33 protein-coding genes, 2 rRNA genes and 1 riboswitch (1 of these 36 only partly in view) are annotated in these 47,616 nt (G+C 66.9%); of the genes, 22 read left to right on the top strand and 13 right to left on the bottom strand.

Annotation, left to right across the window (positions count from 1 at the left end):
* Positions 1–2,027 (top strand): 23S ribosomal RNA (locus ACUZUJ_RS21900); it begins 851 nt to the left of the window's first position.
* A 126-nt stretch (positions 2,028–2,153) separates the two neighbouring features.
* Positions 2,154–2,268 (top strand): 5S ribosomal RNA (gene rrf / locus ACUZUJ_RS21895).
* Positions 2,269–2,735: 467 nt separating this feature from the next.
* Here rrf and ACUZUJ_RS21890 read toward each other — a convergent pair.
* From ACUZUJ_RS21890 to hemH, 3 genes are all read right to left on the bottom strand, one after another.
* Positions 2,736–4,841 (bottom strand): methyl-accepting chemotaxis protein, encoded by a 2,106-nt coding sequence (locus ACUZUJ_RS21890; protein WP_458220342.1) that lies wholly within the window; start codon positions 4,839–4,841, stop codon positions 2,736–2,738.
* Positions 4,842–5,131: 290 nt separating this feature from the next.
* Positions 5,132–5,986, bottom strand: coding sequence for an alpha/beta fold hydrolase (locus ACUZUJ_RS21885; RefSeq protein WP_049446887.1), 855 nt, complete (start codon positions 5,984–5,986; stop codon positions 5,132–5,134).
* Positions 5,983–6,945, bottom strand: coding sequence for a ferrochelatase (gene hemH, locus ACUZUJ_RS21880; RefSeq protein WP_458220345.1), 963 nt, complete (start codon positions 6,943–6,945; stop codon positions 5,983–5,985). Before hemH ends, ACUZUJ_RS21885 begins: the two co-directional genes overlap by 4 nt.
* Positions 6,946–7,110: 165 nt before the next feature.
* Between hemH and ACUZUJ_RS21875 the strand changes: the two genes are divergently transcribed.
* From ACUZUJ_RS21875 to tatC, 4 genes are all read left to right on the top strand, one after another.
* The gene (locus ACUZUJ_RS21875; RefSeq protein ID WP_101766332.1) at positions 7,111–8,010 is read left to right on the top strand and encodes a lipid-binding SYLF domain-containing protein; all 900 of its coding nucleotides are present in this window, start codon (positions 7,111–7,113) and stop codon (positions 8,008–8,010) included.
* Between the two features lie 75 nt (positions 8,011–8,085).
* Positions 8,086–8,313, top strand: coding sequence for a Sec-independent protein translocase subunit TatA (tatA, locus tag ACUZUJ_RS21870; RefSeq protein ID WP_014648907.1), 228 nt, complete (start codon positions 8,086–8,088; stop codon positions 8,311–8,313).
* A 15-nt stretch (positions 8,314–8,328) separates the two neighbouring features.
* Positions 8,329–8,787 (top strand): Sec-independent protein translocase protein TatB, encoded by a 459-nt coding sequence (tatB, locus tag ACUZUJ_RS21865; RefSeq protein WP_049446893.1) that lies wholly within the window; start codon positions 8,329–8,331, stop codon positions 8,785–8,787.
* A complete protein-coding gene (tatC, locus tag ACUZUJ_RS21860) occupies positions 8,784–9,533 on the top strand; it encodes a twin-arginine translocase subunit TatC (protein WP_005411675.1) in 750 nt (249 codons plus the stop codon). Before tatB ends, tatC begins: the two co-directional genes overlap by 4 nt.
* Before the next feature lie 85 nt (positions 9,534–9,618).
* Here tatC and ACUZUJ_RS21855 read toward each other — a convergent pair whose 3' ends face one another.
* Genes ACUZUJ_RS21855 through ACUZUJ_RS21845 form a run of 3 tightly spaced genes read right to left on the bottom strand, consistent with a single transcriptional unit; the run spans position 9,619 to position 13,143 of the window.
* On the bottom strand, positions 9,619–10,539 hold the full coding sequence (locus ACUZUJ_RS21855) for a BPSS1780 family membrane protein (protein WP_049446895.1): 921 nt from the start codon (positions 10,537–10,539) through the stop codon (positions 9,619–9,621).
* Positions 10,540–10,589: 50 nt separating this feature from the next.
* Positions 10,590–11,336, bottom strand: coding sequence for a glutamine amidotransferase (locus ACUZUJ_RS21850; protein WP_049446897.1), 747 nt, complete (start codon positions 11,334–11,336; stop codon positions 10,590–10,592).
* On the bottom strand, positions 11,308–13,143 hold the full coding sequence (locus tag ACUZUJ_RS21845; RefSeq protein ID WP_101766330.1) for a GspE/PulE family protein: 1,836 nt from the start codon (positions 13,141–13,143) through the stop codon (positions 11,308–11,310). Before ACUZUJ_RS21845 ends, ACUZUJ_RS21850 begins: the two co-directional genes overlap by 29 nt.
* Before the next feature lie 83 nt (positions 13,144–13,226).
* Here ACUZUJ_RS21845 and glyQ point away from each other — a divergent pair, with 83 nt between their 5' ends.
* The 4 genes from glyQ to ACUZUJ_RS21825 all read left to right on the top strand — a co-directional run bounded on the left by glyQ (position 13,227) and on the right by ACUZUJ_RS21825 (position 22,186).
* On the top strand, positions 13,227–14,138 hold the full coding sequence (gene glyQ / locus ACUZUJ_RS21840; protein ID WP_006403404.1) for a glycine--tRNA ligase subunit alpha: 912 nt from the start codon (positions 13,227–13,229) through the stop codon (positions 14,136–14,138).
* Between the two features lie 87 nt (positions 14,139–14,225).
* On the top strand, positions 14,226–16,301 hold the full coding sequence (glyS, locus tag ACUZUJ_RS21835; protein ID WP_458220341.1) for a glycine--tRNA ligase subunit beta: 2,076 nt from the start codon (positions 14,226–14,228) through the stop codon (positions 16,299–16,301).
* Between the two features lie 234 nt (positions 16,302–16,535).
* A complete protein-coding gene (locus tag ACUZUJ_RS21830; protein WP_083663084.1) occupies positions 16,536–18,332 on the top strand; it encodes an autotransporter assembly complex protein TamA in 1,797 nt (598 codons plus the stop codon).
* Positions 18,329–22,186, top strand: a complete 3,858-nt coding sequence (locus tag ACUZUJ_RS21825; RefSeq protein ID WP_458220340.1) for a translocation/assembly module TamB domain-containing protein — start codon at positions 18,329–18,331, stop codon at positions 22,184–22,186. The genes ACUZUJ_RS21830 and ACUZUJ_RS21825 overlap by 4 nt, the downstream gene beginning before the upstream one ends.
* An 11-nt stretch (positions 22,187–22,197) precedes the next feature.
* Here the strand turns inward: ACUZUJ_RS21825 and ACUZUJ_RS21820 are convergent, their stop codons facing one another.
* The 3 genes from ACUZUJ_RS21820 to ACUZUJ_RS21810 all read right to left on the bottom strand — a co-directional run bounded on the left by ACUZUJ_RS21820 (position 22,198) and on the right by ACUZUJ_RS21810 (position 26,584).
* Positions 22,198–23,445 (bottom strand): heat-shock protein, encoded by a 1,248-nt coding sequence (locus tag ACUZUJ_RS21820; protein ID WP_458220339.1) that lies wholly within the window; start codon positions 23,443–23,445, stop codon positions 22,198–22,200.
* Positions 23,442–24,815: a heat-shock protein gene (locus ACUZUJ_RS21815; protein ID WP_510468059.1), complete on the bottom strand. Its 1,374-nt coding sequence runs from the start codon at positions 24,813–24,815 to the stop codon at positions 23,442–23,444. The genes ACUZUJ_RS21820 and ACUZUJ_RS21815 overlap by 4 nt, the downstream gene beginning before the upstream one ends.
* Positions 24,816–24,895: 80 nt before the next feature.
* Positions 24,896–26,584, bottom strand: a complete 1,689-nt coding sequence (locus ACUZUJ_RS21810; protein WP_164118755.1) for a molecular chaperone HscC — start codon at positions 26,582–26,584, stop codon at positions 24,896–24,898.
* A 126-nt stretch (positions 26,585–26,710) separates the two neighbouring features.
* Here ACUZUJ_RS21810 and ACUZUJ_RS21805 point away from each other — a divergent pair, with 126 nt between their 5' ends.
* Both ACUZUJ_RS21805 and ACUZUJ_RS21800 read left to right on the top strand, forming a co-directional pair.
* Complete coding sequence (locus ACUZUJ_RS21805; RefSeq protein WP_101766326.1) at positions 26,711–28,858, top strand: S46 family peptidase; 2,148 nt, start codon at positions 26,711–26,713, stop codon at positions 28,856–28,858.
* A gap of 163 nt (positions 28,859–29,021) precedes the next feature.
* Complete coding sequence (locus ACUZUJ_RS21800) at positions 29,022–32,468, top strand: hybrid sensor histidine kinase/response regulator (protein WP_049446912.1); 3,447 nt, start codon at positions 29,022–29,024, stop codon at positions 32,466–32,468.
* A gap of 99 nt (positions 32,469–32,567) precedes the next feature.
* Here the strand turns inward: ACUZUJ_RS21800 and ACUZUJ_RS21795 are convergent, their stop codons facing one another.
* From ACUZUJ_RS21795 to acs, 3 genes are all read right to left on the bottom strand, one after another.
* Entirely contained in the window at positions 32,568–33,143 is a 576-nt protein-coding gene (locus ACUZUJ_RS21795) for a manganese efflux pump MntP (protein ID WP_032957840.1), read from the bottom strand.
* A gap of 88 nt (positions 33,144–33,231) precedes the next feature.
* Positions 33,232–33,321: riboswitch (yybP-ykoY riboswitch) on the bottom strand.
* A gap of 190 nt (positions 33,322–33,511) precedes the next feature.
* Complete coding sequence (locus ACUZUJ_RS21790) at positions 33,512–34,177, bottom strand: response regulator transcription factor (RefSeq protein ID WP_006477308.1); 666 nt, start codon at positions 34,175–34,177, stop codon at positions 33,512–33,514.
* An 81-nt stretch (positions 34,178–34,258) separates the two neighbouring features.
* Complete coding sequence (gene acs, locus ACUZUJ_RS21785; RefSeq protein ID WP_049446915.1) at positions 34,259–36,202, bottom strand: acetate--CoA ligase; 1,944 nt, start codon at positions 36,200–36,202, stop codon at positions 34,259–34,261.
* A 245-nt stretch (positions 36,203–36,447) separates the two neighbouring features.
* Here acs and ACUZUJ_RS21780 point away from each other — a divergent pair, with 245 nt between their 5' ends.
* The 4 genes from ACUZUJ_RS21780 (at position 36,448) to xth (ending at position 42,207) form a co-directional block, all read left to right on the top strand.
* A complete protein-coding gene (locus tag ACUZUJ_RS21780; RefSeq protein WP_458220337.1) occupies positions 36,448–37,875 on the top strand; it encodes a DcaP family trimeric outer membrane transporter in 1,428 nt (475 codons plus the stop codon).
* Between the two features lie 143 nt (positions 37,876–38,018).
* On the top strand, positions 38,019–39,683 hold the full coding sequence (locus ACUZUJ_RS21775; protein WP_049446920.1) for an MFS transporter: 1,665 nt from the start codon (positions 38,019–38,021) through the stop codon (positions 39,681–39,683).
* A gap of 154 nt (positions 39,684–39,837) precedes the next feature.
* The gene (locus tag ACUZUJ_RS21770; protein ID WP_458220336.1) at positions 39,838–41,247 is read left to right on the top strand and encodes a coniferyl aldehyde dehydrogenase; all 1,410 of its coding nucleotides are present in this window, start codon (positions 39,838–39,840) and stop codon (positions 41,245–41,247) included.
* Positions 41,248–41,439: 192 nt separating this feature from the next.
* Positions 41,440–42,207: an exodeoxyribonuclease III gene (xth, locus tag ACUZUJ_RS21765; RefSeq protein WP_458220335.1), complete on the top strand. Its 768-nt coding sequence runs from the start codon at positions 41,440–41,442 to the stop codon at positions 42,205–42,207.
* A 72-nt stretch (positions 42,208–42,279) separates the two neighbouring features.
* Here xth and ACUZUJ_RS21760 read toward each other — a convergent pair whose 3' ends face one another.
* Entirely contained in the window at positions 42,280–42,531 is a 252-nt protein-coding gene (locus ACUZUJ_RS21760) for a GlsB/YeaQ/YmgE family stress response membrane protein (protein WP_005411656.1), read from the bottom strand.
* An 84-nt stretch (positions 42,532–42,615) separates the two neighbouring features.
* Between ACUZUJ_RS21760 and ACUZUJ_RS21755 the strand changes: the two genes are divergently transcribed.
* The 6 genes from ACUZUJ_RS21755 to ACUZUJ_RS21730 all read left to right on the top strand — a co-directional run bounded on the left by ACUZUJ_RS21755 (position 42,616) and on the right by ACUZUJ_RS21730 (position 47,601).
* Positions 42,616–43,215: a 4'-phosphopantetheinyl transferase family protein gene (locus ACUZUJ_RS21755; protein ID WP_049446926.1), complete on the top strand. Its 600-nt coding sequence runs from the start codon at positions 42,616–42,618 to the stop codon at positions 43,213–43,215.
* Between the two features lie 39 nt (positions 43,216–43,254).
* A complete protein-coding gene (gene rsmG / locus ACUZUJ_RS21750) occupies positions 43,255–43,893 on the top strand; it encodes a 16S rRNA (guanine(527)-N(7))-methyltransferase RsmG (protein ID WP_049442096.1) in 639 nt (212 codons plus the stop codon).
* Between the two features lie 112 nt (positions 43,894–44,005).
* Positions 44,006–44,803, top strand: a complete 798-nt coding sequence (locus tag ACUZUJ_RS21745) for a ParA family protein (RefSeq protein WP_005411653.1) — start codon at positions 44,006–44,008, stop codon at positions 44,801–44,803.
* Positions 44,803–45,726, top strand: a complete 924-nt coding sequence (locus ACUZUJ_RS21740) for a ParB/RepB/Spo0J family partition protein (RefSeq protein WP_014038972.1) — start codon at positions 44,803–44,805, stop codon at positions 45,724–45,726. The genes ACUZUJ_RS21745 and ACUZUJ_RS21740 overlap by 1 nt, the downstream gene beginning before the upstream one ends.
* A gap of 126 nt (positions 45,727–45,852) precedes the next feature.
* Positions 45,853–46,584: a suppressor of fused domain protein gene (locus ACUZUJ_RS21735; RefSeq protein WP_049446932.1), complete on the top strand. Its 732-nt coding sequence runs from the start codon at positions 45,853–45,855 to the stop codon at positions 46,582–46,584.
* 51 nt (positions 46,585–46,635) lie between these two features.
* Positions 46,636–47,601, top strand: a complete 966-nt coding sequence (locus ACUZUJ_RS21730) for an NAD-dependent epimerase/dehydratase family protein (RefSeq protein ID WP_049446935.1) — start codon at positions 46,636–46,638, stop codon at positions 47,599–47,601.
* Positions 47,602–47,616 lie beyond the last annotated feature (15 nt).

Genomic DNA, 47,616 nt, shown 5'->3' with positions numbered 1-47,616 from the left:
TGTTATGGCTAGGGGGTCATCGCGACTTACCAAACCATTGCAAACTCCGAATACCGAGACGGACTGTATGGGAGACACACGGCGGGTGCTAACGTCCGTCGTGAAAAGGGAAACAACCCAGACCCACAGCTAAGGTCCCAAATTCACTGCTAAGTGGAAAACCATGTGGAAAGGCACAGACAGCCAGGAGGTTGGCTTAGAAGCAGCCACCCTTTAAAGAAAGCGTAATAGCTCACTGGTCGAGTCGGTCTGCGGGGAAGATTTAACGGGGCTAAGCAGTGAACCGAAGCTTGGGGTGCATACTTTGTATGCGCGGTAGAGGAGCGTTCCGTAAGCCGTTGAAGGTGGATTGAGAAGTCTGCTGGAGGTATCGGAAGTGCGAATGCTGACATGAGTAACGATAATGCGGGTGAAAAACCCGCACGCCGAAAGCCCAAGGTTTCCTTGCGCAACGTTAATCGGCGCAGGGTGAGTCGGCCCCTAAGGCGAGGACGAAAGTCGTAGTCGATGGGAAGCAGGTTAATATTCCTGCACCTCGCGTAAGTGCGATGGAGGGACGGAGAAGGTTAGGTGTACCAGGCGTTGGTTGTCCTGGGGAAAGGCGGTAGGTTTGGATCTTTGGCAAATCCGGGATCCTTTAAGACCGAGCACCGAGACGAGCCTTTAAGGCGAAGTCACTGATACCACGCTTCCAGGAAAAGCTCCTAAGCTTCAGCTTACGCAGACCGTACCGTAAACCGACACAGGTGGGTAGGATGAGAATTCTCAGGCGCTTGAGAGAACTCGGGTGAAGGAACTAGGCAACATGGCACCGTAACTTCGGGAGAAGGTGCACCCTTTTTGGTGGCTCGTGCGAGCTATAGCTGAAGAGGGTCGCAGTAACCAGGCCGCTGCGACTGTTTATCAAAAACACAGCACTCTGCAAACACGAAAGTGGACGTATAGGGTGTGACGCCTGCCCGGTGCTGGAAGGTTAATTGATGGGGTCAGCCGCAAGGCGAAGCTCTTGATCGAAGCCCCAGTAAACGGCGGCCGTAACTATAACGGTCCTAAGGTAGCGAAATTCCTTGTCGGGTAAGTTCCGACCTGCACGAATGGCGTAACGACAGCGGCGCTGTCTCCACCCGAGACTCAGTGAAATTGAAATCGCTGTGAAGATGCAGCGTTCCCGTGGCAAGACGGAAAGACCCCGTGAACCTTTACTATAGCTTTACACTGAACGTTGAGTTCGTCTGTGTAGGATAGGTGGGAGGCTATGAAACTGTGGCGCTAGCTGCAGTGGAGCCATCCTTGAAATACCACCCTGTCGTGCTTGACGTTCTAACCTGGGCCCATTATCTGGGTCGGGGACCGTGTATGGTGGGTAGTTTGACTGGGGCGGTCTCCTCCTAAAGAGTAACGGAGGAGCTCGAAGGTACGCTCAGCGCGGTCGGACATCGCGCACTGTGTGCAAAGGCATAAGCGTGCTTGACTGCAAGATCGACGGATCAAGCAGGTAGGAAACTAGGACTTAGTGATCCGGTGGTTCTGTATGGAAGGGCCATCGCTCAACGGATAAAAGGTACTCCGGGGATAACAGGCTGATACCGCCCAAGAGTTCATATCGACGGCGGTGTTTGGCACCTCGATGTCGGCTCATCACATCCTGGGGCTGTAGTCGGTCCCAAGGGTATGGCTGTTCGCCATTTAAAGTGGTACGCGAGCTGGGTTCAGAACGTCGTGAGACAGTTCGGTCCCTATCTGCCATGGGCGTTGGAGATTTGAGAGGGGCTGCTCCTAGTACGAGAGGACCGGAGTGGACGAACCTCTGGTGTTCCGGTTGTCACGCCAGTGGCATTGCCGGGTAGCTATGTTCGGAAGCGATAACCGCTGAAAGCATCTAAGCGGGAAGCGCGCCTCAAGATGAGATCTCCCGGGGCACAAGCCCCCTGAAGGAACCATGTAGACTACGTGGTTGATAGGTCAGGTGTGTAAGTACAGCAATGTATTGAGCTAACTGATACTAATGATCCGTGCGGCTTGACCATATAACCTCAAGTTGCCTTGGCTTTACGACAGCGTCGTAAGAGCATCCAAGTGCACGCTACGTCACAAGAACTATGCGAGGCTGGCGCCTTGTCCCACCGGGACGAGTGCGACTCTCCAAAAGCCTCCCTGGTGAAATTAGCGCTGTGGAACCACCCGATCCCATCCCGAACTCGGAAGTGAAACGCAGCTGCGCCGATGGTAGTGTGGCTCAAGCCATGCGAGAGTAGGTCATCGCCAGGGTTTACACCCAAAACCCCGCTGCTCACGCAGCGGGGTTTTTCTTTGTGCGCAGAAAATGCGGGTAGTGCCGGCCGCTGGCCGGCACCTCCGTGGCTGCACACCGGCCGGTAGATCCACGCCATGCGTGGATATTCTCCGCGGGCAGCCACAGCGCCAACCAAGGTTGGTGTCTACCGAGGGCATGCGGACCCACAGTAGATCCACGCTGTGCGTGAATGGGCTGTCCCTGCGAAGAGAGCCGTGCCAACCCCGGCAGCGGGTCAGACAGTGCGCGTCGCTGTGATTGCCGGCCAGCGGCCGGCACTACCGGTTGATCCATGTCGTGTGTGGATGCGACGCCAACCAGGGTTGGTCGCTCCTCACGGCAGGCCCGAAAGCGGCCTTTCCCTGACCCATCACGCAAAAGCAGGCAAAAAAACGGCGCCCTGAGGGCGCCGTCTTGATCAGGATCGAATTGCAGGCCCGGATCAGGCGGCCCGCGAGACCTCATGCGGTTCCTGCTGGCGGAACACCGACACCGCTTCGGTAAGCGTACCCGCCTGCGATTGCAGCTCGCGTGCGGCCGCGGTGGCTTCCTCCACCAGCGCGGCATTCTGCTGTGTGGCCTGATCCATCTGCACCACGGTCTGGTTGATCTGCTCGATGCCGACCGACTGCTCCTGCGAGGCCGCCGAGATCTCGTGCATCAGGTGGCTGACATTCTCCACGCCCCCGACAATTCCCTGCATCCGCTGGCCCGCGTCGGCCACCAGCTGTGCGCCTTCGCCCACCTGGCGACCGGCCTCATCGATCAGCTTCTTGATTTCCTGTGCGGCGGCGGCGGAACGCTGCGCCAGCACGCGCACCTCGCTGGCCACCACGGCGAAGCCACGGCCCTGCTCGCCGGCGCGGGCGGCTTCCACCGCTGCGTTCAACGCCAGGATATTGGTCTGGAAGGCGATGCCGTCGATCACGCCGGTGATATCGCCGATGCGCTTCGATGCACCTTCAATTGCCTGCATGGTATCGACCACGCGCTGCATGGCGATGTTGCCGTCACTGGCGGCGGCCTGCGTGGTGACCGCCAGCTGGCTGGCCTCGCGTGCATGGGCAGCGTTCTGGCGCACGGTGGCGGTCAGCTCTTCCATCGAGGCGGCGGTTTCCTGCAGGTGCGCCGCCTGGCGCTCGCTGCGCTCGGACAGCGCGCCATTGCCCGCAGCGATTTCGCTCGCAGCGGTGCTGATCGAGGATGCGCACTGCTGGATGCGGCCGACCATGCGCGCCAGCTGGCCGGCGGTGGCGTTGGCATCGCGCTGGATCGCGGCGAAGGCGCCGTGATACTCGCCGTGCATGCGTCGATCGAGATCGCCGTTGGCCAGCGCCGAGAGCATCTGCCGCACTTCGTCGACGGTACTGCCCAGCGTATCCAGCAACTGGTTGATGCCACCGGTCAGCCCATCAAGGAAGCTGGCGCCTTCGGTTGCCTGCAGGCGCTGGTCGAGGTCGCCGGCGGCGGCGGCCGCGACGATGCCGGCGACGGCGTTCTCCAGCGCGAGCTCATGGGTACGGTCATGCCACTCCACGGCGAAGCCCAGGCGCAGGCCCTGAGCGTCGAAGACCGGAGTAACCACCTGGGCGAAGTGCACGGGGCCGATCTGGACCTTGCCGTTGTGGGTGACCTGCAGGCCATTGAGGATGGCGCGGATGCGGTCCGGGTTGGCGTGGAAGCGATGGATGCTGCTGCCCACCAGGCGCTCGGCATCGAAATCGGGGAAGGCCTGGCGCAGCGTCGCCTGCTGGTTGCGCAGCAGGGCCACCACCGAGCGGTTCACGTAGCGGATCACGTGGTCGTTGTCGGCAATCATCATCGCGGTGCGTGAGGCATCGAGGGCCTGGCGGATCTGCGCGTTCTCGGCGTGTGCCTCCGCGTCGCGTCCACGCTGGGCCTGCACATGGCGTGCGGTGTCGGCCAACGCATGGGTCAGCGAACCCGGTGCATAGGCGCTGGTGTCGGCATGTGCACCAAGATCGGCGCCAGTGGCGATATCGCGCGCCAGTGCGGCCAGCCGGCGGGGGCCGTGGCCGAGTGCTTCGGTCTGCTGGCGGAGCCGCAGTGCGACCTGGCCAAGGAACAGGGTCAGGCCGGCGAGCATCGCGGCCTGCAACAGTGTCGGCCCCACCGCGGCACCCGCCTGCAGCGGCGCCAGCAGTGCGAGCGTGCCGATGCTGCCGGCCAGCCACACCGGCAGACGATCGCGATGGCCCAGCAGCACGCCCAGCAGCAGGGCGATCGGCAACGCCGGCGACAGTCCGGCGATCGCGCACAACAGGGCCAGCTGCAGCGACAACAGGATCGCCAGGCCGTTGCGGGCGATGGCGCGGCCTGCCAGCTGACCACCCAGCCACATGGCGGGCAACACCGCGCCGGCGGCCAACGCGGCGGCCACACCGTGCGGACCGCGCAGGGCCAGCACCAGGCCAGTCACGGCCAGCGCGGCGCTGCCGATCAGCAGTCGGCGGTCGGCGCCGCGGGCGAGCTGCTGCAGGTGCGACAGGCGGGCGGTATCGGGGGGACGGGCGGATGCAATGGACATCGGAGGCTCCTGGATCAGCAGACGACAACGAGCACGCCGCAACGCACGCAGCAGGGCGTGACCAGGGCGGGTGCCGGGAATTCGAGGGATGCGGCGCGATCAGCGACGCGGAGACGGGACACCGTGGCCACATCCTGTGGGTGACGGTGCAGCAGAGCGGGCATGCGGACTTCCTTGCAGAACCAGACACATGCCGCAGGACCGACCGGGCCCGCGTGCAGCGGGCGCAGGGGCCCGCAACTGATGTATCGGCCGCAGACGCGCGGAGTGAAGCGCGCGGGCGCCTGCGCTCAGCCGGCGTTGTCGTTGCTGAAGAAGTGCAGGATCACGTCTGCGATCTGTTCCGGGTCTTCCATGTGCAGGTGATGGTTGCCGGGAAACACGGCCAGCCGTCCATCCCGCAGGTGCTGCAGGCGATCGCTGCGCATCGGCTCGGGATAATACGACTGCGCCGGCGTGGCATAGATCACCTGTGTCGGGCAGGCGATGGCCTGCAGCAGGTTGTCGATCTGGCCTTCACTGAGGCGGATCGCGGTGGGCAGCATCAGGCGCGGATCACTGCACCAGCGATAGCCGCCTTCGATCGGTTCCACGCCGCGCTCGACCAGCAGCCGTGCGCACGGTTCGCTGAGCTGGTTGGTCATCATCCGTGCGCGGATCGGCGCGGCCAGGTCGGGGAACACGCGCAGCTGCTTGCGCGCCAACGCACGGGTGGCGTTCACATGCTCGCGCAGGCGATGGGCGGTTTCTTCCTCCGGGCCGCGCAGGCCGCCGAGTGCTTCGATCGCCACCAGGCGTTCGACGCGGTCGCTGACCGAGGCGGTGAGGCTGGCGATGCCGGCGCCCATCGAATGGCCGAGCAAACTGAAGCGCTCCCAGCCCAGCGCGTCGGCGACGTCGAGTACGTGGCAGATCGCAGCCGCCGTGGTGTAGCTGGCACCGGCCGGCAGGTGCGCGCTGTGGCCATGGCCGGGCAGGTCGATCGCCACCAGCTGCAGCGACGACAGGTGCGGGGCCAGCGGTACGAAGCTGGCGGCATTGTCGAGCCAGCCATGCAGGGCCAGCACGCGCGGGCCCTCGCTGCTGTTGCGCAGGCCGGCGACGCGGGTGCCGCCGACTTCGAGTTCAAAGGGCTGCAGACTCATGCCAGCGAGGCCACGGCCAGTCGCGCCAAGGCGCGCGCGTGTTCCGGTTCGGCATTGAGGCAGGGGATGTAGCGCATCGTCGCGCCACGTTCGGCCAGCGTTTCGGTGAAGCCCATCGCGACTTCTTCCAGCGTTTCCAGGCAATCGGTGGCGAAGCCGGGGCAGACCACGTCGATCTGCTTCACGCCGGATTCGGCCAGGGCCCACAGGCTCGGCTCAGCGTAAGGCTGCAGCCAGCGCTCGCGGCCGAAGCGCGACTGGTAACCCATCTGCCAGTCGTCCTTGCCCAGGCCCAGCGCGTTGGAGATGGCCTGCGCGCTGGCCTCGCAGCGCTGCGGATACGGATCACCCGCGTCGGCCAGGCGCTGCGGGATGCCGTGGAAGGAGAACATCAGCGTCTGGCCGCGACCGTGCTGCTCCCAGTAGCGCCGGATCGAGCCGGCAACCGCTTCGACCCAGCCCGGGTCGATCGAGTAGTCGCGCACCAGGCTGACGGTCACGCCTGGATTGCGGCGCTGCCAGGCGTCGACGCGGTCTTCGACCGAGGCGGTGGTGGTGGTCGAGTACTGCGGGTACAGCGGCAGCACCACGATGCGGCGTGCGCCTTCGGCGGCGAGGCGGTCGAGCTCGCTGGCCAGGGCCGGTTCGCCGTAGCGCATCGCGTGGCGCACCTTCAGGGTCGGCAGCAGGGCCTGCATGGCCTGCGCCAGCTGCCGGGTATGGACCATCAGCGGTGAGCCATCCGGCAGCCAGACCTGGGCGTACTTGGCCGCCGAACGACCGCTGCGCAGCGGCAGGATCAGCCCGCGCAGCAGCGGCTGCCACAGCAGCGCCGGGATCGAGACCACGCGGGGGTCGGACAGGAATTCGGCCAGGTAACGGCGTACGGCGGGGGCCGTCGGCGTCTCGGGCGTGCCTAGGTTGACCGCCAGCACGGCGGTATCGGGTGCGTCGAGCATGGTGTGCATTGTCGCCGATCCGGTGCCGCGCCGGGATGCAGGGTTCGGATTGCGGGCATAGCGCGCATCAATGTGAGCAGGGAACGCTCATTGGCGATTCATGACAACACTACTAATTTCAGTCACTTGCTATATCTTCCTATGGACTGACTTCTGGAGCCTGCCATGCGTCGCCCGATCCAAGCCCTGCTGATCGCCGCCAGCCTGCTGTCCAGCCAGGCCATGGCCGGACCGCAGGAAGACCAGCGCGCCCGCAATGCCGTGCGCGTGCTGGCTGAAATCCAGGAAATCCCTGAACAGGGGATTCCGGACAAGTTGCTCGACGAAGGCCGCGCGGTCATCGTCATTCCCGACACGATCAAGGCCGGTCTGGTCATTGGTGGTCGTCGCGGCCACGGCCTGATGTCGGTGCGCATGCCCAATGGCGCGTGGTCCAGCCCGGTATTCGTCAAGCTGACCGGTGGCAGCATCGGCTTCCAGGCCGGCGTCCAGTCTTCGGACGTGGTGCTGGTGTTTCGCAACGACCGCAGCCTGGACAACCTGGTCAACGGCAAGTTCACGCTGGGCGCAGATGCCGGCGTTGCCGCCGGTCCGGTCGGCCGCAATGCCGCCGCCGCCACCGACGGCCAGCTGAAGGCCGAGATCTGGTCCTGGTCGCGCGCCCGCGGCCTGTTCGCCGGTGTTGCGCTGGATGGCGCGGTGCTGCAGATCGACGATGCCGCCAACCTTGACGCCTACGGCAGCAACACCACGCCGCGCATGATCTTCGAAGGTCGCGCCGTCGGGTCGCCGTCGATGGACGTGGTCGCCTTCCGTGATCGCCTGGAAGAGGCCACCTACGCCGCCCGCAACAACCGCAACGGCAACGGTGGCAACGCGCCGCGCCCGGCGCCGGCCCCGCCTGCCGCTCCTGCGCCTGCGCCTGTTCAGGCAGCGCCGGCGGCCCCGGCCGAAGCCACCACCGCGCCGCTGCAGAACGTCCCGCAGAACCCGCCGCCGCAGCAGCAGGGCTTCCAGCCGGTCAACGACGGCGAAATCCGCACGGAAACGCTGGGCGGAAACTGACTTTCGTCACGCGCGCCGGCTAACAGCCGGTGCGCTATGCTCGACAGCCTGATCACTAACGTAACGAGCGTCTTTATGGGCAGTTTCAGCATCTGGCATTGGTTGGTCGTGCTGGCCATCGTCCTGCTGGTGTTCGGCACCAAGCGCCTGACCAGTGGCGCCAAGGACCTCGGTTCGGCGGTCAAGGAATTCAAGAAGGGCATGCGCGACGACGACAAGCCGAACGCGCAGCTGGGCGACGAGTCGCGCAGCCAGGACGCCTCGCGCACCGCGCAGGACGAGCACGACCGCACCCCTCGCTGATCCGGAGCGGTCGCGGTGTTTGATATCGGCTTCAGCGAACTGCTGGTGATCGCCGTGGTCGCCTTGGTGGTGCTCGGTCCCGAGCGCCTCCCCAAGGCGGCCCGCTTTGCCGGCCTGTGGGTGCGTCGTGCCCGCAATCAATGGGATTCGGTGAAACAGGAACTGGAGCGCGAACTGCAGGCCGAGGAGATCAAGCGGCAGATGCAGGACGTGCGCCAGGGCATGCAGGACACCGAGAACCAGCTGCGCGCCAGCGGCGAAGCGATCCGTCGCGAAGCGCAGGAAGCGCAGCAGCAGGGCGATACGCTGGCGCAGGAGGTGCGCGCACCGGCGCCCGCGGAGCTGCCGCCGCATATGAGCGGCCTGCCCCATGCCGATGCACCGGTACAGGAGAGCGTTGCTCCCGAGCCGACGCCGGCGACAACCCCTGAAGCCGGTGCACCGCCGCCGCAGAGCACGGAGCGCCAGCCATGAGTGAACAGGATTTCGGCGAAAGCTCGCTGGTCGAGCATCTGGTCGAACTGCGCGGCCGTCTGGTGCGCGCACTGCTGGGCCTGGGCGTGGTGCTGCTGGCGCTGCTGCCGTTCACCCAGAAGCTGTACAACGCGCTGGCCGAACCGCTGGTCTCGCAGCTGCCGAACGGGCAGACGATGATCGCGACCAATCCGGCCGGTGCCTTCTTCGCGCCGTTGAAGCTGACCTTCTTCGTTGCCCTGTTCGTGGCGGTGCCGTGGCTGCTGTACCAGCTGTGGGCCTTCGTCGCGCCCGGTCTGTATGCGCGTGAGAAGCGCCTGGCGGTGCCGCTGCTGGTGTCGTCGGTACTGCTGTTCTACACCGGCTGCGCCTTCGCCTACTTCCTGGTGCTGCCGGCGGTGTTCCACTTCCTGACCACCTTCAGCCCGGACGTGATCGCGATCACCCCGGATGCGAATGCCTACCTGGATTTCGTGCTGGCGATCTTCTTCGCCTTCGGTGGCAGTTTCGAACTGCCGGTGGCGATGGTGATCCTCGTGCTGCTGGGCTGGGTGACGCCGCAGCAGTTCAAGGAAGGCCGCGGCTACGCGATCGTCGGCATCTTCGTGCTGGCAGCGGTGCTGACCCCGCCGGATGTGGTCTCGCAGTTGATGCTGGCGATCCCGATGTGCCTGCTCTACGAGCTGGGCATCCACGCCGCACGCTGGCTGGTGCCGTCGTCGGTAGTGAAGAAGCCCGCCGCCTGAAAGAAAAAAGGGGACGGAGGGGATTAAGTCGTTAGCTGCACACACTGGGCACAAACGACTTAATCCCCTCCGTCCCCTTTTTCCGTCAGGCGTGGAAGATGTCGCTTGAGGTCGGGGTGGTCGGGGTGGTCGGGATCGGCGGGGCGGCGCGGCTGCCGCGGTGCACGAACATCTGTTTCCACGCGGCGTAGACCGCGCCGACATACAGCGGCATCAGCACCGTGGTCAGCACCAGCTGCGCGATGAAGGCCGCAGCCAGCGGGCCACCGATCAGCATCGCGATCTGGATCACGATCACGAACAGGATGTAGATGCAGAACGCGGCGATCAGGCCGAGCACGGCGAACACGATCATCGCGCCGATGTTCTCGATGCAGCCCTGCAGGCTCAGGCGCAGCGCGTGCATGCCGCTCTGCTTGTCGAACACCACCAGCGCCGGCTGGGTGAACATCGCCAGCGACAGCGCAACCGCGCTCAGGAACACCAGCAGCATCCACAGTGCGATGCGCTTGGCCGGCAGGTTGGCCACCAGCGCGGCCGCATCATCCGGCTTGATCTGCTGGCCACTGCGGCTGATCTCTTCCATCTTGGTCATGACCTCGCTGAAGGCGGTGAAGCCCTCGCGGCCGATCATCATGAACAACAGCGCGCCCAGCAGCAGGACCGCCAGCACCTGGATGGCCAGCGGCACCAGCAGGTGGCTGACGCGGTGGTCGCGGATCGGCTGCAGCAGGTGCGAGGCCAGGCCCGGGCGACCTTCGTCGATCTCACCCACGGCGTACAGCATGCCGCCGAACATGATCGGCGAGATGGCCAGGGTCATCAGTTGTACGGCCATGCCGGCGGCGCCGGGAATCAGCGTCGACAACAGGGTGACCACCCAGCTCACCAGCAGCCAGGTCAGACCGATCCGGGCCAGCTGCAGCGGCGCGCGCCGATACAGCGAGAACGTATCCAGCAACCACTGGGCGCCCGCCGAGGCCGGCAGCTTGCGAATCTCTTTCATGGACATCCGGGAAGGACAGGAGGGGGCCGGGCGGTTGCCCGTGGCGCCGATTATCCCTGTTTTGCCGCCGGCTGGGCTGAAGACAGCCGCGCCTGGCGGACGAAGCGGCGCAGCAGCTGGCGGGCCAGCGGTGCGGCGCTGACCGCGCGCTCGATGCTGCGGGCGCAGCCGCCGTGGCGGCCGATGCAGTCGGCGCGGGCGCGCACGTAGCCGCGCATGTGGTGGGTGGCGAATTCGGGGTGGAACTGTACGCCCCAGGCCTGGCGCCCCCAACGAAAGGCGTGGCAGCCGTCCAGCGGCGAGCGTGCCAGCACTTCGGCACCGTCGGGCGCGCGCAGCACGGTCTGCAGGTGGGTGGCGTGGGCGGCGAAGTGCTGCGGCAGGCCCTGGAACAGCGGGTCCTGCGCGGCCTGCGGTTGCAGTTCCAGCTCGATCGTGCCGGACTCGCGCCCGGCCGGGTTGTAGGCCACTTCCCCGCCCAGTGCGTGCGCCAGCAGCTGGTGCCCGTAGCAGATGCCGAATACCGGAAGGTCGTCGTGGGCGGTCTGGCGCAGCCATGCGGCGCTGCGTTCACTCCATTCGGCGTGGTCGGTGACGAAGGCGGCCGAGCCGGTCACCAGCACGCCAGCGAAGGCATGCGGGTCGGGCAGGGCATCTCCGTGTTCGACATCGACCACCACCGTCTCGTGCTCTTCCAGCCCGGCGGCGACGCGGATCCAATGCGGGAAGCGCCCATAGCGGCGCAGTGACGGCACCGGTCGGCCGGTTTCAAGGATCAGGAACGGGGCTGGGTTCATCCGGGGGCGGCAGGACTGACAGGACTTCCTCGATTGTAGTCAGCCCCTGCGCCACCTTTTCAAGCCCGGCCTGGCGCAGGGTTCGCAGCCCTTCAGCCCGCGCGGCGCGGGTGAAGCCGGCCAGATCCATGTCGGCGCGGATCTGTCCGCGCAGGCGCGAGCCCAATGGCAGCAACTCATACAGGCCGATGCGGCCGAGGAATCCGGTGCGCCGGCACTCCAGGCAGCCGACCGGCCGACAGGGCGTGGCGGCATCTGGATATGCGGCATGGCTATCAGCCAGCACCGCCCAATCGGCGGCGCCGAGGCTGTGTGGCTGCTTGCAGTGCGGGCACAGCGTGCGCACCAGGCGCTGGGCAAGGATTCCGTTGAGGGTGCTGGCCAGCAGGTAGTGCGGCACGCCCAGGTCGAGCAGGCGGGTGACCGCCGACGGCGCGTCGTTGGTATGCAGGGTGGACAGCACCAGGTGGCCGGTCAGCGACGCCTGCACCGCCATCTGCGCGGTCTCCAGGTCGCGGATCTCACCGATCATGATGATGTCCGGGTCCTGCCGCAGCAGGGTGCGCACGCCGCTGGCGAAGTCCAGGTCGATGTTGGCCTGCACCTGCATCTGGTTGAACTCGGGCGCGATCATCTCGATCGGGTCCTCCACCGTGCAGACGTTCACGTCCGGCGTGGCCAGCCGCTTCAGCGTCGAGTACAGGGTGGTGGTCTTGCCCGAACCGGTCGGGCCGGTGACCAGCACGATGCCATGCGGGCGCTCGACCAGCGCATTCCAGCCGGCGGCCTCCTGCGGGCTGAAACCGAGCTGGTCGATGCTCTTGAAGGCGGCATCGGGGTCGAAGATGCGCATCACGCACTTCTCGCCGAAGGCGGTGGGCATGGTCGACAGGCGCATCTCGACTTCGCGGCCGCCCGGCGAGCGGGTCTTGATGCGGCCGTCCTGCGGGCGCCGGCGTTCGGCCAGGTCCATGCGGCCGAGCACCTTGATGCGGCTGACCACGGCGGTCATCACCGCCGGTGGCACCTCGAACACCTTGTGCAGCACGCCGTCGATGCGGAAGCGCATGCGTCCCATCTCGCGGCGAGGTTCCAGGTGGATGTCCGAGGCGCGCTGCTCGTAGGCGTACTGCAGCAGCCAGTCGACGATGTGCACGATGTGCTGGTCGTCGGCGTTGACGTCGCCGGTGCGGCCCAGCTCGACCAGCTGCTCGAAGCTGGGCAGGGTGGTGTTGGCCTCGCCACGGACGTCGCCGCGGGCGCCACGCACCGAGCGGGTCACCCCGTAGAACTCCATGGTGTAGCGGTGCAGGTCCAGCGGGTTGACCACCGCCAGCTCGATGCGGCGGCGGGTCAGGTGCTGCAGGTCGCGGCGCCATTCCTGTACCAGCGGCTCACTGGTGGCCACCAGCACGCGCTCGGCATCCACTGCCAGCGGCAGGAAGCGGTGGCGGCGGGCATAGGCGTGGGAGACCAGCGCGGTGACGGCCGCGACGTCGACCCGGGTCGGATCGATGCGCAGGTAGCGGCTGCCGGTCCGCCGGGCCAGCCATTCGGTCAGGCGCTCCAGGGTCAGCTCGCCACCGTCGCGGGCGGCCAGCTTGAGGTTGGACAGCAGTACCAGCGGATGCACTTCACTGGCATTGCGCGCGCCCTGTGCGGAAAACCGCATGCGCTCGCCCTCGTGCTCGGCGACCAGGCCATCGGCCAGCAGTGCCGCACCGACCTGTTCGAAATGCAGGCGGCCCCACGGCAGCGGGACGCCGCCTGGCTCGCCGGGCGTGCCCACCGGCAGCCGATGTTCCATCTGCCTGCTCCTCCCGGGTACGGAATGCCCCGCAGGTCGGCCGTTATACTAGCGCACCCCCTTGCCGGCCAAGACTCGTACGCATGTCCGCGACCCCGACCGTTCCGATCACCTTCCAGGGCCTGATCCAGACCCTGAACCAGTTCTGGGCCCAGCAGGGCTGCGTGCTCATCCAGCCGCTCGACCTGGAGGTGGGCGCCGGTACCTTCCACCCGGCCACCTTCCTGCGTGCGATCGGTCCGGAAAGCTGGAACGCGGCCTACGTGCAGCCGTCGCGCCGCCCGACCGATGGCCGCTACGGCGAGAATCCGAACCGCCTGCAGCGCTACTACCAGTACCAGGTGGCGATGAAGCCGGCGCCGGACAACATCCAGCAGCTGTACCTGGATTCGCTGAAGGCACTGGGCATCGATCCGCTGGTGCACGACCTGCGCTTCGTCGAGGACAACTGGGAATCGCCGACGCTGGGCGCCTGGGGCCTGGGCTGGGAAGTCTGGCTCAACGGCATGGAAGTGACCCAGTTCACCTACTTCCAGCAGGCCGGTGGCCTGGAGTGCCGCCCGGTGCTGGGCGAGATCACCTATGGTCTCGAGCGCCTGTGCATGTACCTGCAGAACTGCGACAACGTCTACGACCTGGTCTGGACCTACGGCCCGGACGGCCAGCCGGTGACCTACGGCGACGTCTACCACCAGAACGAGGTGGAGCAGAGCACCTACAACTTCGAATACGCCGACGTCGAAGAAATGTTCCACCGCTTCGACGCCTGCGAGCGTGAAGCGCAGAAGCTGGTGGAAGTGAACCTGCCGCTGCCGGCCTACGAGCAGGTGATGAAGGCCAGCCATACCTTCAACCTGCTCGATGCGCGCCGCGCGATCAGCGTGACCGAGCGCCAGCGCTACATCCTGCGCGTGCGCGCGCTGGCCCAGGCGGTGGCCAAGGCGTACTACGAGCAGCGCGAGAAGCTGGGCTTCCCGGGCGCGAAGAAGGCCTGACCGCCTTCCTGCACCGACCCGCTTTTCACCCACTACCCGGGGCGCCGGACGCGTTGCGCGCTGCGCCCCCACCACAGGATCGAACCGATGAGCCAATTGTCCCCCCTGCTGATCGAACTGGGCACCGAGGAGCTGCCGGTCAAGGCGCTGCCGGGCCTGGCCCAGGCGTTCTTCGACGGTGTCGTCGAAGGCCTGCGCAAGCGCGGCGTCGCGCTGGAACTGGGCGATGCGCGCCCGTTGTCGACCCCGCGCCGCCTGGCCGTGCTGCTGCCGGGCGTCGGCCTGGAGCAGCCGGAACAGCACAGCGAAGTGCTGGGCCCGTACCTGAACATCGCGCTGGACGCCGAAGGCCAGCCGACCAAGGCCCTGCAGGGCTTCGCCGCCAAGGCTGGGATCGACTGGACCGCGCTGGAGAAGACCACCGACAACAAGGGTGAGCGCTTCGTGCACCGCGCGGTGACCCCGGGTGCGAGTACTGCCAGCCTGCTGCCGGAAATCCTGCGCGAGGCGATCGCGGCGATGCCGATTCCCAAGCCGATGCGCTGGGGCGACCATGCCTGGGGCTTTGCGCGCCCGGCGCACTGGCTGGTGCTGCTGCACGGTGCCAACGTGGTCGAGGCCGAGCTGTTCGGCCTGCAGGCCGGCCGTGTCAGCCGCGGCCATCGTTTCCACCACGACCAGGCCGTGTCGCTGGCACAGCCGCAGGACTACGTTGAAGCCCTGCGCGCCGCGTTCGTGCTGGTCGACCCGAGCGAGCGCCGCGCGCGCATCGTCGCCGAGGTCGAGGCCGCTGCGGCCAAGGCTGGCGGCAGCGCCCGCATCACCGACGACAACCTGGAGCAGGTGGTGAACCTGGTCGAGTGGCCGTCGGCGGTGCTGTGCAGCTTCGAACGCGCGTTCCTGGCGGTACCGCAGGAAGCGCTGATCGAGACGATGGAGATCAACCAGAAATTCTTCCCGGTGCTGGATGACAGCGGCACGCTGACCGAGAAGTTCATCGGTATCGCCAACATCGAATCGAAGGACGTGGCCGAAGTGGCCAAGGGCTACGAACGCGTGATCCGCCCGCGCTTCGCCGATGCCAAGTTCTTCTTCGACGAGGACCTGAAGCAGGGCCTGGTGTCGATGGGCGAGGGCCTGAAGACGGTGACCTACCAGGCCAAGCTGGGCAGCGTGGCCGACAAGGTGGCGCGCGTGGCCGCCCTGACCGAAGTGATCGCACCCCAGGTCGGCGCCGATCCGGCGCAGGCCAAACGTGCGGCCGAGCTGGCCAAGAACGACCTGCAGTCGCGCATGGTCAACGAGTTCCCGGAGCTGCAGGGCATCGCCGGCCGCCACTACGCCGTGGCCGGTGGCGAATCGGCCGATGTGGCGCTGGCCATCGACGAGGCCTACCAGCCGCGTTTCGGCGGTGACGACATCGCGCTGTCGCCACTGGGCAAGGTGCTGGCGATTGCTGAACGCGTCGACACGCTGGCCGGTGGTTTCGCCGCAGGCTTGAAGCCGACCGGCAACAAGGACCCGTTCGCCCTGCGCCGCAACGCGCTGGGCCTGGCCCGCACGATCATCGAAAGCGGCTTCGAGCTGGACCTGCGCGCGCTGCTGGCCAGCGCCAACGCCGGCCTGGTCGCGCGCAATGTGCAGGCCGACGTGGGTGAGCTGTACGACTTCATCCTCGACCGCCTGAAGGGCTACTACAGCGACAAGGGCGTGCCGGCCACGCACTTCAACGCCGTGGCCGAGCTGAAGCCGGCCTCGCTGTACGACTTCGACCGCCGCCTTGACGCAATTGGCACGTTTGCCGCGTTGCCGGAAGCAGAAGCACTGGCTGCGGCCAACAAGCGCATCCGCAACATCCTGCGCAAGGCCGAGGGCGACATTCCGGCCCAGATCGATCCGGCGCTGCTGCAGGAAGATGCCGAACGCGCGCTGGCCGAAGCGGTCACCGCGGCCATCGACGACACCGGCGCCAGCCTGCAGCACAAGGACTACGTGGTCGTGCTGGCACGCCTGGCGCGCCTGCGCCCGCAGGTCGACGCGTTCTTCGATGGCGTGATGGTCAATGCGGAAGATCCGGCACTGCGTGGCAATCGCCTTGCGCTGCTGACGATGCTGGGTGAGCGGCTGGGCAAGGTCGCGGCGATCGAGCATCTGTCGAGCTGAGATGTGGTGCCAAGCAAGCTTGGCACCCACCGGTAGTGCCGGCCGCTGGCCGGCATTGCCCCCGCGGACCGGATCGCCGGCGGATGTCCATCGGGGTCATCGCCGGCATCGGGCACGATGCCGGCATCCTCGCCTGCGATCACGATGATCGCCACAAAGGCGCGTATTTTGACCGCAACTTAACAACCGATCCCCAATGACGTGATGCATTTCGCATCGTCACCTTCGGTCGGTATGCTGTGCCGCATGCAGCCAAAGAAATACGCCCTGCCGCTGATGGTCCTGTCGCTGGCCGCCACCTCCGTGGTCCACGCGCGCGGCACCATCGACAAGGTGGACATCAAGGGATTGGACAAGGGCGACGACGCCGCAATCATCGAGAACATCCAGGAATCGCTGTCGCTGTACGACACGATCGGCAAGGAACAGGGCGAATCGCGCCTGGAGTACCTGCTGTCCCAGGCCGAGCGGCAGACCCGCCAGGCACTGGAACCGTTCGGCTACTACAACCCGGTGATCAAGGTCGAGGCGCCGCGCGAGGACGAGCACGTCCGCGTGCTGATCCATGTCGACAAGGGCACCCCGGTGACCGTGCGCCGCGAGCACATCGACATCACCGGCCCGGCGATGTACGACCAGTACCTGCAGGATGACCTGGCCGCGTTCAAGCCGCGCAAGGGCCAGCGCTTCGAGCACACCCAGTACGAAGCCAGCAAGATCACCATCACCCGGCGCCTGGCCGAGCGCGGTTACTTCGATGCCGACTACACCCAGCGCCAGGTGCAGATCACCCGCGCCGACAATGCCGCCGACATCGACCTGACCTGGGACAGCGGCCGCCGCTACAACATGGGCCCGGTGCGCTTCGAACAGGACTACTTCGTCGACAAGCTGTTCGATCCGCTGGTGTACTGGGACCAGGGCAGCTACTACCACGAGGGCAAGCTGGACCGCCTGCGGCAGTCGCTGACCAAGCTGGACTACTTCAGTGTGATCGACATCCAGCCGCGCCCGGACCAGGCCGACGAGAACGGCGACGTGCCGGTGGACGTGAAGCTGACCCGGGCCAAGCGCACGATCTACACCGCCGGCCTGAGCTACGGCAGCGAGAGCGGCCCGGGTGTGCGCGGTGGCATCGAGCGGCGGTTCCTGAACAACCGCGGCCACAAGATGAACACGCAGCTGGACTATGCGCAGAAGCGCAAGAGCCTGGTCACCAGTTACCGCATCCCGGCGTTCAACTGGCTCGATGGCTGGTACACCTTTGCCGCCAGTGCGTATGACGAGCAGACCGACTACATCGACCTGCGCAACTTCAAGCTGATCGCCAGCCGCAGCGGCGAGATCAACGAGCACTGGACCGCGATCGCCTCGGTCAACGCGCTGCGCGAGCGCTGGCGCTATGCCTCCGGCACCGAATTCACCGACGCGGTCTACAACACCTCGACGCTGGTGTACCCGCAGATGGTTGCCGACTACGTCAACGTCGACGACGAGATGTTCCCACGCAAGGGCATCAGCGGCACTGCGACGATGCGTGCCGGTGTCGAAGGCGCCGGCTCGGATACCAGCTTCGTGCAGGCCAACGCGGTGTTGCGCTGGTACATCCCGGTGGGTGAAAGCAATCGCCTGATCCTGCGCGGCGAGGGTGGCACCACCTGGACCAGCGATCTGGTGGCAATGCCGCCCAGCCTGCGCTACTTCGCCGGTGGTGACCGCAGCATCCGCGGCTATGCCTACCGCGAGGTCGGCCCGCGCACGCCGGCACCGGACAAGTACGCGCTGGGCGCCAAGAACCTGGTGATCGGCTCGGCCGAATACGAGCACTATTTCAATGGCGGCCCCTGGGGCGCGGCGGTGTTCGTCGATACCGGCAGCGCCTTCGACAACACCATCGACCTTCATACCGGCGTTGGCTTCGGCGTGCGCTGGAAATCGCCGGTGGGCCCGGTGCGCATCGACGTGGCGCATGGCCTGAACAACCCGGATTCGCAGTTCCAGCTGTACCTGAACATCGGAGCGGACCTGTGAGCACGCCCGCACCGACCCCGAACACGCCGCCACCGCGCGTGCGCTTCTATCGCCGCCGCCGCTTCTGGGCGTGGTCCGGCGCCGGCGTGATCGGCCTGGTACTGCTGGCCCTGCTGGCGGTGTACTGGCTGCTGCAGACCGTGGCCGGCCGCGATGTGCTGCTGGCACAGGTGGTGGCGCGGCTGCCGGTGGGCGCCAGCTTCACCTGGGACAAGGTGGACGGCCCGGTGGCCGGCCCGCTGACCTTGTACAACGTCGACTTCCGCTACGACGACATCCACTTCCACGCCGAGCGTGCGCACCTGGAGCCGGACCTGCGCCCGCTGCTGGGCCGCAAGCTGCTGCTGGACAAGCTGGAGCTGACCAACGCGACGTTGAACCTGGCCAAGAGTGACGAGCCGTTCAAGCTGCCGTCGTGGCCCGATTCGCTGCCGCAGATCGAGATGCCGCTGGCGATCCAGGCCGATGCCATCGCCATCGACGGTTTCCGCATCAGCCAGGCCAACGAGCCGGTGATCGACATCAGCCGCGTGCGTGGCGGCATCGAGATCGCCAACGGCGAGTTCCAGGCGCACAAACTGGTCGTGGACAGCGACATGGGCAATTTCACCGCCCAGGGCCGCTACATCCCGGCCAAGGACTACGACACCGACGTGACGGTGACGGCAGTGCTGCCGGCGCCGCGTGGCCGTACCGCAGCGACGCTTGGCCTGGTTGCGCGCGGTGACCTGTCGCACATGGAAGTAGCGGTGGCCGGGCGTGCGCCGAAGCCGCTGCACGCGATGCTGGTGTTCGATGGCCGCACCGACCCGAGCTGGAGCGCCAGCATCCGCAGCGACGAGCTGGATCTGGCGTTGCTGTCGCCGGCACTGGCCAGCTCGGCGATCGCGCCGCTGGCATTGGACTTCACCGCCGCCGGCAAGGGCGGCAACGCCAACCTGCGTGGCAAGGTGAAGCAGGGCGACCAGGAACTGGAACTGGCACCGTCGGTGGTGTCGCTGCAGGACCAGGTGCTGAAGGTTTCACCGCTGCTGGTGAAGGGGCTCGGTGGCGAAGCCCGCCTGGAGGGCACCGCTGATTTCAGCCAGGAAGACCAGCAGAAGCTCAACTTCTCGGTGGTCGCGCGGGACCTGACCTATGTGCCGGCGCCCGATCCGAACACCGCCGGCAGCGCACCGGTACCGGTGACCCTGAAGGAAGCACGCTTCGGCCTGGCCGGCACGTTGAAGGCCTGGGCCGCGATCGGCCGCGCCGAGGTCGAGCGTGATGCGCAGAAGGCGCAGCTGCGCTTCGACGTGCGCGGCAATGACCAGGCCGCGTCGATCCATCAGCTGCAGGCGCAGACCCCGGGTGGCCAGTTGCAGGTGGAAGGCCAGGTGGCCTGGGCACCGCAGCTGGACTGGGATGCCAAGGCCACGCTGAAGGACTTCGACCCCGGCTATTTCGTGCCGGGCTGGAACGGCCGCCTGTCCGGCAACCTGGCCTCCAAGGGCCGCCAGCTGCCGCCGCCGGCCAATGCCGCACCAGGCACCGCCGGAACGCTGGAAGCCACGGTGGACCTGCCCTCGCTGAAGGGCATGCTGCGCCAGCGCAACCTCGACGCACAGGGCAAGTTCGCGCTGCAGGGCGCGCAGGGCCAGGGTGACCTGAAACTGTCGCTGGGCAGCAGCCGGGTGACCGCGTCGGGCAAGGTCGGTGACCGCCTCGACATTGATGCGCGTTTCGAGCCGCTGCAGCTGAGTGACCTGCTGCCGGGCGCCGACGGTGGCCTGCGCGGCCAGGTGCAGGTGAAGGGCCCGCGCGATGCGCCGGACATCACCGCCGACCTAGTCGGCAACAACCTCAACTGGGATGGCTACGGCGCCGAGAGCGTGAGCATCAAGGGCCACCTGCCGTGGCGCGGTGACAGCGGCACGCTGGCGGTGCAGGGCCAGCAGGTCAACGCCGGCATGCTGCTGGAACGCTTGAATGTGGATGCGCAGGGCAGTGTCTCCAACCTGCGCCTGGCGGCGCAGACCCGCAACGAGATGGGCGCGATCGAGCTGCAGGGCAGCGTGCGCCAGCAGGGTGCGCAGTGGCGTGGCGAGCTGGCATCGCTGCGCATCGCACCGGTGAAGGGCGACGCCTGGTCGCTGCGTGCACCAGCGGCGTTCGCGATCAACGGCGGCACCTACACGCTGTCCGAAGCCTGCCTGGCCGCCGCCAGCAGCGGTGCACTGTGTGCACAGGCGAACTGGCCGCGCGAGGGCCTGGTGGTGCGCAGTGATGCGTTGCCGCTGGCGCTGGTGCAGCCGTGGTTGCCGCCGCAGTCCGGCCGCCGCATCTACCTGCGCGGCGATGTCAGTCTGGACGCGCAGATCCGCCCGCGCGGCAACGCCTGGGAAGGCCATGTGGAAGTGCGCTCGAAGGAAGGTGGCGTGCGCCTGGGTGAGAACCGCAATGCCGTGGGGGACACCACCCGTGGCGAGCTGGTGCGCTACGACCAGTTCTCGCTGAAGCTCGACATGACGCCGGCCAGCATCAAGGGCTACCTGGGCATGGGCTTCCAGGGCAACGGCTTCGTCGACGCCAAGATGCAGACCGGCTGGGAAGCCAGTGCGCCGCTGAACGGTGAGCTTTACCTCAACATGTCGCGGCTGTACTGGCTGGAGCTGTTCTCGCCGGACATCGTGCGACCGACCGGCCTGATCGAAGGCCACGTCAGCCTGCGGGGTACGCGTGGCCAGCCGTCGCTGGGTGGTGACGCGCAGCTGAGCAACTTCAAGGGTGAATTCCCGGCACTGGGCCTGACCTTCGATCAGGGCAAGGGCAGCTTCGTGGCCCAGCCCGACGGTTCGGCCAAGATCACCGCGCAGGCCAACTCCGGCCAGGGCACGTTGTACGTGGATGGTGGCCTGTCGTGGTTCGGCGATGCACAGCCTCTGCAGCTGAAGATCCACGGCGAGAACGTGCTGCTGTCCAACACCAGCGAACTGCGTATCGTCGCCAACCCCAACCTCGACTTCACCCTGGCCAAGGCCGCGATGGAGCTGCGTGGCACCGTGCACGTGCCCGAGGCCGACATCGACCTGGAGCGCCTGGACCGTGGCACCTCGGTGTCCGAAGACGTGGTGGTGCTCGACCCGGCCGATCCGGAAGAGTCGCGCACCTCGCCGCTGGACATGGACCTGACGGTCAGCCTCGGTGACAATGTGAAGATGACCGGCTTCGGCCTGAAGGGTGCGCTGACCGGCAAGATGCAGGTCTGGGCCAAGCCCGGCCGCGAGATGACCGCCAATGGCGGGCTGGAAGTGAGTGGTCGCTACAAGGCGTATGGGCAGGACCTGACCATCACCCGTGGCAACCTCACCTGGAACTACAACGCGGTGTCCGACCCGCGCATCAACATCCGTGCCGAGCGCCGGATCGGCGATGTCACCGCCGGCATCGACGTGACCGGGCGTGCGCAGCAGCCGCGTGCGGACGTGTGGTCCGATCCGGCGATGTCGCAGTCCGAAGCGCTGGCCTACCTGGTGCTCGGCCGCAGCCTGACCGGTGCCAGCAGCGACCAGACGCAGCAGGTCAACGCGGCCTCGGCGGCACTCTCTGCAGGCAGTGGCCTGCTGGCCTCGCAGCTGGGCGCCAAGCTGGGGCTGGACGATGCTGGCGTAAGCCAGTCGCGCGCGCTGGGTGGCTCGGTGATCGGCGTCGGCAAGTACATTTCGCCCAAGCTGTACGTCGGCTACGGCGTGTCGCTGGTCGGTGCCGGTTCGGTGATCACGCTGAAGTACCTGCTGCGTCGCGGCTTCGATGTGGAAGTGGAGTCGAGCACGGTGGAAAACCGTGGGTCGATCAACTGGCGGCGGGAGAAGTAACCCGCCGCCACTCAACCGCCCTCTGTGCCGGGGTCCATCTGGCTGACGACGGCGAAGGAGGGGGCTGGCCTGCGCGGACGAGGCCCGTGCGTGAGCATGCCGAGTGCATCAGGCGGCGACGATGGTTCGACGGGCGCTGGCGCGGACGCCGTTCGCGATGGAGTCCATCCCACGAAGGTCGCCAGCATGACGACGCCGGCCACGATGACCACCGAGGCATGGATTGCCACGCGTTTCATGCCGGACGTGCTGATCGCAAGCGGTCGCGCGGCATCACCCAGCAGTGCCAGAACTGCCAGAACCGCCAGCACGATCATTGCACCCAGCAGGCAGCGAACAATCGCCACCTGCATCTTCAGGAGACTGAAGTGCCTGGGCTGCGATATCGCCATCCAGAAGGCGATCTGACCTGCGTCCAGTGGCGCCAGCGTGTCGCGGACGGTGTGCACCCCCAGATGCTGCATCGTGCGCCGCATGGTGCCTGCGCGCCCGGGCACGCAGGCCGACAGCGTCGATTCCAGCCAGTGCCACGGTCGGGTCAAGCGTTCCATGCGGGCATGGGCTTCCTGTGCGGACACGCGGTCCTGCGGTCGATCCAGTGCTGCGGTGAGGGCCGCGTGGTTGCGCGGCTGCAGCAGCCAGTGGCGATGCAGCTGACTGCGTCGTGCACGCACCCGGTAGGGATCGATATCAGCCCGGATCTCATCCCAGCAGAAATACCGGCTGAGCAGATCGAAGTTGGACTCGCACAGGGGCCCGCCCTGGTGCAGCAGCTGCTGCAGTACCACGTCGCCGATGCGTGGCCTGTCAGCCAAGGACCACAGCTCCGGACGATGGGCCAGCCAGCGCTCGAAGCTGGCCGGGTCGGCATCGGTCGCGGTGTTGACCAGCAGGCGCGCAAACCGGGACAGGCTCAATGGCTGCTCCACTACATCGTCCGGCATGTCGGTGTCGAACGTGCATGGATGATGCAACACCGGCATGTGGTCCATCGGCGAATGGCTGTCGTACGGCGCCGGTGGCTCGGGTGGGCTGTTGTCTGCAGGCGTGGTCGTCAGCGCTTCTGCACTGCTTTCCTCCTGCCATTGCGCGCGGTTGCGTACCCACCGCAGCGCTTCCTGGTAAGCCTCGTGCAGCGCCTGGAATGCCACCGGGTCTTCGTCCGGGCGCGCCGCGCGCAACTTCTGCGCGTAGGCGCGCTTGATCGCCCGTTCGTCGGCGCCGGCGTCGAGCCCGAGAGCGTCCAGCGTCCGGTTCACGCAGTGTTTCCAGAGGCCGGCGGGAGCCGGTCAATCGGCGCGTGACGACGCGCGCGATGCACGAACTCGGCGCCCCACTGCAGCAGGGTCAGAACGATGCCTGCTTCGGCGATCAGCATGGCAAGCACCATGAACACGGCGTGGCGGATTCCGAACCGCATCCGGGCACCGACGCGTCGCCACAGGCGCGCAGTCGCCAAGGGCAGTGCCATGAAGATCAAGAGCGTACCTTCCATGCGGTGGCCCAGGCCATGGACAAGAACCAGGCTGCCGATCGCCATCAACGGCGCCGGCAGGGCCAGCAGCAGGCCTGCACGCTGATGAGTGAGGTCAAGCGTAAGCTGGCGCAGTGCCCAGCGAACAGGAACCCACAGCACTCCCGTCACCGCCAGCAGCAGGCCCAAGAGCGCCCCCAGCTGGACGAACATCGCGGTTTCGCCCGCCTTTCCCTGGACCAACGAGACACCTGCGATTCCACCAAAGAACAACAGGCTGCAGACGCCCAGCAGCACGCCACGCAGCGCGTTCACCTGCCAGCGCCACTGGTTGGGCCGGGAGACGTCGGCAAGACTTCGCCAGAACAGGATCTGCTGCGGATGCCATGCCTCGGGTACCTGCTCCCTTCCCCCCGACTCGATGGCATCCAGCAGTGCGTTGACTTCATTGATGTGTTCGGGCAACTGCGCCTGCCAGAGGGATCGCCACGCGTTCCATGGCTGCGACAGGTAGCGCAGGCAACGGCTGACCGTGATCTTCCCCAGCCGCAGGCTGCCCTCCTGTTCAAGCTGCGCTGACAGCTCCGCCGCATTGCCGGTCTCGGCGGCCCAGCGTCGATGACCGCGCGATCGGATCGATATCAGCCTGTCCGCATCCAGGCCGTCGTGAACATCATCCCAGCCGAAACAACGTGCCAGCAGATCCATGTTGGCGGCGCTGATGCCATCGTGACTGCGTGCCAGTTCGTCCAGCAGTGCGTCGCCCACCAATGGCTTGTAGCGCAGCGACCACAGGACCGGCGTGGCCTCCAGCCATGGCCCGAAGTCTTCAGGGGAAGACAGATGGGCCATGCGCAGGATCGTCTGCGCATGGCCCGATACATGGACCACACCCTCCAGCTCCACCACCGGTGCTGTGCGCAGCAGCACCGGCGCGCCGCGGGGTGGCAATGGAGGCGAGTACGAACGTGTCCCGGGCGGCGTCGAGGCCGCGTCGGCGTCGTACGGCCAAGGTGTGATGTCGGCTGCATGCTCTGCCGGTTCGGCCTCGCTCGCGGTATCGGCCGGAGGATCCTGGCGGGCCCAGTCCAATGCCGCCTGATAGGCCTCATGCAGGTGCTGGAAGGCGATGGGATCCTCGTCGGGGCGGGTCACCCGCAGGCGCTTTGCGTAGGCGCGCTTGATCGCGCGCTCGTCAGCCGTCTCGTCCAGCTCCAGGACGTGCAGTGCCCAGCTCATGCATCGCGCTCGAGGGTGTCGAGTACCTCGTCCAGCTGATGGCGATGACGCTCGACGGCAACGGCATCCTGGCTTTCCAGCACATGGCGGAAGCTGCTCAGCCACGACTGCAACAGTTCGCGGTGATGGATGCGTTCCTCGTAGAGGCGCTCGGTGCGGGCAATCACGGCCAGGTTGGGCTGAGCGTCGCGCGGGTGGATCTTCAATGCTTCCAGCACCCGCAGGCGCTGCTGGATTTCTTCGGGTGACAGCAGCCCGGGGTTCTGTTCCAGGATGAGCTCGTGGCGCCTACCGGTAGCGTCCTCGGTGACTTCGACCTGCAGCAGCCCGTTCACGTCGTAGGTAAAGCGGGCGGTGACGCTGCGCTCCTGCATCGGAACGGAATGGGTCAGCGGCACGCTCAGCTCACCGAGCTTGATGTTGCGATCCACCGTCGGGCTCTCGCCCTGGAACACGTCGATGCGGATGGCACTTTGCCGCTCGTGCAGCGGGTAGAAGCGATCCTCGCGGCTGACCGGCACCACGCTGTTGCGCTGGATGATCGGGTGGAAATAGCCGCTGCGCTCGCCACCGGAAGCATCCTGGCGGGACACCTGGGTGCCCAGTGTGTAGGGGCAGACATCGGTCAGCACGACCTCGCGCAGCGATTCGTCGCGCGCCTTCAGTCCGGCGGCAACGGCGGCACCCAGCGCAATCGCCTGGTCGGGATGGACATGGCGCAGTGGCAGCCGGCCGAACATCCGGGTCGCCAGCCTGCTGACCATCGGCATGCGTACCGCACCGCCGACCAGGATGATGTCGTCCAGCGCCTCGGGCTTGAGCCGGGCGTCGCGGATCGCGCGCTCGATGGGCGTGCGCATGCGCAGCAGCAGCGGCTCACAGAGCTGCGCGTAGCGTGCTTCATCCAGCTGCCACTGGCGTTCGCGGCCGGCCAGGGGCAACTGCAGGCTGGCAGCCCCGCTCTGGCTGAGTTCGCGCTTGAACAGTTCCAGCCGACGCAGCAGCTGCGCCTGCTCGGCAGCGGACAGGTCGCTGGCGGACGTGCCCTGGTCGGCATGGAAGGCCTGCACGAGTACCTGCAGGAAGTCCTCGCCGCCCAGGAAATTGTCGCCGGCGCTGGCATGCACTTCGACCACGCCGTCGAACAGTTCCAGGATGGAGACGTCGAAGGTGCCACCGCCCAGGTCCAGCACCAGCACGCGGCCTTCGCCGTCACGCTCCTGCAGGCCATAGGCCAGCGCGGCGGCCGTGGGTTCATTGATCAGGCGCTCGACACGGATGCCGGCCAGCTCGCCGGCAGCCCGGGTGGCCTTGCGCTGGGCATCGGAGAAGTAGGCCGGCACGCTGATCACCGCTTCCTCCACCTTGTGGCCCAGGGCGGCTTCGGCGTCGGCCAGCAGCGAGCGCAGCACCATCGCCGAGAGCTCCTCGGGACGGAAGCTGCGCTCACCCAGCCGGGTCTCACGGTCGCTGCCCATCCAGCGCTTGAAATGGGCCACGGTCTGCTGCGGATGGCTGACCAGGCGGTCACGGGCCGGCTGGCCGACCAGCACGGCGCCATCGACGAGGCTGACCACCGAAGGGGTCAACAGCTCGCCATGGGCATTGGGGAACAGCTGCGGTCCCGCTGCCGTGTGCATGCCGATGAGGGAATGGGTGGTGCCAAGATCGATGCCGACGATCATCTGCGGACGTCCGATGTGCAGAAAACGGCAATTCTAGGAGTGCGACGCAGGCCTGACTATCGGGCGTTGCCCGACAGCGCCCCACGGGCTATGGTCCCGGGCTGTTCTGTCGTACCGGATTGCCTCATGTCACCACGCAAAGCCCTTCCCACCGCCCTGGCCCTGGGCCTGACCCTCGCCGCCGGTGCCCACGCCGATGAAGGCATGTGGATGCCGACCCAGTTGCCGGAACTGGCCAAACCGCTCCAGGCCGCAGGTTTCAAGGGCAATCCGGCCGACCTGGCCAACGTCACCGCGCCGCCGCTGAGCGCCGTGGTGCGTGCCGGTGGTGGCACCGGCTCGTTCGTGTCCAGCGATGGCCTGCTGCTGACCAACCACCACGTGGCGATGGGCGTGATCCAGTACAACAGCTCGCCCGAGCACGACCTGATCAACGGTGGCTTCATCGCCAGGGACCGCGCCGACGAGCGCCCGGCCAACCCGGACTTCCGTGTGCTGGTCACCGTCGGCTTCGACAAGGTGACCGACCAGGTGCTGGCGCAGGCGCGTGGCAAGACCGGCCGTGCCTACTTCGATGCCGTGGATGCGGCCAGCAAGCAGATCGTGGCCGAGTGCGAGAAGGACGGCAGCGTGCGTTGCTCGGTGGCCAACATGTACTACGGCACCGACTTCTACCGCATCGCCCAGCTGGAGCTGAGCGACGTGCGCTTGGTGTACGCGCCGCCGCGTGCGATCGGCAACTACGGCGATGAGATCGACAACTTCATGTGGCCGCGCCACACCGGCGACTTCACCCTGCTGCGCGCTTACGTGGGCAAGGACGGCAAGCCGGCCGCCTACAGCAAGGACAACGTGCCCTACCAGGCGCCGGCGCACCTGCAGATGTCGGTGGAAGGGCCGAAGGAAGGCGACTACGCGATGCTCGCCGGTTACCCGGGCATCACCTACCGCCACCGCACCGCCGCCGAATTCGCTGGCCAGATCGATACCGTGCTGCCGCGCCGCGTGTCGGTGTTCCAGCAGATGATCGACACCATCGAGGCGGCCAGCGCCAAGGACGCGCAGGCGCGTACCCGCTACGCCTCGCAGCTGCAGTCTCTGAAGAACAACCGCAAGCGCGCCGCCGGTGAGCTGGAAGGCCTGCTGCGCAGCGACGCCAAGGCCCAGCGTGCCGCCGACGAGACGGCGATGCTGGCCGCCACCGACCGCAAGTACCAGGGCGACATCAAGGCGCTGCTGGCCAACCTGTCGCAGGGCGCGGCGGTGGGCGAACGTGACCTGCTGCTGGAGCAGATGGCCGCACAGAGCCAGCTGCTGCGCTCGGCGCTGCTGCTGGAACGCCTGCGCATCGAATCGGCCAAGCCGGACGCACAGCGCGAGAGCGGCTACCAGCAGCGCGACCAGGCGATGATCGAAGGCGTGCTCAAGCAGGTCCAGCGCCGTTACGCGCCGGAAGTCGAGAAGGCGCTGCTGAGCACCCTGCTGACCCGCTACCAGCAGCTGCCGGACGCGCAGCGCGTGGCCGAGTTCGACGCCGCCTTCGGCCGTACCCCGCAGCAGCTGGCGACGGCGCTCGATACCCTGTACGCCGGCACCCAGCTGGGCGAGGAGGCACAGCGCCTGTCCCGTTTCGCTGCGGCCCGCGAAGGCAAGGCACTGGCCGCCGATCCGCTGATCGCCGTGGCCGGCCCGCTGGTGGCCGCGCAGCTGCGCATCGAGAACGAGAGCAAGACCCGCGAAGGCGAGCAGCTGCGCCTGCGCCCGGCCTACATGCAGGCGCTGTTCGCCTGGCGTGCCAAGCAGGGCCGTGCGGTGTACCCGGATGCCAACCGCACCCTGCGCATCAGCTACGGCAAGGTCGAAGCGCTGCATCCGCGCGACGGCGTGACCTACTCGCCGGTGACCACCGTGGCCGGCATCGTCGAGAAGAACACCAACGCCTATCCGTTCGATGCTCCCAAGCCGCTGCTGGCCGCGATCGCCAAGGGTGACTTCGGCAGCACCGCCGACCCGGCGCTGAAGACCCAGACGGTCAACTTCCTGACCAACCTGGACACCACCGGCGGCAACTCCGGCTCGCCGGTGCTCAACGCCAAGGGCGAACTGATCGGCCTGAACTTCGACAGCAACTGGGAGTCGGTCAGCGCCAGCTGGTGGTTCGACCCGCGCTACAAGCGCGCCGTGCACGTGGACATGCGCTACCTGCGCTGGCTGCTGGCCAAGGTCTACCCGGCACCGGAACTGCTGAAGGAAATGGGCGTGCCGGCCCAGTAACGCCGGCTCCTGGTGGGTGCCCACCGTTGGTGGGCACGGAGGCCTCCGTCACGACCAACGGTCGTGACCCACCGTCATGCCACCCTTGCGCCCCTCCGTCGTGACCTACCATCACGACCAACGGTCGTGATCTACTGGCCCCTGTCCTGACGGAAACGCGCGCGTGGTCTCCAGCTGGATCCTGCTGCTGGTCTCGGTTGCCTATGCCGCGCTGCTGTTCGGCGTGGCGTGGTGGGGTGACCGTCGGCCGATGTACCCCGACCGGCCGTGGCTGCGGCCGGTGGTCTACAGCCTGGCGCTGGCCGTGTACTGCTCGTCGTGGACGTTCTACGGCGCGGTCGGCACCGCCGTGCGCAACGGCGTGGGCTACCTGCCGATCTATATCGGTCCGTTGCTGCTGCTGTTGTTCGGCTGGCGCATCATCGAGCGCCTGGCGCTGATCGCGCGCAGCCAGAACGTGGTGTCCATCGCCGACTTCATCTCTTCGCGCTTCGGCCGCTCGCGGCGGCTGGCGGCGCTGGTGGCGATCATCGCGCTGATCGGCATCATTCCGTACCTCGCCCTGCAGTACAAAGCGGTGGCGATGAGCCTGCAGGTGCTGACCGGCAACACCGGCCCGACCGGCTTCTTCACCGATCCCGCGCTGTATGTGGCGCTGCTGATGGCATTGTTCGCCACCCTGTTCGGTACCCGCCAGGTCGATGCCACCGAGCACCACCACGGCATGATGCTGGCGATCGCCTTCGAATCGGTGATCAAGCTGCTGGCGATGCTGGCCGTGGGCGTGTTCGCCTACCTGTGGCTGAGCAACCGCACCGACGCGGTGGTCGAGTCGGTGCATACGCTGTTCACCGGCCTGCCGCCGGTGGGCTTCATCTCGCAGACCCTGCTCAGTTTCCTCGCCATCATCTGCCTGCCGCGCCAGTTCCACGTGGCCGTGGTCGAGTGCGGTGACGTGCGCGACGTGCGCCGCGCGCGCTGGATGTTCGGCGGCTACCTGGTGCTGATTTCCGGCATGGTGCTGCCGATCGCCACCGCCGGCGTGACCCTGTTCGGCACCGGTGGCAGCGTCGCCGACGATTCGATGGTGCTGGCCCTGCCGCTGGCCGAGGGCCGCAACGCGCTGGCGCTGATCGCCTATGTGGGCGGGTTCTCGGCGGCCACCGGCATGGTCATCGTGTCGTCGATCGCGCTGGCCACCATGGTCAGCAACGACCTGGTGATGCCGGTGCTGCTGCGCCGTAGCGGTGACCACCAGGAGGCCGCCGACGTCGCCTCGCGCGTGCTGTGGATCCGCCGCCTGGCGATCCTGCTGCTGGCACTGATGGCCTACAGCTATTACCGCACCAGCAGCAACGACAGCACGCTGGCCTCGTATGGCCTGATGGCGTTCGCAGCGGTGGCGCAGTTCGCGCCCGGCCTGATCGGCGGCCTGTACTGGCGTGGCGCCAGCCGTCGTGGCGTCGAGACGGGCATGCTGCTCGGCTTCGCCACCTGGCTGTACACCCTGCTGCTGCCGGCGATGACCATGGCCGGCTGGGTCGATGCCGCCTGGGTGCAGCACGGCCCGTTCGGCATCGAGTGGCTGCGGCCGCAGCAGCTGTTCGGCATGACCGGCTGGGATCCGTTGACCCACGGTACGTTCTGGTCGCTGCTGGTCAACGCGGCGACGATGATGCTGGTGTCCGCGCGCTGGCGGCCCGGCGTTGATGAGCGGCTTCGCGCTGCGCCGTTCCTCGATCCATATGCCGAGCGCCCGTCGGTGGCCGGTGGTTGGCCGGGTCACGTGCACGTGGGCGACCTGCTGGCGCTGGCCTCGCGCGTGGTTGGCGAGCGCCACGCGCGGCGTTCGTTCTTCGAGCAGGCGCAGTCGCTGGGCCGCGAGCTGCAATCCTCGGCGCCTGCGGACCGGCCGTGGGTACAGTTCACCGAGCGCCTGCTGGCCGCGTCGATCGGTGCGGCATCGGCACGCCTGCTGCTGACCAGCCTGCTGCGCGGCTCGGGCATGGACCTGGGTGAAGTGGTGGCGGTGCTGGACGAAGCGGGACAGGAACTGCGCTTCAACCGCGAGATCCTGTCGACCACGCTGGAGAACATCAGTGCCGGGGTCAGCGTGGTCGACCCGGACATGCGCCTGACCGCGTGGAACCGCCGCTACCAGGATATGTTCGGCTACCCCGACGGCATGCTCTACGTGGGCCGCCCGGTGGCCGACCTGATCCGCTACAACGCCGAGCGTGGCGAGCTGGGCGAGGGCGATATCGAAGTGCAGATCAACCGCCGCATCGGCTACATGCGCGCCGGTTCACCGCACGTGTTCGAGCGCACCCGCAGCGATGGCAAGGTGATCGAGATGCGTGGCCAGGCTCTGCCCGGTGGTGGCTACGTGACCAGCTACAACGACATCACCGACTACAAGCACGCGGAAAAAGCGTTGCTGGAAGCCAACGAGACGCTGGAACAGCGCGTGGCCGAACGCTCGCATGAGGCCGAGGTCGCGCAGCAGTCGAAGACCCGCTTCCTGGCGGCGATCAGCCACGACGTGCTGCAGCCGCTGAACGCCGCAAGGTTGTTCGCTTCGGCACTGCGCGACAGTGATCACGTGAGCGACGAGCAGAAGCATCTGGCCGAGCGCGTGGACGCGTCGCTGCGCGCGGCCGAAGAACTGCTCGATGGCCTGCTGGATGTATCGCGGCTGGATGCCGGCGGCCTGCACCCGGTGATCGGCGAGTTCGACGTGAGTGCGCTGATGCGCGAACTGGCCGCGCAGTACACCCCGGTTGCTGCCGGCCGTGGCCTGCGCCTGGACCTGTTCGCGCGCCCGGCATGGGTGCGCAGTGACCGCCGCCTGCTGCGCCGCGTGCTGCAGAACTTCCTGGCCAATGCGCTGCGTTACACCCGCCAGGGCCGCATCGTGCTGGCCGTGCGCCAGCGCGGCGACGAAGTGGAACTGCAGGTATGGGATACCGGGCCCGGCATTCCCGAGCACCACATGCGGCAGATCTTCGATGAGTTCCACCGCTACCAGCAGCCGTTCGACTGGGGCGAGCAGGGCCTGGGCCTGGGCCTGTCGATCTGCCAGCGCATCTCGCGCCTGCTTGACCATCGCCTCAATGCGCGCAGCCGGGTCGGCAAGGGCTCGATGTTCTCGATCATTCTGCCGCGGGTGGCGCCGCTGCCGGGCTATACCGAACTGGCCACGCCGGTACCGACCGTGGCCGCACCGGTACGCAGCGATTCGCTGGCCGGCCTGCGCGTGCTGTGCGTGGACAACGACGAGGAGATCCTCGACGGCATGCGCGCACTGCTCGGCCGCTGGCAGGTGCAGGTGATCACCGCCGCCACCGTCGACCAGGCGCTGGAGAAGATCGCCGAGCGCCCGCAGGTGATGCTGGTGGATTACCACCTGCACGACCGCATGGATGGCCTGGACGCGCTGGTGGCGTTGCGCGAGGCGGCCGGTTACCCGCTGCCGGGCGCACTGCTGACCGCCGATGGGCGTGATGAGCTGAAGCGGATGGCACGCGAACGGGGTTACCGCGTGCTGACCAAGCCGATCAAGCCGGCCTCGCTGCGCGCCTTCCTGGGCGCGCTGCGCGACGCGCAGTAGCGCCGGCCGCCCGGCAGTAGATCCACGCCATGCGTGGATGTGACGTCTGGTAGTGCCGGCCGCTGGCCGGCAACCACGCAATCGCCCGCTCTCGGCGTTTTACCCCACGCCGTGCAGGTGCTCGTACAGGATCGTCGCACCGATGATCACCAGGATCACGCCACCGATGATCTCGGCGCGCTTGCCGACCATGCTGCCCAGCACGCGGCCGAGCATGATGCCGACGGTGACCATGGTCAGCGTGCACAGGCCGATCACCGCAGCCATCACGCCGATATGCACGTCCATGAAGGCCAGGCCGATGCCCACCGCCATCGCGTCGATGCTGGTGGCGAAACCGGTCAGCGCCAGCTTCCAGAAGCCGTGGTGCTGCGAGGGATCCTCGTCGTCCTCGGCACTGTCCGGGCGCAGGCCGTTGTAGATCATGTGGATGCCCAGTGCGCCGAGCAGGCCGAAGGCGATCCAGTGGTCGAAGGCTTCGACGTACTGCAGGGCGGCACGGCCAAGCAGCCAGCCGATGATGGGCGTGATCGCCTCGATGACGCCGAAGATGATGCCGGCACGCAATGCATCGCGGAACACCGGCTTGCGCATGGCCGCGCCCTTGCCGATTGCAGCGGCGAAGGCATCGGTGGACATGGCAAAGCCGATCAGGAGGATCGAAATGGGGGACATGGGCGGCGGCTGAGGTCGGGCTAGGACGGACGCACGGCCTGCGCTCGCGCCCAACCTGATGTTGCGCGCGCGGGCCGCTGGTCTCGCCAACCATCATGGTTGTCCACGCCACGGCGCACTGGCCGAGTATGTTGACGTGGACGATTCCTGCGAAGGAATCCGGCTACTCCCCAAGGGGACGCGAAGCTTAGCATCGCGATCCGCGCGTGGCGCACTTCCAGCGAAACGCGCAGGCAGGGCTGGTTTGTATAGCGATGGCTATAACAGGGCGAAGCAAAGGCGTGCCAAGCAAGCTTGGCACCTACCAGTGCGGTTTCAGATGATGTCGCGCGTTTCAGGCGATTGCCGGCCAGCGGCCGGCACTACCGTCAATCTTCTTCCGGCGGCAGCACGATGGCGTCGTCGTCGATCGCCAGCTTGCCGGCCATCAGCACGGCCTGGGTGCGGTTGGTCACGCCCAGCTTGCGCAGGATGGCGGTGACGTGGGCCTTGATCGTCGCTTCGGAGACGTTGAGGTCGTAGGCGATCTGCTTGTTCAAGCGCCCAGCGCCGAGCATCTGCAAGACGCGGAACTGTTGCGGGGTCAGCTCACGCAGGCGCTGGCCGACTTCGCGTTCCTCGCTACCGGTGGGCGGCACGTTGTGCGCTTCCGGCGGTGCCCAGGTCTCGCCATCGAGGATGGTGCCCAGCGCGTGGCCGATGGTGTCCGAGTCGGCCGACTTCGGAATGAAGCCCAGCGCGCCGTGGTCGAGTGCACGGCGCATCACCGTGGCTTCTTCGCGCGCGGACACCACCACCACCGGCAGGTGCGGGTGCAGCGAGCGCATGTGCACCAGCGCGTTGAAACCCTGCGCACCGGGCATGTTGAGGTCCATCAGGACCAGGTCGGCGTCGTTGTGCTGGTCGGCCAGCGCGTACAGTGCTTCCACGCTGTCGGCCTCGAACAGCTGCACGCCGGGGATGACCCGCTGCACCGCCCCACGCAGGGCTTCGCGGAACAGCGGGTGGTCATCGGCAATCAGGAGGGTGGTCATGGTCGGGGGGAACCGTGGGGGGAAACTCTATGGGGTCAGAGCCCTTTCCTGGCGGAAAGGGATCTGACCCCGGGTGATGCATCAGCGTACTTTGCGCTCGTCCACCAGCGACGCCACCACCGACGGGTCGGCCAGGGTCGAGGTGTCGCCGAGCTGGTCCGGCGCGTTCTCGGCGATCTTGCGCAGGATGCGGCGCATGATCTTGCCCGAGCGGGTCTTCGGCAGGCCCGGCGCCCACTGCAGGTGGTCCGGCGTGGCGATCGGGCCGATCTCCTTGCGCACCCAGGCGACCAGTTCCTTCTGCAGCTCATCGCTCGGTGCTTCTTCGGCCACCAGGGTGACGTAGGCGTAGATGCCCTGGCCCTTCACGTCGTGCGGGAAGCCGACCACGGCCGCTTCGGCCACCTTCGGGTGCGAGACCAGCGCACTTTCCACTTCGGCGGTGCCGATGCGGTGGCCGGACACGTTGATCACGTCGTCGACGCGGCCGGTGATCCAGTAGTAGCCGTCTTCGTCGCGGCGGCAACCGTCGCCGGTGAAGTAGCTGCCCGGGTAGGTGCGGAAATAGGTATCGATGAAGCGCTGGTGGTCGCCGTACACCGTGCGCATCTGGCCCGGCCAGGAATCGCGGATGATCAGGTTGCCCTCGGTTGGGCCGTCCTGGATCTCGCCATCGGCATTGACCAGCGCCGGCTGCACGCCGAAGAAGGGCAGGGTGGCCGAGCCCGGCTTGAGGTCCATCGCGCCGGCCAGCGGCGAGATCAGGATGCCGCCGGTCTCGGTCTGCCACCAGGTATCGACGATCGGGCAGCGACTGTCGCCGACCACCTCGTAGTACCAGCGCCAGGCTTCCGGGTTGATCGGTTCGCCGACACTGCCGAGCAGGCGCAGCGACGCGCGCGAGGTCTTCTTCACCGGCTCCTCGCCCTCGCGCATCAGTGCACGGATGGCGGTCGGGGCCGTGTAGAAGATGGTGACCTTGTGCTTGTCGATGACGTTCCAGAAGCGCGAGGTGTCCGGGTAGTTCGGCACGCCTTCGAACATCAGCGAGGTCGCGCCGTTGGCCAACGGCCCGTACACGATGTAGCTGTGGCCGGTGACCCAGCCGACGTCGGCGGTGCACCAGTAGACGTCGTTCTCGCGCAGGTCGAACACCGCTTCATGGGTGTAGGCCGCGTACAGCAGGTAGCCGCCGGTGGTGTGCAGCACGCCCTTCGGCTTGCCGGTGGAACCGGAGGTGTAGAGGATGAACAGCGGATCTTCCGCGTTCATGCGTTCCGGCTCGCAGGTAGCCGGCTGGCTGTCCACCACATCGTGGAACCAGCGGTCGCGCGGGGCCTGCATGTCCACCGCGCCGCCGGTGTGGCGCACCACCAGCACGGTTTCCACGGTATTGGTGCCGGGCAGCTTCAGCGCGGCATCGACGTTGGCCTTCAGCGGAATCTTTCGACCACCGCGCAGGCCCTCGTCGGCGGTGATGATCAGCTTGCTCTGGCAGTCGCTGACGCGGTCGGCGATCGAGTTCGGTGCGAAGCCACCGAACACCACCGAGTGGATCGCACCGATGCGCGCGCAGGCCAGCATGGCCACGGCGGCGTCGACGATCATCGGCAGGTAGATGGTGACGCGGTCGCCCTTCTTGACGCCGAGGTTGCGCAGCGCGTTGCCGAGGCGGCAGGTGCGCTCGTACAGCTCGCGATAGGTCACGTGCTGGGCCGGTGCATCCGGGCCATCCGGCTCGAACAGCAGGGCGGTCTTGTCGCCGCGCGTCTCGAGCTGGCGATCCAGGCAGTTCACGCTGGCATTGAGCTCGCCATCTTCGAACCACTTGATGTGGAAATCGGACAGGTCGTAGCTGACGTTCTTGATCTTCGTCGGCTTGCGCATCCATTGCAGGCGCTCGGCGGCCTTGCCCCAGAAACCATCCGGGTCGGTCACCGAAGCCTGGTACTGCTGTTCGTACGACGTCTTGTCGATGCGTGCCTTGGCGGCGAACTGCGGATCGACGGGGTAGATATCAGCCATGGCACCCTCACTTGCACGTTGACTTTGTGTGTGCGGTCGCAGCATTGCGGCGACCGATCCCCTTCAGTTTGCCCCATCCACCCCCGGCCGCGTCACCACTCTGGTTAGACCATGGTCGAAAGTGAGCGCCCAGCAGGGCCGGGTTCGACCAATGGCGAATAGCCGCTATACATAATCGCCCCGCAGTCTCGGCTCGACCGTGCCCCACGCGCGGCATCACCTTGCCACTTGGGAGAGAGGGCAACATGAGCCACCGTACGTTGAAAGCCGTGCGCACACCTTTGGCGGCCTGCCTGTTGGTCGCCCTGGTCGCACCGGGCATGGCGTTCGCAGAGACCGCCAAAGAGAAAGCACTGGAAGCACGCGTTGCCGAACTGGAACGCCAGGTCCAGCTGCTGCTGTCTTCGCAGCAACAACAACAGACCCAGATCAGCCAGACCCAGCAGGCGGTGACCGAAGTCCGCACGGTGCAGGCCGAGCAGAAGCCGGTCGCACAGGTGCCGGCCGGCAAGCAGCCGATCCAGGTCACCACCATCACCCCGGGCGCGGCGCCGGGCACCACGGTCAAGATCGGCGGCTTCATCAAGGCCGATTTCCTCGCCACCCAGACCAGCGATGGCCAGCTGGCCGACGACGCCACCGGCCGCTCGCTGTACCTGCCGGGCCAGACCCCGGTGGAGGGCGCCGGCGGCAGCGGCAAGCGTTCGGGTACCGACTTCAACGCCCACGCCAAGTTCTCGCGCTTCAACCTGGGCATCGACAATGTGAGCGAATCGGGCAACAAGGCCGGTGCGTTCTTCGAGATGGACTTCTTCGGCAACTCGCTGGGCAACCAGACCGCCACCAACACCTATGGCGTGACCCTGCGCCACGCCTACATGTACTGGAACAACTGGCTGGCCGGCCAGACCTGGTCCAACTTCATGGACGCGGCCGCACTGCCCGAAGCGGTCGACTTCGTCGGCCCCACCGACGGCGTGATCTTCGTGCGCCAGGCCCAGGTGCGCTACACCCAGGGCGGCTTCAGCGTCGCGCTGGAAAACCCGGAAACCACCACCCTCACCGGTACCCGCAACCCGGTCACCGGCGCCTGGACCAACACCAGCGCCAACTCCGATCGTGGCAGCCTGCCTGATCTGACCCTGCGTTACGGCTGGAAGGGCGACTGGGGCACCTTCGGTGTCGGCGGCATCGTCCGCCAGCTGAAGGTCGACAACCAGGCCACCGGTGCCAAGGCTGACAAGGTGGCCGGCGGCCTGACCCTGGGCGGCAAGTGGGTGATGGGTGACAGCGATTCGCTGCACTACCAGCTGACCGGCGGCGAAGGCATCGCCCGCTACATCGGCCTGGGCATCACCGCCGACAGCGCCTACGACGTGGCCCGCGACGAGCTCAACCCGACCGGCGTGCTGGCCGGCTACGTGGGCTGGCGGCATGCGTTCTCGCCGAAGCTGCGCACCAACCTGATCTACGCGCGCAGCGACTACGACAACGACAGCATCCTCGGCCCGCTGGTGACCAAGAGCGTGCAGAGCATCCGCGGCAACATCTTCTATTCGCCGCTGCCCAAGGTCGATATCGGTGCCGAGCTGATGTATGGCCGTCGCGAAGTGGAGAACGGCAACAAGGGTGACATCACCCGATTGCAGTTCACCACCAAGTACAGCTTCTAAGAGCGTGCCGGCCAGCGGCCGGCACCTACCGAGATGGGGTGCCGGTCGCGGCCGGCACCTACCGAATTGAGTGCCGATCAAGGTCGGCACCCACCGAGATTGAATGCCGGCCAAGGCCGGCATCTACAGAGGGAAAGCGTCCCATGTCCAGCACTGCATCAAGCCCGCACAATGCGGCGGGCACCCTGACCAAGGGCCACAAGAAAGTCATCTTCGCCTCGAGCCTCGGCACGGTCTTCGAGTGGTATGACTTCTTCCTGTACGGCTCGCTCGCCGCCATCATCGCCAAGCAGTTCTTCAGTGGCGTCAATGAAACCACGGGCATGATCTTCGCCCTGCTGGCGTTTGCAGCCGGCTTCTTCGTGCGTCCGTTCGGCGCGGCCTTCTTCGGCAGCCTCGGCGACCGCATCGGCCGCAAGTACACCTTCCTGGTCACCATCCTGATCATGGGCATCTCGACCTTCCTGGTCGGCGTGCTGCCCAACTACGCCTCGATCGGCTTCGCCGCACCGGTGATCCTGATCATCCTGCGCCTGGCCCAGGGCCTGGCGATGGGCGGCGAGTACGGCGGTGCCGCCACCTACGTGGCCGAGCATGCGCCGGACGACAAGCGTGGCCTGTACACCAGCTTCATCCAGTGCACCGCCACGCTCGGCCTGTTCATGTCGCTGCTGATCATCCTGGCCTGCCGCTACTTCCTGGGCAACGAAGCCTTCGAAGCCTGGGGCTGGCGTATTCCGTTCCTCGTGTCGATCCTGCTGCTGGGTGTGTCCGTGTGGATCCGCCTGCAGCTGAGCGAATCGCCGCTGTTCCAGCAGATGAAGTCCGAGGGCAAGGGTTCCAAGACGCCGTTCCGTGACAGCCTGAAGGGCGGCAACCTGAAGCTGATGCTGCTGGTCCTGCTCGGCGCCGCAGCCGGCCAGGCCGTGGTCTGGTACGGCGGCCAGTTCTACGCGCTGTTCTTCCTCAGCAGCATGCTGAAGGTCGATGCCACCACCTCCTACCTGCTGATCGCGGCCGCGCTGGCACTGGGCGTGCCGTTCTTCATCTTCTTCGGCTGGCTGTCCGACCGTATCGGCCGCAAGAAGATCATCCTGGCCGGCTGCCTGCTGGCGGCTGTTACCTACATCCCGATCTTCAAGGGCCTGACCCATTTCGCCAACCCGGCCATCGAAGAAGCCCGCAGCAGCTCCCCGGCCCTGGTCGTGGCCGATCCGAACACCTGCTCGTTCCAGTTCGATCCGGTCGGCCTGCGCAAGTTCACCAGCTCCTGCGACGTGGCTACCGCTGCGCTGACCAAGGCCGGTGTGCCGTACGACGTACAGCCCGCCGCCGCCGGTTCGCTGGCGATGGTGAACGTGGGCAGCGCCAGCGTCACCTCGTATGAGGCCGCTGGCCTGACCAAGGAAGACGGCAAGGCCAAGGCCGACGCGTTCGGTGCGGAACTGAAGACCGCCCTGACCACCGCCGGCTACCCGGCCAAGGCCGATGGCGCACGCATCAACATCGCCGGCACCATCTTCATGCTGTGGCTGCTGGTGCTGTACGTGACCATGGTCTACGGCCCGATCGCCGCTTACTTGGTCGAACTGTTCCCGACCCGCATCCGCTACACCTCGATGTCGCTGCCGTACCACATCGGCAACGGCTGGTTCGGTGGCTTCCTGCCGGCGATCTCGTTCGCGCTGGTGGCCGGTACCGGCAACCTCTACTACGGCCTGTGGTACCCCATCATCATCGCGTTGATGTCGGTGGTGATCGGCGGCTTGTTCCTGCGCGAGACCAAGGACGTGGATATCACCAAATAACCGGCGTGCCGACCAACGGTCGGTACCCACCGGGTTTCAGGGGCCGCGGTGCAGACCGCGGCCCTTTTGTTTCCCTGTTTTTGGGGTCAGATCCCTTTCGCCTGCGAAAGGGATCTGACCCCATCGAGACGCGGCTCGACCCTACAATCGGCCCATGAGCACCGTCACCCCAGTCGACCTCCCCGCCATCCTGCACACCCTGCGCAGCGCCTGGCAGTCGCAGCGCCCGTCGCTGGACCAGCGCGAGAATGACCTGCGCCGCTTGCGCGAGGCGCTGAAGCCGCGCCTGGACGAAATGGCCCAGGCCATCGCCGAGGACTTCGGCCACCGCGCCCACGTCGAATCGAAGCTGGCCGATGGCATGAGCGTGCTGTCGGCCATCGACCACCTGCGCCGCCATCTGCGGCGCTGGTCGAAGCTGCAGCGGGTGGGCGCCGGTTGGCGACTGTGGCCGGCGCGCGCGCAGCTGCGGCCGACGCCGCTGGGCGTGGTCGGGGTGATCTCGCCCTGGAACTACCCGGTCACGCTGGCATTGGTGCCACTGGCCACCGCCATCGCCGCCGGCAACCACGTACTGCTGAAGCCTTCGGAACACACGCCGCGCACCAGCGCGTTCCTGGCCGATCTGCTGGCCAGCGTGTTCCCGCCCGATCGGGTGGCGGTGGTGCAGGGTGGGGCGGACGTGGCCGCGGCGGTGTCGTCGCTGCCGCTGGACCATCTGCTGTTCACCGGCTCGACGGCCGTTGGCCGCAAGGTGATGGCCGCTGCCGCCGAGCATCTGGTGCCGGTCACGCTGGAACTGGGCGGCAAGTCGCCGGCCATCGTCTGCCGCGATTTCCCGCTGGACAAGGCCGCTGCACGGCTGGCCACCGGCAAGTGGTTCAACGCCGGCCAGACCTGCATCGCGCCGGATTACGTGCTGATCGACACCGCGCGCCAGCGTGAGTTCGTGCAGGCGCTGCAGCAGCAGGTACGCGAGCGCTACGGCGATTTCAGCGATGCCGACGATTACACGCGCATCATCAACGAAGGACAGTACCGGCGCCTGCAGGGCTACCTGGCGCAGGCGCGCGAACGCGGCGTGCCGGTGATTCCGTTGGCGCAGGTGGATGAGGCGCGCGCCGACCGCGAGCGCCTGCTGGTGCCGACCGTAGTGCTGGATCCGCCGGACGATCTGGACCTGATGCGCGAGGAGATCTTCGGGCCGATCCTGCCGGTGCGGGCCTACCCGGATCTGGAGGCGGCGCTGGCCGATGTGCTGTCCCGTGATCGGCCGCTGGCGCTGTATCCCTTCAGCCATGACACGGCCACGGTGGAGCGCATCCTCGGCCAGGTGGTAGCCGGCGGGGTGACGGTCAACGACACGCTGCTGCACTTCGCTGCCGACGGGCTGCCGTTCGGCGGCGTGGGCGCCAGCGGCATGGGCGCGTACCACGGCCGGGCCGGGTTCGATGCGATGAGCAAGCGGCTGCCGGTGCTGTGGCAGTCGCGCTGGGCCGCCAGCGACCGGCTGCGACCGCCGTATTCGAAGATTGCGGGGTTGTTGAAGTTCCTCTTGCGGTAGTGCCGGCCGCTGGCCGGCAAATGCAGGGTCTCGCCGAGGGTTCATGGGGTTGCCGGCCAGCGGCCGGCACTACCGGTCGGTGCCAACCCGCGCGGCCCCTTCCGGTGGGTGCCAAGCTTGGTTGGCACGCGTGAACCCCATGCGCCAACCAAGGTTGGCGTCTACCAAACCCGGGCCGGGTAGAATGTCCCCATGAAGATCGCCTCGTGGAACGTCAATTCGCTCAATGTCCGCCTGCCGCACCTGGAGCAGTGGCTCAAGGACTTCGGCCCGGACATCGTCGGTATCCAGGAAACCAAGCTGGAGGACCACAAGTTCCCCGATTCGGCGCTGATCGGCGCGGGCTACCGCAGCGTGTTCGCCGGCCAGAAGACCTACAACGGCGTGGCGCTGCTGTCGCGTGAGCCGGCGCAGGACGTGCAGATCGGTATTCCCGGCTTCGAGGACGAGCAGAAGCGTGTCATCGCCGGTACCTTCGGCGACCTGCGGGTGATCAACCTGTACGTGGTCAACGGCCAGGACATCGGCACCGACAAGTACGACTACAAGCTGCGCTGGCTGGAGGCGGTGCATGCCTGGATCGCCGAAGAACTGCAGCGGCACCCGAAGCTGATCGTGATGGGCGATTTCAACATCGCCCCGGACGCGCGCGATGTGCACGACCCGGAGGTGTGGAACGAAAACCACATCCTGACCTCCACCGCCGAGCGCGGCGCGCTCAACAAGCTGCTGCAGCTGGGCCTGCACGATGGCTTCCGCCTGCACAATGACGAGGCCGGTGTGTTCAGCTGGTGGGATTACCGTGCCGCCGGCTTCCGCCGCAACTTGGGCCTGCGCATCGACCTGACCCTGGTCTCCGACGCGCTGAAGGGCAGCGCGGTGGCCTCGGGTATTGATCGTGAGCCGCGCACCTGGGAACGCCCGAGTGACCACGCGCCGGCATGGGTGCAGTTGGGTTGAACGAACGGGGCCCGGCGATTGCCGGGCCCGTTCTGAAACATCTGCCGGCCAGCGGCCGGCACTACCCTCAGATCACCGTATGCTCTTGCGGGTGAACAGGTTGACGATCGCCAGCAGGATCACCGCACCGATCAGCGAGAACAGGAAGGTGCGGATGGTGATCGCTTCGTTGATGCCGCCGCCGAACAGCCAGCCGGAAATCAGCGCGCCGACGATGCCGACCACGATGTTGAGGATGATGCCCTGCTGGGCATCGCGCTTCATGATGATGCTGGCCAGCCAGCCTACGATGCCGCCGACGATCAGCCAGATGATGATGCCCATGATCGAACCTCCGGTGGGGAACTGTGACCAGTTGACGCGCACGGCCGTGAACCCGTCGTGGAATTGCGTGATGGGCGCGTGCGGATGAGCCTGCCAGCCACCCTCGACGGCCCGTGGCGCTTCGGTCCGGTGACCGTCTGGCGACGCCCGCATGTGCCGGGCCACCGCGGCGAACCGCAGGCGCGGCAGGTGCTGGCGCAGGCGCTGGGCGCCGAGCCGGAGACGCTGCCACTGGTCCGTGATGACAAGGGCCGGCCAGAGCTGAGCGGCGCGCTGGCCCACTACGGCACCGGCTGGAGTCACAGCGGCGAGGTGCTGCTGGTGGCGCTGGGCGAGGGCGTGCGGCTGGGCGTGGACCTGGAGCTGCTGCGGCCGCGGGCCCGCCTGCTGGAGATCGTGCAGCGCTTCTTCCACCCCGAGGAGGTGGCCTGGCTGGAAAGCCTGGACGAGGCCGGGCGCGAGCACTGGTTCTTCCGCGTGTGGTGCGCCAAGGAAGCGATGCTGAAGGCGCACGGGCAGGGCATCTCGTTCGGCCTGCACCGCCTGCAGCTGGCGCCGGGGGCCGATGGCGCCCTGCACCTGCGCTGGTGCGACCCGGAACTGGGCGAGGCCGCGCGCTGGCACCTGCACGAATGGCAGGCCACCGGCCAGTTCCGTGCGGCATTGGCCTGGTATCCACACTGAAGCGGGGAATCAGCGCGCAAAACCGGCGATAATGTCGGCATGAGCGAACACCCACTTCCCGCCAGCGTGTCTGCCACGCTGGAACAGGGCCTGGCCAGCATGGGCCTGGACGCCGCGCTGGCGCCGCCGCTGCTGCGCTACCTGGCCTTGCTGCACCGCTGGAACGGCACCTACAACCTCACCGCCATCCGCGATCCGCAGGAGATGGTCACCCGCCACCTGCTTGACTCGCTGGCGATGCAGCCGTTCGTGGCCGATGGCAGCCTGGCCGACCTCGGCACCGGCCCCGGGTTGCCCGGCATCCCGCTGGCGATTGCCTGCCCGGGCCTGCAGGTCACCCTGGTCGAGAGCAACGGCAAGAAGGCGCGCTTCATGCGCGAGGCCGTGCGCCAGCTCGGCCTGGGCAACGCCCGCGTGGCCGAATCGCGCGCCGAGGCGCTGGACGAGGCCGGCCGTTACGACCAGCTGACCGCGCGCGCGATGGACACCCTGGCCGGCATCGTCCGCGTCGGTGGCCACCTGCTGCGCCCCGGCGGCGTGCTGCTGGCCATGAAGGGCGTCTACCCGCATGAAGAGATCGCGGAGCTGCCGGACGGCTGGCAGGTGCGCGAGGTGACCCCGCTGAGCGTGCCCGGCCTGGCCGGCGAACGCCACCTGGTCACTGTTACAGGCCCCTGATTCCCGCCGCCAGCCCCTTGTGGAACAACGGGTTGGCGATTCACGATTTCCGCAAGGGGCCGGTTGTACGCATAATGACCGGTCCCAGCACACGTCGACGAGGCACACCCGCATGGCCCGCATCATCGCCATCGCCAACCAGAAGGGTGGCGTCGGCAAGACCACGACCGCCGTCAACCTGGCCGCTTCCCTGGCCAACGCACCCAAGCGCGTGCTGTTGGTCGACCTGGATTCGCAGGGCAACGCGACCATGGGCAGTGGCGTGGACAAACGAGAGCTGGCCGCCTCCACCTGTGACCTGCTGCTCGGCGAGAACAGCGCCGCCGATGTGCGCGTGCAGACTGCCGAGGGCTACGACCTGCTGCCCGGCAACATCGACCTGACCGCCGCCGAGATCCAGTTGATGGGCCAGAGCGAGCGCGAGCAGCGCCTGAAGCGCGCGCTGGCGCCGATCCGCGACGAGTACGACTACATCCTGATCGACTGCCCGCCGGCGCTGTCGCTGCTGACGCTCAACGCGCTGGCCGCCGCCGACTCGGTGATCGTGCCGATGCAGTGCGAGTACTACGCGCTGGAAGGCCTGAGCGCGCTGGTGGAAACCATCGAGGCGCTGCGCACCAGCCTGAACCCGGCGCTGGAGATCGAAGGCGTGCTGCGCACCATGTTCGACGTGCGCAACAACCTGGCCAACGCGGTCTCGGCCGAGCTCACCGAGCACTTCGGCGACCGCGTGTTCCGCACCATCGTGCCGCGCAACGTGCGCCTGGCCGAGGCGCCCAGCCATGGCCAGAGCATCGTCGGCTACGACCGCGCCTCGCGCGGTGGCGTGGCCTACCTGGGCCTGGCCGGCGAGATCATCCGCCGCAACAACGAACGCAACAAGGCCGCCAAGGCCGTGGAGACTGTCTGATGACCAGCAGCAAGCCGGCAGCCAAGAAGCGAGGCCTCGGCCGTGGCCTGGATGCCCTGCTGGGTCCCAAGGGTGCGGTCAGCCAGGTGCAGGCCACCACCGCGGTGATCGAGCCGCTGCCGGGTGAAGTGCTGCGCAAGCTGGCCGTGGGCCAGCTGCAGCCGGGCAAGTACCAGCCGCGTCGCGAGATGGACGAGGGCAAGCTGTCCGAGCTGGCCGACTCGATCAAGTCGCAGGGCGTGATCCAGCCGATCCTGGTGCGCCAGCTGCCGGCGGGCAACTACGAAATCGTCGCCGGTGAACGCCGCTGGCGTGCATCGCAGCTGGCCGGCCTGGACGAAGTGCCGGTGGTGGTGCGCGAGCTGGAAGACCGCACCGTCATCGCGATGGCGCTGATCGAGAACATCCAGCGCGAAGACCTCAACCCGCTGGAAGAAGCCGAGGCGCTGCAGCGCCTGATCAGCGAGTTCACCCTGACCCATGCCGAGGCCGCCGAGGCCGTCGGCCGCTCGCGCGCGGCGGTGTCCAACCTGCTGCGCCTGCTGGAGCTGCCGGTGGCGATCCGCCTGCTGCTGGAAACCCGCCGCCTGGAAATGGGCCACGCCCGTGCGCTGCTGACCCTGGCCCCCGAGCTGGCCGGCAAGCTGGCGCAGGAAGCGGCCGATGAAGGCTGGTCGGTGCGCGAGGTCGAGCGCCGTGCGCAGGCCTTCGCCGCCGGCAAGGTGCCGAGCAACCGCCCGGTGGCTGCGCCGAAGGTGCAGCAGGCCGACATCGCCTCGCTGGAAACCGAGCTGTCCGAAGCCCTGGGGGCCAAGGTGGCGATCAACCATGGTCGCGGCGGCAAGGGCAAGCTGATCATCCACTACACCGACCTGGATACCCTGGACGGCGTGCTGGAAAAGCTGCGCACGCGCCAGGGCTGAGCCCGGCGCAATGACAGGGGGCGCGGCCCGTTCCTGCCGTGTCCCGCGAATGACAGGGAACGCACCGCCGCGCGTGCCGTGGGATGTACTGCCTTCCGGCCCGTGGCCTCATCCAGGGAGCAGGACATGAGCAACGCATTCGACGACGTCAGCCCGGGCGGCAGCCCGATCCTGGTGCACAGCCGCCAGAAGGACTTCACCCCGCCGCAGGGCGAAGAACACATCGAGGCGATCGGCGCGCACATCGAGCGCCACCTGGGCCCGGTGTCCGGCGTCTTCCACGAGATCATCTCCGACCTGGTGCACATCGACGTGCACGTGGTGCCGGCCACCGACCAGTTCCCGTATCTGCGGCTGGTGACCTCCGGCATGAGCGATCTGCCGATGACCGTGCCCGCCGAGGTGGAGGCGGACGTGCCGCGCTACATGGAGCTGATGGTGACCCTGCCGGCCGACTGGCCGATCTCGCAGGACGCCTTCGAGGACGAGCGCAACTACTGGCCGGTGCGCCTGCTGAAGGGCATGGCGCGGCTGCCGCACGAGTACGACACCTGGCTGGGCTTCGGCCACACCATTCCCAATGGCCATCCCAGCGAGCCCTATGCGCCGGGCGTGGGCTTCGACGGCACCATCGTGCTGCCGCCGGTCACCACCCCGGAAGATTTCGCCGAACTGGTGCTGGAGGATGGCAGGACCATCGCCTTCATGGCCCTCATGCCGCTGTACCCGGAAGAAATGGACCTGAAGCTGAAAAAGGGCGCCGAGGCGCTGCTCGACCGCTTCGATGCAAAGAACATCCAGGACGTGATCGAGCCCGGCCGCACCAACGTGGCCAGGAAGCGTTTCGGGCTGTTCTGAGCCCGCAGCGTATCCTCTGCACCTGTACTCATTGATTTCCAGGCAACTGCAATGACCATCCTGCTCACCGGCGCTGCCGGCTTCATCGGTGCCTACACCGCCCGCGCGCTGCTGGAGGCGGGCCAGCCGGTGGTCGGCCTGGACAACTTCAACGACTACTACGACCCGCAGATCAAGCGCGACCGCGTGGCCGCGCTGTGCCCGGCGCTGGACCTGCGCACGCTGGACCTGACCGATCGCGAAGGCCTGGCCGCACTGTTTGACGAAGTGCAGCCGACCGCGGTGATCCACTTGGCCGCGCAGGCCGGCGTGCGCTATTCGCTGGAAAACCCGCACGCCTACGTCGACAGCAACCTGGTCGGCTTCGTCAACATGCTCGAACTGTGCCGCCACCGTGGCGTGCAGCATCTGGTGTATGCCTCCAGCAGCTCGGTCTACGGTGATTCGGCCACGCCGCCGTTCTCCGAGGACCAGCGCGTTGACCAGCCGCGCTCGCTGTACGCGGCGACCAAGGCCGCCAACGAACTGATGGCCTACACCTACGCGCAGCTGTATGGCCTGCACGCCACCGGCCTGCGTTTCTTCACCGTGTATGGCCCGTGGGGCCGACCGGACATGGCACCGCTGCTGTTCTCGCGTGCGGTGCTGGCCGGGCGGCCGATCGACGTGTTCAACGAAGGCCGCATGCAGCGCGACTTCACACATGTTTCCGACATCGTGTCGGGTATCCTCGGCGCCCTCGCGCATCCGGCCGACGGTCCGGTGCCGCACCGGGTGTTCAACCTCGGCAACCATACGCCGGTCGAGCTGGAGCGCTTCATCAGCGTGATCGAACAGGCCGCCGGCCGCCCCGCGCAGAAGGTCTACAAGCCCATGCAGCCCGGCGACATGGTGCGCACGATGGCTGATACCCGACGCGCACATGACGCTTTCGGCTTCGATGCGGTGACCCCGATCGAAGAAGGCCTGCCGCCTGTGGTGCAGTGGTGCCGCGAGTATTTTGGCGATCGCGCCTGAGGATGGATCCTCACG

Source organism: Stenotrophomonas sp. S4, from assembly GCF_054187805.2.
Note: the sequence above shows the minus strand (reverse complement) of the source record. Positions and strands in the feature narration are given on the sequence as shown.

Coding starts and splice junctions, on each gene's coding strand:
- ACUZUJ_RS21770 (WP_458220336.1), top strand. CDS start 39,838: ATGAGCACCGTCACCCCAGTCGACCTCCCCGCCATCCTGCACACCCTG.
- ACUZUJ_RS21890 (WP_458220342.1), bottom strand. CDS start 4,841: ATGTCCATTGCATCCGCCCGTCCCCCCGATACCGCCCGCCTGTCGCAC.
- rsmG (WP_049442096.1), top strand. CDS start 43,255: ATGAGCGAACACCCACTTCCCGCCAGCGTGTCTGCCACGCTGGAACAG.
- hemH (WP_458220345.1), bottom strand. CDS start 6,945: ATGCTCGACGCACCCGATACCGCCGTGCTGGCGGTCAACCTAGGCACG.
- ACUZUJ_RS21850 (WP_049446897.1), bottom strand. CDS start 11,336: ATGAACCCAGCCCCGTTCCTGATCCTTGAAACCGGCCGACCGGTGCCG.
- ACUZUJ_RS21740 (WP_014038972.1), top strand. CDS start 44,803: ATGACCAGCAGCAAGCCGGCAGCCAAGAAGCGAGGCCTCGGCCGTGGC.
- ACUZUJ_RS21795 (WP_032957840.1), bottom strand. CDS start 33,143: ATGTCCCCCATTTCGATCCTCCTGATCGGCTTTGCCATGTCCACCGAT.
- ACUZUJ_RS21790 (WP_006477308.1), bottom strand. CDS start 34,177: ATGACCACCCTCCTGATTGCCGATGACCACCCGCTGTTCCGCGAAGCC.
- ACUZUJ_RS21885 (WP_049446887.1), bottom strand. CDS start 5,986: ATGAGTCTGCAGCCCTTTGAACTCGAAGTCGGCGGCACCCGCGTCGCC.
- acs (WP_049446915.1), bottom strand. CDS start 36,202: ATGGCTGATATCTACCCCGTCGATCCGCAGTTCGCCGCCAAGGCACGC.
- tatC (WP_005411675.1), top strand. CDS start 8,784: ATGAGTGAACAGGATTTCGGCGAAAGCTCGCTGGTCGAGCATCTGGTC.
- ACUZUJ_RS21780 (WP_458220337.1), top strand. CDS start 36,448: ATGAGCCACCGTACGTTGAAAGCCGTGCGCACACCTTTGGCGGCCTGC.
- tatA (WP_014648907.1), top strand. CDS start 8,086: ATGGGCAGTTTCAGCATCTGGCATTGGTTGGTCGTGCTGGCCATCGTC.
- ACUZUJ_RS21730 (WP_049446935.1), top strand. CDS start 46,636: ATGACCATCCTGCTCACCGGCGCTGCCGGCTTCATCGGTGCCTACACC.
- ACUZUJ_RS21755 (WP_049446926.1), top strand. CDS start 42,616: ATGAGCCTGCCAGCCACCCTCGACGGCCCGTGGCGCTTCGGTCCGGTG.
- ACUZUJ_RS21735 (WP_049446932.1), top strand. CDS start 45,853: ATGAGCAACGCATTCGACGACGTCAGCCCGGGCGGCAGCCCGATCCTG.
- ACUZUJ_RS21810 (WP_164118755.1), bottom strand. CDS start 26,584: ATGATCGTCGGCATCGATCTTGGCACCACCCATTCCCTCATCGGCATG.
- xth (WP_458220335.1), top strand. CDS start 41,440: ATGAAGATCGCCTCGTGGAACGTCAATTCGCTCAATGTCCGCCTGCCG.
- glyQ (WP_006403404.1), top strand. CDS start 13,227: ATGTCCGCGACCCCGACCGTTCCGATCACCTTCCAGGGCCTGATCCAG.
- glyS (WP_458220341.1), top strand. CDS start 14,226: ATGAGCCAATTGTCCCCCCTGCTGATCGAACTGGGCACCGAGGAGCTG.
- ACUZUJ_RS21775 (WP_049446920.1), top strand. CDS start 38,019: ATGTCCAGCACTGCATCAAGCCCGCACAATGCGGCGGGCACCCTGACC.
- ACUZUJ_RS21760 (WP_005411656.1), bottom strand. CDS start 42,531: ATGGGCATCATCATCTGGCTGATCGTCGGCGGCATCGTAGGCTGGCTG.
- ACUZUJ_RS21745 (WP_005411653.1), top strand. CDS start 44,006: ATGGCCCGCATCATCGCCATCGCCAACCAGAAGGGTGGCGTCGGCAAG.
- ACUZUJ_RS21830 (WP_083663084.1), top strand. CDS start 16,536: ATGCTGTGCCGCATGCAGCCAAAGAAATACGCCCTGCCGCTGATGGTC.
- ACUZUJ_RS21845 (WP_101766330.1), bottom strand. CDS start 13,143: ATGGAACATCGGCTGCCGGTGGGCACGCCCGGCGAGCCAGGCGGCGTC.
- ACUZUJ_RS21805 (WP_101766326.1), top strand. CDS start 26,711: ATGTCACCACGCAAAGCCCTTCCCACCGCCCTGGCCCTGGGCCTGACC.
- ACUZUJ_RS21875 (WP_101766332.1), top strand. CDS start 7,111: ATGCGTCGCCCGATCCAAGCCCTGCTGATCGCCGCCAGCCTGCTGTCC.
- ACUZUJ_RS21855 (WP_049446895.1), bottom strand. CDS start 10,539: ATGAAAGAGATTCGCAAGCTGCCGGCCTCGGCGGGCGCCCAGTGGTTG.